49 protein-coding genes and 2 pseudogenes (1 of these 51 cut by a window edge) are annotated in these 44455 nt (G+C 32.2%); 31 read left to right on the top strand and 20 right to left on the bottom strand.

Annotated elements, in window-relative coordinates; genetic code table 11:
- The 10 genes from ABDH49_02420 to ABDH49_02375 form a co-directional block, all read left to right on the top strand.
- The coding region (locus ABDH49_02420; protein ID MEN3045833.1) for a hypothetical protein at positions 1-202 on the top strand (202 nt) is incomplete at its 5' end.
- Positions 159-407 (top strand): nuclease domain-containing protein, encoded by a 249-nt coding sequence (locus tag ABDH49_02415; GenBank protein MEN3045832.1) that lies wholly within the window; start codon positions 159-161, stop codon positions 405-407. The genes ABDH49_02420 and ABDH49_02415, both read left to right, overlap by 44 nt.
- A gap of 187 nt (positions 408-594) precedes the next feature.
- The gene (locus tag ABDH49_02410; GenBank protein ID MEN3045831.1) at positions 595-1143 is read left to right on the top strand and encodes a hypothetical protein; all 549 of its coding nucleotides are present in this window, start codon (positions 595-597) and stop codon (positions 1141-1143) included.
- A gap of 23 nt (positions 1144-1166) precedes the next feature.
- Complete coding sequence (locus tag ABDH49_02405) at positions 1167-2777, top strand: hypothetical protein (GenBank protein ID MEN3045830.1); 1611 nt, start codon at positions 1167-1169, stop codon at positions 2775-2777.
- 88 nt (positions 2778-2865) lie between these two features.
- The gene (locus ABDH49_02400) at positions 2866-3150 is read left to right on the top strand and encodes a hypothetical protein (GenBank protein MEN3045829.1); all 285 of its coding nucleotides are present in this window, start codon (positions 2866-2868) and stop codon (positions 3148-3150) included.
- Positions 3151-3260: 110 nt separating this feature from the next.
- The gene (locus ABDH49_02395; GenBank protein MEN3045828.1) at positions 3261-3461 is read left to right on the top strand and encodes a hypothetical protein; all 201 of its coding nucleotides are present in this window, start codon (positions 3261-3263) and stop codon (positions 3459-3461) included.
- 22 nt (positions 3462-3483) lie between these two features.
- Positions 3484-3711, top strand: coding sequence for a hypothetical protein (locus ABDH49_02390; GenBank protein ID MEN3045827.1), 228 nt, complete (start codon positions 3484-3486; stop codon positions 3709-3711).
- Complete coding sequence (locus tag ABDH49_02385) at positions 3708-3974, top strand: hypothetical protein (protein ID MEN3045826.1); 267 nt, start codon at positions 3708-3710, stop codon at positions 3972-3974. Before ABDH49_02390 ends, ABDH49_02385 begins: the two co-directional genes overlap by 4 nt.
- A gap of 419 nt (positions 3975-4393) precedes the next feature.
- The gene (locus ABDH49_02380; GenBank protein MEN3045825.1) at positions 4394-5650 is read left to right on the top strand and encodes a hypothetical protein; all 1257 of its coding nucleotides are present in this window, start codon (positions 4394-4396) and stop codon (positions 5648-5650) included.
- A gap of 53 nt (positions 5651-5703) precedes the next feature.
- On the top strand, positions 5704-9774 hold the full coding sequence (locus ABDH49_02375) for an acyl-CoA dehydratase activase (protein ID MEN3045824.1): 4071 nt from the start codon (positions 5704-5706) through the stop codon (positions 9772-9774).
- Here ABDH49_02375 and ABDH49_02370 read toward each other — a convergent pair.
- The gene (locus ABDH49_02370; protein ID MEN3045823.1) at positions 9761-10735 is read right to left on the bottom strand and encodes a D-cysteine desulfhydrase family protein; all 975 of its coding nucleotides are present in this window, start codon (positions 10733-10735) and stop codon (positions 9761-9763) included. The genes ABDH49_02375 and ABDH49_02370 overlap by 14 nt on opposite strands.
- 192 nt (positions 10736-10927) lie before the next feature.
- Between ABDH49_02370 and ABDH49_02365 the strand changes: the two genes are divergently transcribed.
- From ABDH49_02365 to ABDH49_02295, 15 genes are all read left to right on the top strand, one after another.
- A complete protein-coding gene (locus tag ABDH49_02365) occupies positions 10928-12592 on the top strand; it encodes an ammonia-forming cytochrome c nitrite reductase subunit c552 (protein MEN3045822.1) in 1665 nt (554 codons plus the stop codon).
- A 155-nt stretch (positions 12593-12747) separates the two neighbouring features.
- Entirely contained in the window at positions 12748-13014 is a 267-nt protein-coding gene (locus ABDH49_02360; protein ID MEN3045821.1) for a hypothetical protein, read from the top strand.
- A 341-nt stretch (positions 13015-13355) separates the two neighbouring features.
- Positions 13356-13562 carry a hypothetical protein gene (locus tag ABDH49_02355; GenBank protein ID MEN3045820.1) on the top strand — a complete coding sequence of 69 codons (207 nt, stop codon included), beginning with the start codon at positions 13356-13358 and terminating at the stop codon, positions 13560-13562.
- Between the two features lie 41 nt (positions 13563-13603).
- Positions 13604-13792 (top strand): DUF1175 family protein, encoded by a 189-nt coding sequence (locus ABDH49_02350; protein ID MEN3045819.1) that lies wholly within the window; start codon positions 13604-13606, stop codon positions 13790-13792.
- 115 nt (positions 13793-13907) lie between these two features.
- Complete coding sequence (locus ABDH49_02345) at positions 13908-14216, top strand: hypothetical protein (protein ID MEN3045818.1); 309 nt, start codon at positions 13908-13910, stop codon at positions 14214-14216.
- Positions 14217-14354: 138 nt separating this feature from the next.
- A complete protein-coding gene (locus tag ABDH49_02340; GenBank protein ID MEN3045817.1) occupies positions 14355-15389 on the top strand; it encodes an MG2 domain-containing protein in 1035 nt (344 codons plus the stop codon).
- Positions 15386-15616 (top strand): hypothetical protein, encoded by a 231-nt coding sequence (locus ABDH49_02335; protein MEN3045816.1) that lies wholly within the window; start codon positions 15386-15388, stop codon positions 15614-15616. The genes ABDH49_02340 and ABDH49_02335 overlap by 4 nt, the downstream gene beginning before the upstream one ends.
- Positions 15603-18182, top strand: coding sequence for an alpha-2-macroglobulin family protein (locus ABDH49_02330; protein MEN3045815.1), 2580 nt, complete (start codon positions 15603-15605; stop codon positions 18180-18182). Before ABDH49_02335 ends, ABDH49_02330 begins: the two co-directional genes overlap by 14 nt.
- Entirely contained in the window at positions 18175-19071 is an 897-nt protein-coding gene (locus ABDH49_02325; protein ID MEN3045814.1) for a penicillin-binding transpeptidase domain-containing protein, read from the top strand. Before ABDH49_02330 ends, ABDH49_02325 begins: the two co-directional genes overlap by 8 nt.
- Positions 19064-20596, top strand: a complete 1533-nt coding sequence (locus tag ABDH49_02320; GenBank protein MEN3045813.1) for a SpoIID/LytB domain-containing protein — start codon at positions 19064-19066, stop codon at positions 20594-20596. Before ABDH49_02325 ends, ABDH49_02320 begins: the two co-directional genes overlap by 8 nt.
- A 65-nt stretch (positions 20597-20661) precedes the next feature.
- Positions 20662-20859 (top strand): hypothetical protein, encoded by a 198-nt coding sequence (locus ABDH49_02315; protein ID MEN3045812.1) that lies wholly within the window; start codon positions 20662-20664, stop codon positions 20857-20859.
- Complete coding sequence (locus ABDH49_02310) at positions 20813-21595, top strand: hypothetical protein (protein ID MEN3045811.1); 783 nt, start codon at positions 20813-20815, stop codon at positions 21593-21595. Before ABDH49_02315 ends, ABDH49_02310 begins: the two co-directional genes overlap by 47 nt.
- Positions 21571-21966, top strand: a complete 396-nt coding sequence (locus ABDH49_02305; protein ID MEN3045810.1) for a hypothetical protein — start codon at positions 21571-21573, stop codon at positions 21964-21966. The genes ABDH49_02310 and ABDH49_02305 overlap by 25 nt, the downstream gene beginning before the upstream one ends.
- A 115-nt stretch (positions 21967-22081) precedes the next feature.
- On the top strand, positions 22082-23071 hold the full coding sequence (locus ABDH49_02300) for a glucodextranase DOMON-like domain-containing protein (GenBank protein MEN3045809.1): 990 nt from the start codon (positions 22082-22084) through the stop codon (positions 23069-23071).
- 2 nt (positions 23072-23073) lie between these two features.
- Entirely contained in the window at positions 23074-24075 is a 1002-nt protein-coding gene (locus ABDH49_02295) for an ABC transporter ATP-binding protein (GenBank protein ID MEN3045808.1), read from the top strand.
- On the opposite strand, the gene uvrB is transcribed toward ABDH49_02295, so the two are convergent.
- The 16 genes and pseudogenes from uvrB to ABDH49_02215 form a co-directional block, all read right to left on the bottom strand.
- Complete coding sequence (gene uvrB / locus ABDH49_02290; GenBank protein ID MEN3045807.1) at positions 24072-26072, bottom strand: excinuclease ABC subunit UvrB; 2001 nt, start codon at positions 26070-26072, stop codon at positions 24072-24074. The genes ABDH49_02295 and uvrB overlap by 4 nt on opposite strands.
- Positions 26065-26781 (bottom strand): HAD family hydrolase, encoded by a 717-nt coding sequence (locus tag ABDH49_02285; GenBank protein MEN3045806.1) that lies wholly within the window; start codon positions 26779-26781, stop codon positions 26065-26067. The genes uvrB and ABDH49_02285 overlap by 8 nt, the downstream gene beginning before the upstream one ends.
- 2 nt (positions 26782-26783) lie before the next feature.
- A complete protein-coding gene (locus tag ABDH49_02280) occupies positions 26784-27791 on the bottom strand; it encodes an NAD(P)H-dependent glycerol-3-phosphate dehydrogenase (protein ID MEN3045805.1) in 1008 nt (335 codons plus the stop codon).
- Positions 27788-28630: an MBL fold metallo-hydrolase gene (locus tag ABDH49_02275; GenBank protein MEN3045804.1), complete on the bottom strand. Its 843-nt coding sequence runs from the start codon at positions 28628-28630 to the stop codon at positions 27788-27790. The genes ABDH49_02280 and ABDH49_02275 overlap by 4 nt, the downstream gene beginning before the upstream one ends.
- A complete protein-coding gene (locus ABDH49_02270; protein MEN3045803.1) occupies positions 28630-29028 on the bottom strand; it encodes a secondary thiamine-phosphate synthase enzyme YjbQ in 399 nt (132 codons plus the stop codon). Before ABDH49_02270 ends, ABDH49_02275 begins: the two co-directional genes overlap by 1 nt.
- Before the next feature lie 9 nt (positions 29029-29037).
- Positions 29038-30438 carry a dihydrolipoyl dehydrogenase gene (gene lpdA, locus ABDH49_02265; GenBank protein ID MEN3045802.1) on the bottom strand — a complete coding sequence of 467 codons (1401 nt, stop codon included), beginning with the start codon at positions 30436-30438 and terminating at the stop codon, positions 29038-29040.
- A 35-nt stretch (positions 30439-30473) separates the two neighbouring features.
- Positions 30474-31179, bottom strand: a pseudogene (locus tag ABDH49_02260) (dihydrolipoamide acetyltransferase family protein).
- A gap of 11 nt (positions 31180-31190) precedes the next feature.
- The gene (locus tag ABDH49_02255) at positions 31191-31616 is read right to left on the bottom strand and encodes a biotin/lipoyl-containing protein (protein ID MEN3045801.1); all 426 of its coding nucleotides are present in this window, start codon (positions 31614-31616) and stop codon (positions 31191-31193) included.
- Between the two features lie 36 nt (positions 31617-31652).
- Positions 31653-32625: pseudogene (locus tag ABDH49_02250) on the bottom strand (alpha-ketoacid dehydrogenase subunit beta).
- 51 nt (positions 32626-32676) lie between these two features.
- The gene (locus ABDH49_02245) at positions 32677-33255 is read right to left on the bottom strand and encodes a thiamine pyrophosphate-dependent enzyme (GenBank protein MEN3045800.1); all 579 of its coding nucleotides are present in this window, start codon (positions 33253-33255) and stop codon (positions 32677-32679) included.
- A 95-nt stretch (positions 33256-33350) separates the two neighbouring features.
- Positions 33351-33737, bottom strand: coding sequence for a thiamine pyrophosphate-dependent enzyme (locus ABDH49_02240; protein MEN3045799.1), 387 nt, complete (start codon positions 33735-33737; stop codon positions 33351-33353).
- Positions 33738-33809: 72 nt separating this feature from the next.
- Entirely contained in the window at positions 33810-34412 is a 603-nt protein-coding gene (locus ABDH49_02235; protein MEN3045798.1) for a DUF1122 family protein, read from the bottom strand.
- Positions 34409-35098 carry an N-glycosylase/DNA lyase gene (locus tag ABDH49_02230; protein MEN3045797.1) on the bottom strand — a complete coding sequence of 230 codons (690 nt, stop codon included), beginning with the start codon at positions 35096-35098 and terminating at the stop codon, positions 34409-34411. The genes ABDH49_02235 and ABDH49_02230 overlap by 4 nt, the downstream gene beginning before the upstream one ends.
- On the bottom strand, positions 35050-35934 hold the full coding sequence (locus tag ABDH49_02225; protein MEN3045796.1) for a 2-oxoacid:ferredoxin oxidoreductase subunit beta: 885 nt from the start codon (positions 35932-35934) through the stop codon (positions 35050-35052). Before ABDH49_02225 ends, ABDH49_02230 begins: the two co-directional genes overlap by 49 nt.
- Entirely contained in the window at positions 35931-37691 is a 1761-nt protein-coding gene (locus ABDH49_02220; GenBank protein MEN3045795.1) for a 2-oxoacid:acceptor oxidoreductase subunit alpha, read from the bottom strand. The genes ABDH49_02225 and ABDH49_02220 overlap by 4 nt, the downstream gene beginning before the upstream one ends.
- A gap of 85 nt (positions 37692-37776) precedes the next feature.
- A complete protein-coding gene (locus ABDH49_02215; protein ID MEN3045794.1) occupies positions 37777-38826 on the bottom strand; it encodes a M20/M25/M40 family metallo-hydrolase in 1050 nt (349 codons plus the stop codon).
- A 291-nt stretch (positions 38827-39117) separates the two neighbouring features.
- Between ABDH49_02215 and ABDH49_02210 the strand changes: the two genes are divergently transcribed.
- From ABDH49_02210 to ABDH49_02185, 6 genes are read left to right on the top strand one after another with little or no spacing between them, the layout of a single operon-like run.
- The gene (locus ABDH49_02210; GenBank protein ID MEN3045793.1) at positions 39118-39795 is read left to right on the top strand and encodes an ABC transporter ATP-binding protein; all 678 of its coding nucleotides are present in this window, start codon (positions 39118-39120) and stop codon (positions 39793-39795) included.
- A complete protein-coding gene (locus ABDH49_02205) occupies positions 39792-40508 on the top strand; it encodes a hypothetical protein (GenBank protein MEN3045792.1) in 717 nt (238 codons plus the stop codon). Before ABDH49_02210 ends, ABDH49_02205 begins: the two co-directional genes overlap by 4 nt.
- A 15-nt stretch (positions 40509-40523) precedes the next feature.
- A complete protein-coding gene (locus ABDH49_02200; protein MEN3045791.1) occupies positions 40524-40916 on the top strand; it encodes a class II SORL domain-containing protein in 393 nt (130 codons plus the stop codon).
- A gap of 14 nt (positions 40917-40930) precedes the next feature.
- Complete coding sequence (locus ABDH49_02195; protein ID MEN3045790.1) at positions 40931-41425, top strand: ferritin family protein; 495 nt, start codon at positions 40931-40933, stop codon at positions 41423-41425.
- Between the two features lie 41 nt (positions 41426-41466).
- On the top strand, positions 41467-41892 hold the full coding sequence (locus ABDH49_02190; GenBank protein MEN3045789.1) for a ferritin-like domain-containing protein: 426 nt from the start codon (positions 41467-41469) through the stop codon (positions 41890-41892).
- 22 nt (positions 41893-41914) lie between these two features.
- On the top strand, positions 41915-42364 hold the full coding sequence (locus ABDH49_02185; GenBank protein ID MEN3045788.1) for a ferritin family protein: 450 nt from the start codon (positions 41915-41917) through the stop codon (positions 42362-42364).
- Positions 42365-42401: 37 nt separating this feature from the next.
- Here ABDH49_02185 and ABDH49_02180 read toward each other — a convergent pair whose 3' ends face one another.
- The 3 genes from ABDH49_02180 to ABDH49_02170 all read right to left on the bottom strand — a co-directional run.
- Positions 42402-42599 (bottom strand): hypothetical protein, encoded by a 198-nt coding sequence (locus ABDH49_02180; GenBank protein MEN3045787.1) that lies wholly within the window; start codon positions 42597-42599, stop codon positions 42402-42404.
- Between the two features lie 91 nt (positions 42600-42690).
- Positions 42691-43707, bottom strand: a complete 1017-nt coding sequence (locus ABDH49_02175) for a prenyltransferase (GenBank protein MEN3045786.1) — start codon at positions 43705-43707, stop codon at positions 42691-42693.
- Positions 43688-44455: the final stretch of a hypothetical protein gene (locus ABDH49_02170; GenBank protein ID MEN3045785.1), read on the bottom strand. 1533 nt of this gene lie beyond the right edge of the window; only the last 768 of its 2301 coding nucleotides appear in the window; its start codon lies beyond the right edge, outside the window — the gene reads right to left on this strand; it ends in the stop codon at positions 43688-43690. Before ABDH49_02170 ends, ABDH49_02175 begins: the two co-directional genes overlap by 20 nt.

Below are 44455 nucleotides of genomic sequence, written 5' to 3'. Positions count from 1 at the left end.
TGCATTAGAACTTTTTCATTTATTAAAAACCTGGGGATTTATAGAAGAAAATAAAAAGATTTGCATAAAAAGTAAAGAAGAAATTCCAGAAACATTAGAATTAAGAGTTAATTTAAAAAACAATTTTAAATTTATATACCAAAAGGAATATAGATTCGGTGAGAAAAAACTATCCTTATACTCCTTTGAGATTAAAACCTGATTTTGTAATTTGTGATCAAAATGAAAAACCACTCATAATTCTTGATGCAAAATTTTCCTTTGATATAGAAGAAGATGATGAAAATGAAGAAATGGAAGGAATAGATAAAGAAGCACCCCCTATATTCAAACCAAAATTCTCAAATATAATTAAAATGCATGCTTATAAAGACTCTTTAAAGGCATTAACAGCAATCGTACTCTAACCCCGCAGAAAAAAAAGAGGAAAATGAAAGATATTATTCAGAAGATGGGAAAGAGGAAAAATATCTTTAGAAAAGTTAATAAAAAAATTAATAAATAATGAAATTGAGGAATTAATAAAAATTAAAGGAATTGGTTGGTTACCATTTTTACCAAAATCAAAAGTTTAAGTTAAAAAGGAGGTAAAAAATGAAAAGAGAAGAAGAAATATTAAAAAATGTGGAAAAATTTATAGAAAAATTAAAAGAGTTAAAAGGAAAATATCATAAAGAATATGAAAAAGAAAAAGAGGAATTGAGGAAATGCTATGAGAAAATAAGAGAATTTTATATAGAAATGCCAGAAAAGAGCAAACGTGAGACTAAATGGCAAGAAAAAGGCATTTGCAGGAAATGTGAAAAATATTTAATAGGCACAAGAAGAGAATTTTTTGACTACGAAAAATCACAAATTGAAGAAGTGTTGAATACTATTAAAGATGAGAAAGAATTTAAAGATGAAAAAGAACTTAAAGAATATTTCGATTTTGTTAGTAAAACGATTAAGAAAGGAGTAGCTGGAACAGCTTTATCTTTTTTGGCGTTCTTGAGGGATAGATCTGCAGCATTTCATCTGCATGACCAGATTAAAAAATATTTAGAGAAATATTTCAGGAAGACCCCTCATACAAATCATACAAAATATGGGGAACCTTTATACCATCTTCTGAGACCTTATCAAAATTTTTCTGGAAGATAAAAAGTTCTGGAGTGGTAGAAGACATGATAGAAGCAAGATATTATATGGTAAAATATCAAGAAGAAACTATTTTATTCAATTATTTTACCTCACATAAATTCTACTTTTCAGCCCATCAAATATCTTCTTCCTACACTGCTCTAAAAACAAAGGGATTTGTCATTCTTGCAGGACTCTCTGGAACAGGAAAAACAAAGATGGCACAGATTTTCGCTAATGGATTTCCAAAAATTGATAAAAAAATTAGAGAACTAATCGATAAATTTGCCCAAAAAGATAAAGAAATAACCTTTAGAGCAAACGATCTATTTAATAAATTTAAAGAAAAATATTATGAGAAAATTAAACTCAAGACTTTAACACTAGAAGAATGGCATTCTTCAGGTAGTGGTTTAGTATATGACCTTGAATTTGGTGAATATAAGGAGTTAGGAGGAATAGGCGGAGGCGCTGCAGAGAAATTTGGAATATATTGCAGTGAAAATGGGAAATACGTTATTGCTCCTCAACTAAAAGAACAGCTAGAAAGAGAAAGTATTGAAGATGCTTTTAAATATATTTTAGATGAACTAAATAAATTGATGTTATACGCTGAAAATAGGGAGCTCGAAAAAATTGAAAAGGAAATAAAAGTTTTCTGGCCGATAGTTAGGAGAAAATTTACCTATCTTTTTAACTCAGATCTTCTTATCCCTTGCTATACAGATGATGATTTAAAGAAAATACTTAAATTTTTTAAGTATGAATTTAAGAATTTTATCGATGCTCAAAAGAAACTAAAAGAAATTAAAGAAAAAATAATGCCATCAGTTTCTAATCAAACATTTGCTAATTTTATCTACAGTGAAGATGGACTGAAAAAATTTTGGGATAAAGAAGAAATAGAACCTGTTGACTTAAGAAAAACTTGCTTTTTCCTTCCTGTCCAACCCGACTGGAAAGATTTAAAATCACTACTTGGATACTATAATCCAATAATGAATAGATTTGAAGAACCAACACACTTCCTAAGATTTATTTTAGAGGCAATTATAGACTATAAAGAAAATAGAAATAGAGCATTACCATATTTTGTAATACCTGATGAAATGAATCTTGCAAGAGTTGAGTATTATTTTGCTGAATTTTTAAGCGTTCTTGAAAGTGGAAGAGACGAAGACGGCTTTACTAAAGAAGGAATTAAAATACAGATTTCAGGTAAAGATATTGATAAACAAAAAGAAGAACAAAAGGGACTGTCTGAACTTTTAGAAAAGGCAGGTTACAACCCAAGGGAAAATGTAATAGATTTGAAGTTTCCACCAAATTTATACTTTATCGGAACTATAAATATTGACGAAACAACCTTTATGTTCTCACCAAAGGTTTTAGATAGAGCATTCGTAATTGAATTTAAGGAAGTTGATTTTGATGAATATAAAGAAAATCTGGAAAAAGAAGGAGAATTAATGACGGAAGTTAGTGAAATAGTCAAAGATGATTTCATATCAAATGGTGAATTTTTAAGGGCATATGCAGACAAAAATAAGATAAAAGAAGCAATAGAGGAGTTTCCCTATTTTGAAAGTTTAAAAAATTTATCTCAAATAACTTTAGCCCTACGGTCTTCACTTTGGCTATCGTGTTTTAGATGAAATTGCACTGTTTTATAAAAATGCAGTAGAAGCTGATGAAAAGAAAATAGTTTTCTTTGAAGATGAAATAGTTGACCTTGCTATTTTAATGAAAGTTCTTCTCAAATTCCACGGAAATAGAGCTAAACTCGAAGAACCACTTTTAAAGGTACTTTATTGGTGTAAATATTTCGAAGAGGAAGAAAAAATAAAAAATATACCAGAAAAAAGAGAAGATATAGTAAAAGAAATTTTTGGAGAAGGCGGAATATCTTCTGAGAAGATTTTAAATAAATTAAAGAATCCAGACGAATTCTTCCTTACTCACACAGCAAGAAAAGTTTTAGAAATGCTATATAAACTCTATACAGATGGTTATGCAAGCTATCTATGATCAAAAAGATGGATAACAAAATAGCTTTAAAAAAAGTAAAAAATGTGTAGATCGAAGTTACGTGCAGTAAAGGATTTAAGCCTCCTCTTGTTTATACAACTCCTGACGAAATGCCAAAAAATCTAAAAGAATATGGCGAAAAAATAAAAGAGTTATTAGAAAAAAATAATATTCCTGTTGAGGAAACAGTTAAATGGAAGACAGATCCTATCGCTCCTAAGTATGAGGTACCTCTAAAAGAGGCAATTTCTTCCGTTGAGTTAGAGAGATTAGCAGAAGAGAGATATTTTTTTCTGTTTTTCTATAGGTGATTGGATAGAGATTACAATCCCAATGTGTTTTCCTGGTGAGAAAAGGGAACTTGCCTCTCTTTTAAAAGACGGAGATATCAGTGTCAGGTTACCACAGCACCTAAATTTTCTTCTTCTTGAGCAAAAGATGCAAGACTTATTTAATCAATTTGTGGAATATTTTAAAAACGTCCGTAAAAATAATATAGTAGGACTAGACAATTTGGTAGTTACTGTAACTCCTAAGATATACCAAATGGAAAAAGAGTGAGTGAGATTTTTAAAGAGGTAAAAAATTTCATTAAGGAAAATGAGAGTCTTAAGGAGCACTCATCTATTAAGTCTCTTTTATCTAAAAGGGGAGAATTAGATTTTTCTAAGTGGTGTTTTCATGATGATGGATGGATTGTGCTTAAAAATAAAACTCTCAACTTTATTTCAACTGAAAAATTAAAACTTTATAGGGGCAAAGTGAAAGAGGAAAAATTTCTGTGGTTTGAATATCTTGAAAATAGGCTTTTTGAGAAGAGATAGGAAAGTAATAAAGATAAATGAATAAAAAAGCGACATCTACACAAAGAAAATTTATAAAAAGTGGACGAGCTACTCCTAACATAGCTTTGTCTCCCTTAGGATAGAGCCTTAATCCTAGATAATAAGAAAAGTAGCAATTGTAAATAGTTATTTTCTAAAAGATAGGACAATAATGTACTTGCTAACCTGTTCTGATACTATTTCTGTTAAAAGAAAAATTTTAAATCTTGATCATCAATAAAGAACCCGAATAAAGTGAGAGGCAGAGTGTAGTATCCCTAAATCGAACACCTTTGCGAGTTCTTTTTTGGTTTCTCATTTATGTAATCCCATTTAAAAAATAATTTTTGTTCGTAAAAAGACTTTATTTATAATAAGTTAACTTGGTTTGATTTAAGTAAAAATGGAGTTGACCGAAAATGTACAATTTAGTCTTACTCCTTTTTATCCTTCTTGATAAGTCAAGTGTAAAAGTTCATTTCTCAAAAAATTATCTTTTTTATAATTTATACGTCACAAGAGAGACTGAATTTGAAATATACAACCCCTTTTATTTTAGCTTAAGAGAATTCTTGTATTTTAAGAAATTTAAAAGTAGAGTCACACCATATTATATGAGATATGATTGGGATATAGGAATATACAAAAACTTTCAAAAGTACTACATTAAGCTATTTTTTGCTCATGTCTGCAACCATGGACTTGATATTGAGGGAAAAGACAAAAGGCAATGGAATCAAATAGGATTTAAATTTGTTCTTGAAGAAAAAAACTACTACCTATTAAACTCTATAGGCTATGTGGCCTCACCCTTCGGACCAAAAAGAATCCACAATAACTATAACTGGATTTTTTCACACAACTTTACCTTTAAAAAAGATTATAAAAGGTTCTCAATAATTTTCCAGCTCGACCTTACCGGCTTTTTTACATTGAAATCCTTGTTGTATGAAAACAATTTAGCAATTTATTTTCAAAAGAGTGATTTTTACCTTGGAACAGGTAGGGAAGTTAAATATGGTCTTTTAGGAAAAAATGATGAAAAATTCGTTTTTCAAAATATTTTTTTAGGTATGTTAAAAAAAATTGATGAACTTTATTTTTTATATGGCTACTTTTTCAAAAATCCTAAACATAGTTTTTTTTCACAAGCTCTTGTAAAATATGAAATTTTAAAGAATGTAAAAATTTTGTTAGACGTAGCAACAATTAGTTTCCCAAGATTACAAAGACCAAGATTTGATGACTTTAAAGTAGGCAAAGAAATTAAACTCAAAAACTTAAAAATTTGCCTTTATCACAGAGAAAGAAAAGACGACAATCTATTTGACGGTAAAACAGAAAAATATAAAAAAATTACAGTTAGCCTTTTACCTTTATCCCTCGGATTCTCCTTTGATAGAAAACACTACCCCTTTTATTTCTACGCACACTTTAAAATCAAAAAGAATCTCTATAAAAATAGAGTATTCAATGTCGAAAATAGCTCCAACATAACTTTATTAATTGGAAAAAAAGAAAGAGGTTTTATCTTTGAAGGGGGTCCGGCCGTTCATACAGGTGAAAGTAAAAGGCTTGGAATTTCATATATGATTAAAATAAGCACTGAAAACATTTTCTACAGTTACGGTTTTGTCGAAAACAGAATCTTTATATTTATGGACCTTTTTAAATGAATTTATTAATAGACTTGAAAAAGATAAAAAGAAAGTTGTAAACTTCAAATAAGATGAAAAGAACTGGGATTGACATCGGTAACTTATACTTAAAAGCTGTAAAAATAGAAGATAACAGGATAAAAGAAAAGTTGATGGTTTTCCATCAGAAAGAAGTAGTACCCATCCTAAAGGAATTTCTGAATGATGAAGACTCTTACGTAGGATTTACAGGCTCTTTCATAAAAGAGTATCCTCAAAATTTCCCTTACTTTGATGAAGTTAAATCACTCATATCTTCTGTTAAAAAACTTTATCCCTCTGTAAAGTACATCTTTGATATAGGAGCAAACTCCTCAAAAATTATAGAGATTGATGAAAAGGGGAATCTAAAAAATATTTACAAAAACTACTTATGTGCTGCAGGAACCGGAACATTCTTTGACCAACAGATAAAAAGACTTTCCCTTTCATATGAAGAAATTGAAAATTGGGATATACCTATAAACAATGTCCCACCAATAGCTTCAAGATGTACAGTCTTTGCAAAAACAGACTTAATTAATAGACAACAGGAAGGATACTCAAAAAGGGAAATATGGGCAGGCCTGTGCAAGAGCCTAAGTAAAGGAATTTTAAACTCCCTCTTAAAGGGAAAAAAGATAGACGGCAAATTAATACTCGCCGGTGGCCTATCAAAAAACAAATTTTTCGTTAATTATTTAAAAGAAGAGCTAAAGGACTTTTTAGTTGAAAGTGAACTATCCCCATTTCTGGGTGCAATAGGCGCAGCTTTTCTATCCGATGTAAAATTTAGTAAGGACCTTATTCTTCATTTAGAAAACTCCCTAAAAGAGAAAAAGCAAACAAAAATAGTTAGAGCTCCTCAACTTTCACTTTTAAAAAGTAAGCCAGTAGAAAAAATAAAATCTTACGAAGAAGAAATTGACGGTGTTGAAGTAAGAATTTATGACGTAAAGGAAAATGACGAGTTAAACGTTTACTTTGGAATAGATATAGGATCTACAAGCACAAAGTGTGTATTGATGGATGAAAATTACAGAATTCTAATTGATCTTTACACAAGAACAAAAGGCGAACCTATAAAAGCTACAAAAAAGATCCTTGAAACTATACAGAAAATTAAAGATAGATTTAATTTAAAAATAAATGTTATAGGATGTGGAACAACTGGCTCTGGCAGGAAAATTGTAGGTGAGTTTTTAGGAGCCGATGTAATAGTTAATGAAATAACAGCACATGCTAAAGGCGCTCTAAAAGTTTATGAGGATGCAGAAGTTATATTTGAAATAGGAGGACAAGATTCTAAATACATAAGACTCAAAAATGGAAAAGTTTACGAGTGCAACATGAATTACATCTGTTCAGCAGGAACTGGCTCTTTTATAGAAGAAGAGGCAAACAAATTGGGATTTAACGTTAAAGAATTGGGAGATGTGCTAAAAGATATTTCCCCACCCCAAATAGGTGAAAGATGCACAGTGTTTATGGATCAAGATATTGAAAAACTACTTTCCTTAGGATTCTCTAAGGAAGAAGTTATGGGTGCCTGTATATATTCAGTTGTTTATAATTATCTAAACAAAGTTGTTGGAAAAAAGTATATCCCAGAAGGAAAGATAATCTTTCAAGGGGCAACTGCGAGAAACAAAGCCCTTGTTGCCGCTTTTGAAAGAGTATGTAACAGAGAAATCGTTGTCTCTCCCTACGCACACATAATGGGCGCCTATGGAACCGCAATTATTTTAAAAGAAGAATTAAAAGGCAAAACTAAATTTAAGGGCTTTGAAGTAAAAGATGAAGAAGAAAAAATATGGTATGAAAATTGTAATTTATGTGAAAATAAATGCAAGATAACATATTTAAAAAGTAAAGATGAAGTTGTTTCTTTTGGCTATCAATGCGGAAGGGAGCCGGATGATAATAGGAAAAGGGAAAGAGAAGAAATTACACTTTTTAATTTTTATAAAACTGAAGTTTTTAAACTCTCTCAATCTAAAAACAATCTAAAAGTATATATTCCGAGAATTTTATCTTCTTATACTTTGTTCCCCCTTTACAAAACTTTCCTTGAAAACTTAGGATATAGAGTTTTAGTTTCTAAATATCCTGATAGAGAAAGTATTGAAAAAGGCAAAAAGTTATCTTCTGCTGAGTTCTGCTTGCCTGTAAAGGTTGCCTTTGGACTTATTTCAGAATTAGTTGATAAAAAAGATGCCCTAATATTTTTACCTTGGGTAATAAATTATCCTTCAAAGGATAAAGGTTATAATTATTTTTGCCCCTATGTAGAGGCAAGCGCAGGCTACATTTTATCAACTCTTAAATATAAAGGCGTAGAAGAAGAAAAATTCTTAACACCAGTTTTTGACTTTCTGTTTCCACAGAATTTATTTAAGTATTTTGAGAAGTTAGATATTAACAAAAATAAGGTAAAAAAAGCTTTTGAGGAGGGTATAAAGGCTCAAAGGGCTTTTGAAGAGAAAATTAAAGAGGAAAGAGAAAAGATTTTAAAAGAAATTGAAGATAAAGACAAAAAGTTTATCGTTCTTTTTGGTAGACCTTATATAATATATTGTGATAGCCTAAATCTCTTAATCCCGCTGAAATTCGCAAACTTTGGCTTAAAGGTTATTCCTTGGAACTTCCTTGTGAGAGGAGAGAGTGAAATTTCAATAAAGAATATGTACTGGTTTTATGGAAAGAGAGTAATCGAAGTTGCGGAGTTCATAAAGGATAAAGAAAACCTTTTCCCTGTCTATCTTTCCTGTTTCTCCTGTGGACCTGACTCTTTCTTGCTCTCCTATCTTGAAGAAATCTTTAAAGATAAGCCCTTTTTAATACTTGAACTTGATGAGCATGGAGGTGAAGCGGTATTTCAAACAAGACTCGAAGCCTTTTACGATGTGATAAGAGAATATAAACCAAGTAAAAAGACCTTTTATATTTCAAGAGAAACTGAAAAGAAAGATATATATTCAAGAACAATATGGATTCCCTCTATGCATCCAGAGGGTGCACGTCTTTTTGCTGCAAGTTTTAGAAGGTTTGGACTTGATGCGAAGGCTCTTCCCTTATCTAACGAAGAACATCTAAATACGGGAAAGAAGTTTTTAAGAGGTTCTGAGTGTCTTCCCTGTGCGCTTACTCTTGGAACATTTATCTGTGAAGTTAAGAAAGAAGAAAATGGTAAACATACACTATTTATGCCAACCTCAAGTGGTCCATGCAGGTTCGGTCAATATGCAAATCTACATAAGATCATATTTGAAAGAGAAAAAATGAACGTGGAGATACTCTCACCAAATTCATACAATGCCTATGAAGGTTTACCCAAAGAATTAAGAAAATTTTTATGGACTACAATCTTAATATTTGATTCGCTCCTAAAGGCAAGAAATAGAATAAGGCCTTATGAGAAAAATAAAGGAAAAACAGATAGAGTTTATTTTGATTCAGTGGACAAGATGGAAAAGATAATTGAAAGTGGAAAAGATCCTTATTTGGGTCTGGAGGAGTGTTTTAATAACTTTTCAAAAATAGAAAGAGAGAATGTTAAGAAGCCTCTTGTGGGTGTAGTGGGGGAAATATATGTAAGGTTAGATCCATTTTCAAATGATGATGTTATCCGAGCTATTGAGAGATGCTCCTGTGAAGCTTGGCTTTCACCTGTCTCAGAGTGGATATGGTATACTGATTTTACTGCGCGATGGAGAGCCAAAAATAACGGGAATTTAAAAGAATATCTAATTACACTTCTGAAGAATAGATTCTTTAGGGGGGTTGAAGAAAAGATCTATGAGATAACGAAAAATGTGATAGGAGATAGAAAAGAGCCGGAAATTGAGGAAATTATGAAAAAAGTAGAGGGGGTTATTCCCTGGAATTTTGGGACTGAGGCGCCATTAACTATTGGAAGGGCGATTATTTTTAAAGAGCAGGGGGCAAAAGCAGTTGTAAATGTTTCTCCCTTTACTTGTATGCCTGGAAATATCTCACAAGCCTTCTCTCACTACGTTTCCTCTATAATAAACATACCCTTTATAAATATTTTCTACGATGGACAAAAGGGTAGTAACGAAGACCTCGAGATATTTTTAAGAAATCTTGTTACGTCTGAGTAAGCTCTCTGTTATAAGCAAATATACTGAAAATTCCACCTGTATGTAAAAACAAAATCCTTTTAAATTTTTTTGATTCATTAAGCATACCATAAAAAGCTTTACCCGTATAAACAGGATCTAAGATTATTCCGTAATTTTCAGAAATTTTCTTAATCAATTCAATTTCTTCTTTGTAAGGGATTCCGTATCCTTCGCCAATATATCCGTCTATAAGTTCAATATCGGACGGAGATATTTCTATTGGTAAATTATATTTTTTAATTGCCTTTTCGCATATATCTTCTATTTTTCCCTTAAAGAATTTAATAGAGTCGCAGACAATGATGCCGATAATTCTTACGTCTAATTTAAGTAATTTTTTACCAATTAAAAGGCCTGCGTAAGTTCCGCCTGAGCCAACCGCTAAATATATAGCTTCAATTTTTTCTTCTTTAATAAATTTTTTCATCTCATCCATACACTCAACATATCCAAGACAACCTACCTCATTTGAAGCACCCTCTGGAATTATATAAGGTTTTTTATCTTTCTTTTTTAAATCTTCTGCAACTTCTTCAAGTATTTCATTTATCCTTTCTTTGTAATCCTCATAACTTACGTACTTTATTTTTGCCCCAAAGAGGTGATCTAAAAGTAAGTTTCCCTGATATTCTTTAGGTTCTCCTCTTAAAACGAGGTGGACTTCAAAGCCTTCTTTTTTTCCTGCATAGGCAGTAGCTCTACAGTGGTTTGATTGTAGTGCACCGCATGTAATCAAAGTATCACAATTTTTTTGTTTTGCATCAAAAATGGCATATTCAAGTTTCCTTATTTTATTTCCAGAAGTTATAAGACCTGTATAATCGTCCCTTTTTATATATATGCTTGCGTGATGAGGAAACTCTTTAAGTAGCTCTATCGGCGTTGGTTTCCATGCAAGATCTATCTTTTTAACCTTTAATTTTTCGACTACTTCTTCCATAGTTCTTAATTATACTTATGTAGTTTTTAAAAAGGCAATAACGTTACTATTTCAGATTAAAGAATCCTTGTTTAGAGAAATTTCTCTGAAAAAAGAGTTACTTGAACACTAAGGGTTTAAGAAAATATCTTTTCTCTATTTTTTTTCCAGAAAGTTTGATTTAATTCTAAAAGGATGAAATATAATACAATTATGAAAGGTTTAAATTATAAACAGTTACTCTTTGTTTTATTAGTTTTTGTCTCATTAATATTTATAGGTTTGAGCCAAAGCCCTCCACGGGAAAAAAAAGAAAGCTCTATAAATTTTGAGAAGGTAAATGTAGAAACCTGTTATGAATGTCATGAGGAGATTAAGGAATTTCATGTAGCCGGAAAGCATAAAAAAGTAAATTGTGGAATTTGTCATGGAAATTTAAAAGAACATACTGAAGATCCTACTGAGAAAAGATCCATAACAAGACTTGAGCATTCAGTATGTGGAAGTTGCCACAAAGACCAATATGAGTCCTTTGTGTCTGCAAACTTTCACTCTCTTCCCAAAGTAGAAAAAGCAACAACAACAAGTAGATCCCCACTTTTTGATAACCTTTTAAGACCTCACGGTTTTACAAGAGAGCATGCAGAACCAAGAAGTCATATCTTTGCCTTAGTTGATCATCTGCTTGTTGATAGGGCTTATGGAGGAAGATTTCAGTTAAAGGATTTAAGCAAAATTGCTGATGCAAAGGCTGCAGAGAAAAGTGCATGGGAAGTTTTAATCGACCTTGATCCACAGGACAATAAACAAAAAATTTTCCCGCCCTATACTCCAAGAACAGCCGCAACTGCTGCAAACCCTGCCTGCCTCAGTTGTAAAACTACTGACCTTATACTTAAATGGGCCTATCTCGGTGATAAACATCCAAGTGCTAAATGGGACAGAACATCACCAGTAGTGGATGTAGCAAGAGATACAAGACTTACCTTTTCCTGTGTGCACTGCCACGATCCCCATAGTGCTGAACCAAGAATAGTAAGAGATGCACTAATTGAGGCAATTGTTGACAGAGGTAAAGGAACTTACCCCTATGATCCTGAAAAAAGCCAAAAAATCAAGGTTAAAAAAGTTGTCTTTAGAGACTTTAGAGCAATTGGAATCCTTAATAAATCTGAATCCACTATCATGTGCGCACAGTGTCATGTTGAATATAACTGCAATCCCCTTTTAGACGTAAAAACAAGATCACCCATTGGTCTGCAAGATAGAAGGACAAACCTATTCCCTTGGGTTAGCATTTTTGACTATGACACTTTTGTTGAAGCGAGAGGCTATAGAGACTTTGAACATGAGGTAACTTCTGCACTTCTCTCAAAGATTCAACATCCTGAAGTAGAAACCTACTGGAACAGTGTACATGAAAGGGCAGGTGTAACCTGTGCTGATTGTCATATGCCTAAAGTGAAAAATTCTAAAGGTAAAGTTTATACCTTCCATGGTCAAAGAAGTGTAAAGTATTTGCCAGGTGGAACAGAGGTTTGTGTCAAATGTCACAAAGACTATACTCCTGAACAGGCTGAATATATAATTCATGGAATTCAGAATTACATAAGAGGTAAAATGAGAAAAGCGGAATTTTGGATTTCTAAACTTATAGAAACTTATGCTTTGGCAAAAGCTGTAGGTGTATCTGAAGAAGTTTTAGCTAAAGCAAGGGAGTTACACACAAAGGCTCATACCATGTGGGAATGGTGGACTGCAGAAAATTCTGATGGCTTCCATAATCCTGAACTTGCTAAAGCCTCTCTTCTTAAGGCAATACAGTATGCCTCAGAAGGAGTAGTCCTCTTAGAAAAGGCAATAAGAGAGAAAAAGTAAAATTTTTATGTAATAATAAGTGAAACCCTTTTACTTCTTTATGCCTAACAACTATAAAGTGAATCTTTATATGTAGGTGTAAAATTCACAATTTAGAGTGTCTTTGACCTTGCTCTTGTTGAAGGATATGATTTTCACCAACAAACACAGGTAATGTGATGCTTTCACCAGATGATACAATTGATTATGGAACAAGGACACCTGGTGTGTATATTGCTGGTTCTACAAGTGGAACATATGCACTTAAATTATCAGAAGTTTCAATTAATATAGGTCAAACATGGTATCTAAGGACAAGAGGAGTTGGAGATTTTCAATCATGTACTTACACTGTTTTTCTTTCAAATCTTGCCTGTATATTGGATGGTGATTCTGATCAGCAAATCTGGGGGTTTCTTTTACGATCTCCTATGTTCAAGTAGTAGGTGGAAGAATTTCTAAACAGCTTATGATATAGACTTAAGATTAAATATTCCGTGGCAAGCTACCGTTGCAACAAATTATAGAATTCGAATAGGTTCTTACTAAATCAGGGTCAATTTTAACTGATGAAGTTGGTTTTAGAGCATGATACTTTTTCAAAAGAAGTTGATATTAGTTTAAGTAAGAGGATAGAATTTGAGATTGAAACTTTTAGGATTAATGATGAAGAGAAGATTATCGCTTAAAATTTTACTGAGTGAAAAAATTTCAGGAATTAATTTTCCTGTCCAAATTAAAGATGAAAAAGTGATTTACAAAAAATTTTAAATTTTTAAAAATAGTGATTTTAGTCTTTTACTTAGCTTTAGGTATAAATAGTGAGAGAGAAATTTTGAGGAAAAAGTTTGTGGAAAATCTTATAGACATATTTATAAAAAAAGACACTAGCATTTTGGATTGTGCTCATTTTATCAGGACAGCCCTTTTAAAAGCTTTATCAGACTTAAAGGATTTAAGGTTAAATGTTAACAAGAAAGCTCTTTTTTAGTTAAAGAAAAAGAGAATTTTATCTATTCTTCCTTTGCTGATGTGGAAAATTTAATTTTATACAATACTATCTTTCTTGGAAAAAATGAAGAGAAGATAGATTTAAAATCTGGGGACATTTTGGCCTATTATAATCCAAGACAAAGATTTCCCTATCACTCAATGATTTACATAAAAGAAAACGGTGAGGGATACTTAATATATCATACAGGTCCGATTGATAAAATTTAATCAAATTTTTAAGCATCCTGATCTCATATGGCTACCAGCCTCTTCAAACGAAAACTTTTTAGGTTTCTTTAGATTTAAATTTTTTGCAGAATAGTTTTTAGTAGTTTATGATTTAGTGATTTTAAAAGGAAGTAAAAATCATGGTTATAAATCTTCTGTTTATTTATTATCTCAGTTTAGAAAGTTCAATTTTTTGGAGGGAGAAAAACCCAGAATCTACATAAGTGGATACATAAAAGGTACGGCAGTTTTAAGAGTTTATAAAGTTCAGGATGGTTATGAGTTTTTTAAAAACTCAAGCTCCCTACCTTCTCCTATATTATTAGAAGAGGGCGAAACCTTTAATATTTTTGAGAGTATTGAAGAAAGTATAAAAGAAACAAGGAAAAAAATTAGAAAAAGAGAACCTAAAATTCCCCCCTAAGAGATTATGAATTAATCGAAGAACGGATAGAAAACTTTTGACTCGCCTGGACTTGGATAAGTAAAGATATTGAGATAAACGTTTACAAAAAGGGAGTATAATATAGTAGAACTTTCAAATGCTCACTCAAGAAGATTAGTGCCCCTTATAGTGACTGATATCGGATTTGTAACAAAACGAGATGATAAAAATTTTCATCTTTTTGCTCAAAACCTCCTTACATCCGAATCCTTAAAGGGAGCAAAGGTATGTTTAAAATTAAAGGAAAAGATATTAATAGAGGGAAAAACTGACGAAAAAGGAATTTTCCGCTTTGAAACAAAAGAGCAAAATCCAACTAATTTTCAAATTATTCTTTATCATAACGGAAGTATAGCACTTTCAGAATCTTACGCTCCCTGGGTAAAGTTTTCTCCTGAAAGAGTTTACATCTATACAGATAGACCACTCTATAGATCAAACGATAAAGTTTATTTCAAAATAGTCGCAGGAATACTAAATGGAGGAAACTACATTTCCTATAAAGGATCTTTAAGAGTAAAAATTTTAAATCCAAGAAATAATGTTTTATTCGACAAAGAATTAAAAACAAATGAACTTGGAACATGCTATGATTCGCTTATTCTACCTGAAAATGCAACTCTTGGAACTTATAGAATAAACGTAAATATTAAACATAAGGAGTTCTCACAAATATTTGAAGTTCAAGAATACAAAAAACCTGAATTCTCGGTAAAACTTGAGGTAGAACCAAAGGTTGTGTTAGAGGGTGAAAAGGTGAGAATAAAAGTGAAAAGTGATTACTTTTTCGGTGCACCTTTCTCCCACGGTAAAGTTAAATTAAAAATTTCAAGAAGACCTCTATACTTTTATTACCATGGTGGAGTCTATGAAGAAAAATGGGCCCAAGAATTTTTGGAAGAAATAAGTGGTAATTTAAATGAAGAGGGTGAATGGATTTATGAATATAAAGTACCTAAGACTGGTGACTATTATACTTACATAGTCGATGCCAGTGTTGAAGATGAAAGTGGTATTGAACAAAGAGGAAAGGGATCTTTTAGAGCAGGAAGGAGTAAGTATTTTACTTCTTTAAGAACTGATAAATACTTTTATTTAAAGGGAGAAGAAATCCAAATCTATGTCTCTGTTGTAGATCTTGAAAAGTCTTGATCGCTAATAGTATTAATGTCTACGTAGCTGAAAGAGGTTATGCCTTTGAATATGGGGAAAATAGGCTTCAAATTATAACTGATAAGGAGGAATATAGTCCCGGCGAAAATTTAAAGGCAATTATATTCTCACCGGTTGAAACAGGATACCTATTTTATACAGTCGAAACTAACAAAATCGAAGACGTAAATATTGTAAAAATCGAAAAAAAATATGGGAACAGTTGAACTTAAAATTAAGGAAAACTACTCACCAAACTTCTTTATCCACGTCCTAAGAAATAGTAGACAAGGCTTTTATCATGAAGAAAAGGATATAAAAGTAAAATATGAAAAAAACAAATTGAATATAGCTTTTGAACTTGATAAAAGTAAGTACTTGCCACGGGATAAAGCTAAGATTAAGATAAAGGTGACTGATACAGAGGGAAAGCCGAAGGAAGCAGAAATTTCGGTTTTTATAGTTGATGAAGCTTTACTTTTGCTCCAGACTCCCTTCGAAGAAAACATCTTTTCTTTCTTTTATCCGAAAAGAGAAATTTACACAACCTATAACTCCTCAGTAAATTGGCGGTTTTATAGCTATAGGGGATACTGGATGGAAAGTAAACTTTCTTCATATCTTCCACTTTTAGCTAAAGAAAAAGACGAGGAATATCCAAGATTTGCAGTAAAGGGAATGGGTGAAGAAATGATGATAAGAAAGGAATTTAAAGACTTAGCCTTCTGTGCTTTGAGAGAAAATACAAATAAAGATGGTGAAGCAGAAATTGAAGTAAAACTCCCTGATAATTTAACAACTTGGAGAATAAGAGTAAAGGCCATAAGAGAAAATGAATTTGGAGAAGGAGAAGAGAAGTTTCTTGTTTCAAAGGACCTTCTTGCAAGACTTATTTTACCAAGATTTATAAGAGAAAGAGACACTGTTATAATAAAAGGAATAGTTCATAATTATCAAAACAAAAAAGATAATGTAAATCTTAAGCTTGAAGTAAAAAATATTGAACTTATCGGAAAAAATGAAGTAAAAATCGATGAAATCTTTCCAGGTAAAAGTAAAGCCTGTGATTTTAAAATATATGCAAAAAATCCTGGTACTGCAGAATTTACTTTAATTGCAAAAGGAGAGTCCTCTTATGATGCCTTAAATCTTAAAGTTCCGGTTTTATCACATGGTATGGAGAAAATTTTATCAATTTCAAATGTTCTTCTATATGGTAAAAGTGAAGCTGAATTTGAAATACCTGAGGAGATTGAGAATTTTTCTTCTGCTATTTATATTTCTCCCTCATATTCGAATGCATTTCTTTCTTCTTTAAAAGAACTGATCGGTTATCCTTACGGATGCGTTGAACAGACAATGAGTAGATTCTTACCTAATGTAGCTGTAAAGGATATAATAGAAAGAGCAGGTATAATAGACCCTTTATTTACACACGAACTACCAAAAATGATAGAAAAGGGACTTCAAAGGCTATATAACTTTCAGCATGCTGACGGTGGATGGAGATGGTGGGAAAATGACGAATCCCATCCATTTAATACTGCCTATGTTCTATATGGACTTGGACTTTTAAAAAGAACTGGATATAAGGTTAATGAGGAGGTAATACAAAGAGGCGTAGCAAAAATAAGGAAATTTTTAGGAAAAGAAGATTTGTCAGAGTGTGATAAAGCTTTTTTACTTTCTTTTTATGAAAACGTTAGAAAAGAAGATATAGAAAGGTATTTGAATGGAAAAATTGAAAGTCCCCTTATTTTATCTCTAGTCTCATTAATACTTTCAAAGGATAAAAGAGAAGGGGAGATTTACTTTTCAAAACTAAGAGAAAAAGAAGTAAGAATTAACGGAACATCCTGTTTTAAAGAGCCGGATTTAAAGACACGCTATGGAGCAACTTTTGCCGATCCCGTTTTTATAACTTCAAAGGCTCTTTTATCTAGTCTTTATTACACTCCAAGCGATGAACTTCCTACAAGACTATCTTTTTACCTTTTAAATGAAAGAATTGGATCGGTATGGCGCTCAACAATAGCTACATCTTCATCAATCATTTCTCTTGGTGAATATATGGAAAAAAGAGGACTATTTGATTTTAATCTCTCTCTAAATGTAAAGATAAACGATAAAAATTTTGGTAACTATATTTTGAAAAGAGAAAATATAAAAGAATATACTGCACCTAAGATCGTTCCGAGAGAGTTTTTGAAAAAGGGGAAAAATAAGATTATTCTTGAAAAATCTGTAAAGGGCGAAATCCTCTATTCTTTCTTTGTAAGATATTATTCAGCTGAAGAAAATATAGGAGCAGGCGGGGTAGAGTTTAGAGTTTCAAAAGAGATATGGAGGCTGCAGCCTATAAGAGAGGATAGGGAAATTATATATAAAAAGATACCATTTTATGGAAATGTCAAAAAGGGAAACTATCTATTTGTAAAAATAATAGTTTCAACTGATAAAACTATAGAATACTTCACGCTTGAAGATCCTCTTCCAGCTGGCTGTGAAGTTGAAAAAGAAAGGGAAAGGTTTTATATAGAGGATGAAAGTAGATATACAAGGAGTATTGATTATTATGATGGATGGCATTGGGACTGGATAGGAGAGGAAATTTGTGATGATAGGATCGCCTTCTTTAGGACAAGACTCGATCCAGGAACTTATGAATTTTCCTATATTTTAAGAGCTTATTTACCAGGAAGATACCACGTAATGCCTGCCAAAGCAAGTCTAATGTATTTCCCAGATATATCTGCTCATTCAGATGAGTACATAATCAAAATAGATGAGTAAAGTTTTTTTCTTATTTATCCTACTTTCCATAGAGGAAATAAAAAGGGAAATCGGTGACAGGGGTGCCTTTATAATTGTTGATATAAAATCGGGGAGAATAATTGATTATCACAACAAAGAATTATGTTTCTCAACACTTTTACCGCCAGGCTCACTTTTTAAGATCTTCACTACCATAGTTTTACTCGAAGAAGGTATAATTGATGAGAATTTTTATGTATACTGCAAGGGTGAAGAAATTTTAGAAATCGATAACGAGAAAACAAAAGTTAAATGCTGGATTAAAACTGGACATGGAAAACAAAACATAAAAGATGCAATAAAAAATTCATGTAACATATTTTTTGCAAGGGCTTCACTTTTAATAGAGCCCTATTTATTTGCGAAATATTTTGAAATTTTAGGACTTAATAGACTTTCCACATCTGATATAGGAGGTGAGGTTTTAAATGAAATAAGAGTGCCATTAAAGAAAAAAGATATGATAGATCTTGCTATTGGGGAGAGTGGATTTGTAAAAATGACGCTTTCATCGATGCTTTCTTTACTTTTATCGATTTCAAGGGATGGCCTTTTTATGCCGATGTGGCTAAAAGAAAAAAGCAACTTAGTCTATCCATTGGGAATTTATAGGTCATTGAGAATTTTAAAGGAAAGTTTAAGGGATGTATGTAGAGAGGGAGCAGGGATCAATGCAAATTATAAGGGTAAAATGGCTGGAAAAACGGGAGCACCAAAACATATAAATGGATGGAAAACACATGCAATATTTGCAAGATACTATCTCTATTATTATCCGGAAGTTGGAATAATAGTTTTCTTAAAAAATGGACAAGGTTCAAAGGATGCAGCTCCACTTGCTAAAAGTATATTAGAAAGCCTTGAATAATATAGCTATATTTTTGTTTTTGATACCTTTCGATCTAACAAAAGAAATCTCAGTTAGAGTTTTGTCAAAATACAAATTTAAGGAAATTCAGTTAGTCTCGGGAAATAGGAAATATTTTATTAAGATCTATAGGGGAGACAGTATAATTGTTAACAATTCCAAGAAAAAAGAACTTTTTGTAAGTTCAACTAAGCCGATTTTAATTAAGAATAAAAATTTTCAGAGAAGATACAGGGGAAAAATAAGAGTATATATTAGAGATCACGAATTATTTATAATAAACTATGTGAATCTAAGAGATTATTTAGCTTCAGTTATTGTGGCGGAAATAGGTAATTCTTTTTTTGAAGCTTTAAAGGCGCAGGCAGTGCTTTCAAGGACTCTTGCCCTATATAAAAGTAGACACGAAGGAGGAGATTACAATTTTTGTGATTTAACTCATTGTCAAGTTTATAGGGGTGTTGTTGATGAGTGCTATTTATCTAAAAAGGCGGTAGAAGAAACAGATGGTGAAGTTTTAACTTATAATGGAAAATTGATCGAGCCTTTTTACTCTGCTTGCTGCGGCGGTTACACCTCTTCACCTGAAGAGATATTTGAAAATGGCATCTTTTATTTAGAGTCTAAGCCCGATATTTTTTGCAGAAATAGTAGGCATAGTTTATGGATATATAAATTAGAGAAAAATAAAATTGGAGATTTAAGGATTCTTGAAAAGGGGGAAAGTGGGAGAGTAAAGAGGGTGCTTTTAAATGGGAGGGTGCTTTCAGGTTGGGATTTTAGAAATATGATTTCAAGGAAGTATGGATGGAATAGTATAAAGTCGAATTTTTTTGATTTAAGGGAGGAGAAAAAGTATTACGTTTTTGAGGGCAAAGGTCTTGGACATGGCCTTGGGATGTGTCAAGAGGGTGCAAAGTTTATGGCTCTTAAGGGCTTTAAATATACAGATATAATAAATTTTTATTTTAAAGATGTAAAGTTGGAGAAACTTAAATTTGAGTATGATGTATATAAAGATGAAAATTTTGTTTTTATTTCCACTGATGTTAAGAATTATTTGCCTTTTATAAGAAGTGCTTATTATAAGTTTAAGAAGTTGTGTGAAGAGAATGGAATAGAATATAGGGGTAATTTTGTAATAAAAGAGGTTACGAGTTACTCTGATTTTACAAAAAAAATAAAAGTTAAGCCTTTTTATGCGGGGTATTTAATGCACGATACGATTTTTCTTGCTCCATTTAATTTACTTAAAAAATACTCAATTATTGAGGAAATTTTGGTTCACGAATTTCTTCATGTTGCTTTATCGAGGTATAACCTAAAAAGAGAAATTGAAGAAGGAATTATTTATTTACTTAATCCTTATAGGTTAGAGAATGAGAATTTTAAAAATTTATGGAAATATAAGGCTGAAGTAGAATCAATCGAAAAATCTAAAAGAGCTATTCTTGATAGTTTAAAAAAGTATGGGAGTTTAAAAAATTTTATAAATAGAAGGGGGGCTATGAAGAAAAAGTTTTAATTTTTTTATTTCCGATTCTTATTTTCGTTGTGATACTAGTTTTTGTTTTGCTTTTCTATAAGAGAATGCCAAAAGCTGCTTGGAAAATAGAGGAGATTGTTGATATTTTCCCAAAAGGTTTAAATACGTATGTGGTTTTTGAAGATGTGGGAAAGATCGTTGAGAAACTGAATAAAAATGGCCTTATAGATTCGTTAAATAAAAAGGGAATAATTAATGAGTTTTTACTATATTTGGGGGGTTCCAAAGAAAATAAGAGATGATGTGAAAAAGACCGAAATAAGTAAATTTATAGAGAAAATTAGTATAGGATTTTATGAAGAGGGATATTTAGTTATTTTAAAGCCAAAAAGTCTTCTGGTAAATCTAATTTTTAACTTCCTGAATTTTAGTGATGAGTATAATAAAGTTCCCTATACGATATTGAGGGAAAATTTATTTTTATTTTTTATTGAGGATTATATGGTAATTGCAAGTAATAAAGACTTATTGAGATCGACTATAGATCATCTAAAAGGCAGGAGGGTAAAAGAGAGGAGATTTTATAGAAAAGATTTTCCTGAAAATGTGCTATTTTACGGTGCTCATATTAAAGATGGTTTATTTTTTAAGTCAGAGAAGTTTATTTTTTATCATAATGAAGTTGATAGTTTAAATATTTTAATTGAAAAACCTTCTCATCTTGTGGGAAATATTTTAAAGAAAATAGAGCCTGACTTGAATAATTCTGAATTACCCCCCAATCATATTTTTTACATATCTTTTAAAAATTTCAGTTTGAGTGAAGAAATTGAGAATTCCATAAAGGGAAGGAAGGATGAAAAACTTGTGAAATTTTTTAAGGAGAGATTACACTTTTTCAAAAATATAGTTGAACGTTTTACTTTTTCTTTTAAAGGTTTTAATTATTTTGTTGACTATTATTTTCCACTTTTTTTAATCAAAATAGGTAAGGGAGTTGTAGTTCATTTATCTTGGACATATCAAAGGATGGTGTAACTAAAGAGTCTTTTACTCTGGAAAAAATCAGGTGTACTTATTTTTTAAACAGAAACAGGGAAGAATTTATCGGCTATTTTAGCTATAAAGACAATTTTTACATATCTTCCTCATCAGAAATTCTAAGGGAACAGATTTTTGTTCTTAAAGGTCATACAACTAAAAAGCAGTTTCCAAATATAGAAAATCTCTTTCTGTATTTTGATGACGTAGTTTTTAAAGAATTTCTAAAAGACTATTTTAAAAATATAATCAGAGAAAATTTTATTCTGGAAAATAAAATATACCCGATTTTAAATTTAATTGAAATCAAAGAAATATACGGGACTTGGAGAAGAGAAAAAGATAGAATAATTATAAGTCTCAAATAAAAAGTTGACCTAAAGGACCAAAAAATCAGGGTTTTACCACACTTAGTGAATGAAAAAAGAAAAAAATTTTTGTTTCATTTTTAATTTTTTAGAACTCTATACGTAAAATTTAAATATGAAAAAGTTCAGTTTGTTGATAATTTTCTTTTTGACCCTAAGGGGGCATATTATAAACGTGGATGGGGATCCCTCTGATTGGGTGGCACATGGTGTTACAAAAAGAGATACCTTCTTTTATATTGAACACCCAGGTTACATTTATGACAAAATTGAGGCTGTATGGGTTGACCAAATAAACGATGATTTAGGAGATGGGGACTATTCATACCCAACAGATGTTGATCCAGGCACTGGCTTACCTAGATTCAAAGGGAAAGAAGCTGATCTTTTAGAGCTGAGGTTTACAGAAGGGGCAACAAGCCTTGACACTTTTCTTTACTTCCTCATAATAGTGGGCGACACCTTCGGGGGGAACGGTGACTGGCCTTCCTTTATTGCTTACTTTACCATAGATACATTAGCCACTTTACAAAACTCTAAGTATGCTCCTCAGTACTCAGATGTAAAGATACTGGGAGAATGGCAGTTTTCAGGTGTATTCTCTATGTATCATGTTAGACTTTTAGACCATAACTATTCTGATATTAACACAGGGCATCACTTTGCTCGTATGAATAACGTTTACGAAGCAGCCCTAAAGATAGATAGTCTCAAACTTTATCATAACGATTATTGGATAAGCTTTGGTATAGGACTGGAAGATTTTGGAATGTTTAGAGAGGTTGATTCAATAGCCGGTCAATACGTTGGTGGTGGAGGCATTACTAACTGGGCTGACCCAGATCTATATGACCTTGCCTTTATAAAATCAAGTGCACAAGCAGCCGAACTTTCTAACTATTCTCCTAATAATCCTGTTACATTGGTCAATCCAATTAAAAAAACTAGACTTTACGTAGATGTTAAGGAGAAAATTAAGTTAGTGATTAAAGACAAGGAAATTGAAGGGAAATTCTATGATGCTACAGGAAGGAAAAATTTAAAAATGAACAAAAAAGGAGTTTATATAAAACCTTCTGTTAAGAAGGTAATAAAGCTTGATTAAAGGTGAGTTATCTTGAACTTATAGATATTTCCAAAAAATTTAAAAGGGAGGAGGTATTAAAAAATATTAATTTAAGTGTAAAAAAGGGAGAGTTTTTTGTAATTTTGGGGCCATCTGGATGTGGAAAGACTTCTTTATTAAAGATCATAGCAGGAATTTTAAAACCAGATAGGGGTAGAGTAATTCTTGAAGATAAGGATATAACAAATTTAGAACCAGCTAAAAGAGATATAGCAATGGTTTTCCAGAATTATGCTCTTTATCCCCATATGACAGTATCAGAAAATATTCTTTTTCCACTAGTAATAAGAAAAATAAAAAAAGAAGAGCAAATGAAAAGGCTCAAATGGGTTGCTGAGCTTTTAAAAATAGAGGATATATTATCAAAAAAACCATCAGAACTTTCAGGTGGACAACAGCAAAGAGTGGCATTGGCAAGATCACTTGTAAGAAACCCTAAAATTTTTCTTATGGATGAACCACTTTCTAACCTTGACGCAAAACTTAGAACTGAAATGAGATTTGAATTAAAAAATTTCCAGAAGAGCTTAAATATTACTACTATTTATGTAACACATGACCAGATTGAAGCAATGACCCTTGCCGACAGAATATGTATATTAAACAAAGGTGAGATAATGCAAGTGGGGACACAAGAAGAGATTTACGAAAATCCACAAAATTTCTTTGTTGCTAACTTTTTTGGATCCCACGGAATAAATAAAATAGAAACTGAAAACTACACACTTTGCATAAGACCTGAAAAATTCTCTTACGTAAGACAAGAAGGCAAAAACTATGAGTTTTACGTAAGAGTTAATAGCTACGACTTTTTAGGAGAATACTATCTTTTAAGATGTGAACTCGTTGATATTGTTTTTGATAAAACTAATATAAATTTCAAAAAGGGAGAAATAAGAGTTATCTCTCATAGAAGACCCGAGCATAGTAATATCATTTTCTACGTGAAAGAAAAAGACGTCTACACGTTTAAATTAACTTAAAGGGAGCCCTTTTTTCTTAATTCAAACAGTGCATCTCTATACTTAGCAGCTTTTTCAAACTCAAAGAGATCAGCAGCTTCCCTCATTCTCCTCTCTAGTTCTTCAAGAAGCGTTATTCTATCAAAGGTGGCCCTTAAAATTTCAATTTCCTTTTCAACATCCTCATACTCTTCCTTCAACTCAATTCTTGCATCTGCAACAATAGTTGTCATCAAAATTTGCTCCTTTGTTTTCTTTATAGTTTCCGGTATTATCCCATGTTTTTCGTTATATTCCATCTGTATCTTCCTTCTTCTTTCTGTCTCTAAAATAGCTCTTTTCATAGCTTCTGTCATTTCATCTGCATAAAGTATCACCTTACCTGCCCTATTTCTAGCTGCTCTTCCTGCTGTTTGAATTAGAGCAGTTTCACTTCTTAAAAACCCAGCTTTGTCAGCATCTAAGATTGCAACAAGGGAAACCTCAGGCAAGTCAAGACCTTCTCGCAAAAGATTAACTCCCACAAGACAATCAAATTTCCCAAGTCTTAAATCTCTCAAAATTTCTATTCTCTCTATAGGCTCAATTTCTGAATGCAAGTACTTAACTCTAAATCCAGCTAAAGAAAGATACTCAGCAAGATCTTCAGCCATACGCTTAGTTAGCGTTGTTACTAAAACTCTTTCCTTTTTTTCAACTACTTTTCTAATTTCTTCCATTAGATCATCTACTTGCCCTCTTGTTGGTTTTACAACAATTTCAGGATCAACAAGTCCAGTTGGCCTTACAATCATTTCGACGACTCTTCCCTTTGCCTTTTCTATTTCATAATCAGAGGGAGTTGCTGACATATAAATTACCCTATCAACAAGAGCCTCAAACTCTTCAAATTTAAGAGGCCTGTTATCTAAAGCTGACGGAAGCCTAAAACCATACTCTACTAAAACCTCTTTTCTTGACCTATCTCCTCTATACATTGCCTTTAGCTGTGGTATTGTAACATGACTTTCATCTATAATACACAAAAATTCGGGAGGAAAGTAATCGATGAGACACTTAGGTCTTTCCCCAGGTTTTCTTCCGTCAAAGTGTCTTGAATAATTTTCTATTCCTGGACAATAGCCTATTTCTTTTAGCATTTCAATATCGAATCTTGTTCGTTGTTCAAGTCTCTGTGCCTCTAAGAGTTTACCTTGTTCTCTCAGTTCTCTAAGCCTTTCCTCAAGCTCCTTTTCAATTGAGATTATTGCATTTTCTAATGTGGGTCTTGTTGTTACGTAATGTGAGGCTGGATAGATTGCAATTTTATTTTTCTTTTCGAGCGTTGCCCCTGTAACTTTATCTTTTATTTCAATCTTCTCTATAAAATCATCAAAAAGTTCAATTCTTACTACGTAATTCTCATATGCCGGGATAAGTTCAATAACATCGCCTTTTACCCTAAATCTTCCACTTGCAAGTTCAAAATCATTCCTTGTGTAATATAGATCTACCAGTCTCCTCAAGATGACGTCTCTTTCTATGTTTTGTCCCCTTTCTAAAATAAGATAGAGTTTTTTAACTTCTTCTGGATTTCCAAGCCCATATATGCACGAAACGGAGGCAACTACAATAACATCATCTCTTTCAAGGAGCGAAGATGTTGTTCTTAATCTTAATCTTTCTATGTCTTCATTTATTGAAGCGTCCTTTTCTATGTATGTATCTGTCTCAGGAATGTATGCTTCAGGTTGATAGTAATCGTAATAGGAAATAAAGTACTCTACGGCATTATGGGGAAAAAGTTGTTTTAACTCTCCATAAAGTTGAGCTGCTAAGGTTTTATTATGTGAAATTATTAAAGTGGGTTTACCCCATTCTTTAATAACGTTGGCTATTGTAAAAGTTTTTCCACTTCCTGTTACTCCAAGTAGAACTTGGTGTCTTAATCCGCTTTTAAGGCCTTCCACAAGCTCTTTAATAGCTTTAGGTTGATCTCCCTTTGGAACAAGATCAGTTACTAGTTCAAATTTAGCCATATTGATTAATTACGTTTTTAAGTTCCTTCCAGCTACTTATACTTATTATATTTGAATTCATGTTTTTTCTCTTTGGATCCCAAAGGATAGCTTTTGCTCCAATTTTTAAAGGGCCCTCAACATCTAATTCAAAGGTGTCACCAATATGCAAAAGTTCTTCTGGTTTTATTTTGAAAAAATTTACTACCTTTAAAAAAATCTCTGGGTGAGGTTTTCTGATGCCTTCTATTGCGGAAAAAACCATTATATCAAAAAATTTATCTATACCGTAATCTTCAAGAATCTTCCTTTCCACATTACCCCCTGGTGTATTTGAAACTATTCCCAATTTATAATTATCTCTTTTTAAATCTTTAATTACGTCTATGACCTCATAGTCAACACTTAGTCCTGCCCTGTAAAGATATTCTTCATATATCTGAACTATCTCTTTTATAAGATCATCCCTTTTTTCAATATTTAAATACTCAAGGATTTTTTCTACCATAATATATATTGTTACCTCTTTGTTAACTAAGGGGTTTTCTCTATAAAGTTCCCAAACTTTTCTTGATGTCTCGTAAATTTCATCATAGGTAAGATTTTTCCCCATATTTTTAAAATATTCCTGAATTTTCTTTGCTCTCTCTTTTCTCATCAAATCAATCTTATGTTCATCAATGGGTACAAGAGTGTCCCAATAATCAAAAGTAATAACTTTAATTGGCATAATTAGACTATTCCTGGGACATCCTCATACTTTAAGGGTCTATTCATAAGTTCTTTTATTGCATCTTTTAAGTCCTTATGATTATATAGCACCTCATAAAGTTCTTTTGCAATTGGAACATAAATTTTTTTTATTTCTGCGAGCTCAACATAGGGCTTTATTGTATAAAAGCCTTCAACTGTTTTTATTCTTGAAAGAGCTTCTTTAATTTCAACTCCCTTACCTATTAAAAGTCCGAAGGTTCTATTTCTTGATAAGTCTGAGGTGGAAGTTAAAATTAAATCGCCTAAACCTGATAATCCCGAGAAAGTATAGGATCTTGCGCCCATAATTTTTCCAAATCTTGACATTTCAACTAAAGATCTTGTTAAAAAGGCTGCTCTTGCATTGTATCCCAAATTAAGACCGTCTAATATTCCTGCTCCTATAGCATAGACATTTTTTAAGGCTCCCCCTAGTTCTACCCCCTTTAAATCATTTGAAATGTATACTCTGAAAAAAGATGTTGTAAGTAATCTTTGAAGATTTTTAATTTCCTCACCTTTATCACCAGCCAAAACCGAGAGAGAAGGAACGTTTTTTATTATTTCCTCGGCAAAGTTTGGACCAGAAAGAACAAAGATCTTTTTAACTTTTCTCTTTAAGACCTCTTTTATTATTTCACTTGGTCTTTCAAGTTTTTTTATTTCAAGACCTTTTGATGCCGATATAAATATTTTTGGATTTTTTATATATTTTTCTAAGCTAGAAAGTACATCTCTCACTACTTGTGTAGGAACTGCTGATATAATAATATCAGAGTCATTGATAGATTCTTCTAAGTCAAAAACTGGCTCAACATTTTCTGGATACATAAAGTTTTCAAAAAAGTAAGGATTTTTTCTATACTTTTTTATTGATTCAAGTAAAAAATTATCTTTGTCCCAAAGGTATACTTTTTTAAAGTTAAAGTGGCAAATATAGGAAAGAGCTGTCCCCCATCTTCCTGCACCTACAATAAAAACATTCAAGACTTTATCTCTTCAAAACTATACTTTCCCTTCTCTATCTCTTTTATAATACCTGCCTTAGGAATTGGATCATGTTCAAAAAAACAAAGCCATCTTTCTTTTGATGCTAAAGCATAATATTTTTTTCTAATTTCAAGAGTAACAAGAGGATGTGTATCATAACCCATAATGTAGGGAAGAGGAATGTGATAACTTGTCGGAACGATATCACCAAAATAAATGGCCTTTTCATTTTCACTTTCTATTATTACAAATTGATGTCCCTCTGTATGCCCACCTGTATGTATAACTTTTATCCCTTTTAAAATTTCTGAGTCTCCCTCAAGTAAGATAAGTTTATTTTCTCTATAAAGTGGCTCAAAATTTTCTCTTCTATAAGAAGCTCTTGTTCTTTCATTTGGATTCATAGCGTCTTCGAATTCTTTTTTTTGAACAAAATATATTGCATTAGGATAGGTAGCTTTTAAATCCCCGTTTAAATACTCGGTTGAACCGCCTGCGTGGTCAAAGTGAAGATGAGTTAAAATTACATGAGTTATATCTTCTTTTTTTATTCCGTATATCTTTAGGGGATCATCTTTTAACTTAATACCGTATATGTCAATTTCTTTTTCAGAGTATTTGTTTCCTATTCCGTTATCAATAAGCAGAGTAAAGTCTTTACCAATAACTAAAAGGGGATTTAAACCAAGAGTTATTCTATTTCTTCTATCAGATTTTGTGCTTTTTGACCATAGGACTTTTGGTACAACTCCAAACATTGCACCGCCATCAAGTTTAAAGGTACCAAGATTAAGATGAATAATTTTGAAATCACCAAGCTTATAAACTCTTTTCATTAAACTTCTTTAAAAAACTTTAGATATATTTTTCTTGTTCTTGGACCGTCATATTCTGCGAGAAATACTCCCTGCCATTTGCCTAAAACAAGATCACCGTTATCGACAAATAAAAATAAAGTGCTACCTGTTATTGTAGTTTTTATATGGGCATCGGCATTTCCCTCCGTATGCTTATATGGGCCCTTGGGAGGAGCCACTAAATGAAGCATATGTATTATATCCTGAGCAACAGAAGGATCATAACTCTCATTAACTGTTATACCACAGGTTGTATGGGGAACATATAAAAAAACTATACCCTTATCTAACTTTTTATTTTTTATAATTTTTCTTATTTCTTCCGTTATTTCTACATATTGTTCCCTTTCTCTTGTTTGTATTGTTATGACATCCATAGGTATCTCCTATTTATTTATAATGTGAATAGCTTTTTTATAAACGTTTTCAGCTGCTTCCATTAAAATTTCTCCAAAAGTTGGGTGAGGATGGATTGTAAGGGCAATATCTTCTGAAGTTGCTCCCATTTCAATCGCAAGTGCAGCTTCACAGATCATTGAGGATGCCTCAGGTGATAGGATATGTATGCCTAGGATTTCGTCGTTTTCCCTATTAACTATTATCTTAGCAAGCCCCATACTTTCGTTTTGAGTTAAAGCTCTTCCGTTTGCTACTAAGGGAAATTTGCCGATAGCAATATCGATTCCCTTGCTTTTCGCCTCTTCTTCAGTTAGGCCTACTGAGGCAAATTCGGGAATTGTGTAAACAACTAAAGGTATTGCCCTTGGATCAAATTCGGAGTTGAGTCCTGCTATTACTTCGGCAGCTACTATTCCCTCCTTTGAAGCTTTGTGGGCAAGAAGAGGTGGCCCTGCCACATCACCGATTGCAAACACTCCTTTTTCGTTTGCCCTTCTTTTTTTATCGACTTTTATAAATCCTCTTTCATCAATTTTTATATCTAATTTATCTATACCTTCAATTTTAGAGTTAGGTTTCCTCCCCACGGACAAAAGTAGCACATCTCCCTCGTAAATTTCCTCTTTATCTTTATATTCAACTAATAAATTAACTTTCCCATTTTTGACTGAGACTTCTTTTGCTCTTCTTTCAGTATAAATTTTAATTCCTTTTCTTTTGAGTATTTTGGTGAGTTCTTGTACCATTTCTTTATCCATTCCGGGTAGTATCTGATCCATTATTTCTATAACTTCGACGTCGCTTCCAAAGTTTTTATAAATATAAGCAAATTCAATTCCGATGGCCCCTCCGCCCAGAATAAGAAGTTTTTTAGGGATTTCTTTTAAAGCGACAGCGTCATCGCTTGTCCAAATATACTTTCCATCAGGTTCAAAGCCCTTTAAAATAGCTGGGTCAGAACCAGTGGCTATTACAATGTTTTCTCCCTCAAACTCTTTTATTTCTCCACTTTCAGTTTTAACTTTTATTTTCTTTTCGCTTTCAAAGATCGCCTCTCCCTTAATAAATTCTATACCACTATGTTTCCATAGGCTTAAAATTCCATTTGTTAATCTGTTTATGATCTTTTCTTTCCAGTCTCTTAACTTTTCTAAATCGAATTTTGATTCATTTATGATAAGGCCCATTTCTTTTTTAGCCTTTTCATTAGTCTCTATAATGTGAGAAGCATATATAAGTGCCTTTGTAGGTACACATCCCACGTTAAGACACACCCCTCCTATAAACTTTTTATCTACCACAAGACTTTTGATTCCAAGTTGTCCGAGTCTTATTGCACAGACATAACCACCAGGTCCTGCACCAATGACAATTGCCTTGTATTTCATTTTGAAAGAATAAGTCTAAATTTTAAAGTAGTCTCTTATATACTTTCAAGAAATAAAAGTTCAGGTTTTTCTAAGTAATTTATTAGGTCTTTTATAAAGAGTGCTGCAGTTGCTCCGTCTATAACTCTATGGTCAAAAGAAAGAGATAGATATACCATGTCTCTTATAACGATCTCTCCCCTTTCATTTACAACAGGTCTTTTTTTGATTGAATAAAATCCAAGAATTGCAACCTGTGGATAATTTATTACAGGAAAAGAGGCCTCCAATTGAACCAATATTTGTTATAGAAAAGGTTCCTCCCTGAACATCCTCAAGAGTTAATTCCCTTTTTCTTGCCTTATCTGATAATTTAGAGATTTCCCTTGCAATTTCTAAAAGGCTCTTTTGATCTGCCTTTTTGATTACGGGAACTATAAGCCCTTCATCGGTTGCTACAGCTATCCCAATATTATAACTCTTATGTAAAATTATTTCGTTTTTTTCATCCTCAAAGGTAGCGTTAACGTAGGGATGTTTTTTAAGAGCGTAAACTGAGGCTTTTACAACAAAGGGTAAAAAAGTAAGTTTAACTCCCTGTTCCTCAGCTAAGTTCTTTATCTTTTCTCTAAGTTTTACAAGTTCTGTCAAATCAGCTTCATCTACATGAAGCGTGTGCACTGCCTTTGACTCCCTTAATCTTAAAGCAATTTCCCTTCTTACACCTCTTAAAGGGATCGCCTCTATTTCCCTTTTCTCCACTACTTTTTCTTCTAAAACTCTTTTTTCCTTTTCAATTTTTTAATAATTCTTAGAACGTCTTTTTTTCTTATTATTCTTTTTTCAGGAGAAATTTTAGATATGTCGATCCCGTATTCTCTTGCGAGTTTTCTTGCTGATGGTGAAGCTAAAACCTTATCTTTTAACCGAGTCTCAACTTTTTGAGCTTTAATTTCTTCTTTTTCTATAATTTCAAAAGATTCCTTAGGTGATGTTAATTTAGTTTCTTCCTCAACTTTTTCTCCCTCTTTTACTAAAATTGCGATAGGTTTTCCGACTTCTACAACACTTCCCTCTTTTTCGAGTATTTTATAGAGAATTCCCTCATAGGGTGAAGGTATTTCTACTGTTACTTTTTGAGTTTCAATCTCTACTATCGGTTCATTCTTTTTGATGTATTCGCCTTCTTTTTTAGCCATCTTAAAATTTCTCCCTCAACCACGCTTTCAGCTATTTCAGGTAATTTTAGTACAAATGGCATTTTTAAACCTCCAAAATTTTTTTGCATTTAGAATTATTCTCTTATAGGAGGGTAAATATAAGTGTTCAAGTATATAGGGGAACGTGGTATCCCATCCTGTTACTCTTAAAATTGGTGCATCAATGTAATATATTGCCTTTTCTGAAATAAAGGTAGAAAGTTCCGAAGCGAATGAGTTTATTTTTGGTGCCTCAACTACTATAATTACTTTTCCAGTTTTTGCAACAGAATTTATTATTGTTTCTCCATCAAAGGGAATAATTGTTCTTAAGTCTATTAGTTCACAAGATATTCCCTCTTTTTCCAGTTCTTCAATTGCTCTTTTACATTCGTGTATCATGTACCCATAACTTATGAACGTTACATCTTTCCCTTCCTTCAATATTTTTGCTTTCCCTATTGGAACATAATATTTCTCTTCGGGTATCTCTTCTCTGGGGCAAAGTATATTTTTTTGGTTCAAGAAAAATAACTGGGTCATCATCTTCTATTGCTGATATAAGTAGTCCCTTAGCATCATAGGGATTTGAGGGAATAATAACTTTTATACCTGGAATATGTGCAAAAATTGCTTCGGGTCTTTGAGAGTGGTATAGGCCGCCCTTAACGCCTCCTCCGTAAGGAGCTCTTATAACAAGAGGACAGGAGAATTGTCCGTCTGATCTAAATCTTTCTTTTGAAATATCTGACATAATAACATCAAAGCCTGGCCAGATAAAATCTACAAATTGAATTTCAGCAACTGGTCTTAAACCGTATAGTGCAAGCCCTGTAGCTATACCTAAAATACCATTTTCGTCAAGAGGTGTATCAAAACCCCTTTTTTCACCATATTTTTCTTGTAGTCCATCTGTTACGGTGAAAACTCCACCTTTTTTCCCTAAGTCCTCTCCGAATACTAAAACTCTCTCGTCTTCCGAAAGTTTTATGTCAAGGGTGTTCCTTATAGCTTTGGCATATTCATTTTTACCATTTTAGCTCTCCATTTCCCTTTTAAGTTATAAATATTCCTCTTCAAGGTACCAAGGGGTGTTTACGTAAACCTCATAAAACATATCCTTATAGTCTGGAAGAGGTTTTTTCTCCACCTCCTCTAATATGTTATTGAGTTTTTCTTCAATTTCTTTTTTTAACATTAAATCTTTTTCTTCATCCCATAGAGAAAGGTATTCTATATATTTTTTTAGTCTTAAAAGTCCGTCTTTCTTTTTCCATTCTTCAACTTCTTCTCTTTTTCTATATTTTCTGTCATCATCTGCAGATGAGTGTGGGTCGTATCTGTATGTATGAGCTTCTATTAAAAAAGGTTTTGATTTTTCCCTTGCTTCTTTTACACATTTTTTTGTTAATATGTATGTAGCAATGGCATCATTTCCATCGACGAGGTACCCTTCCATGCCATAGGCTTTAGCTTTAATTGCTATTGTTTCAGAGGCAGTTTGTTTTATCCTGGGGACTGAGATTGCGTACTGACTATTTACTATAAAAATTATTAGGGGTAATCTAAAGACGGAGGCAAAGTTCGTTGCTGAGTGAAAGTGTGATTGAGAGGTTGATCCTTTGCCACCATAGGAAATTATTACTCTTTTTTAGTTTTTATACTTTATGCCCATTGCAACACCCATTGCCACGTTATGTCCAAGACCAACTGGTGATCCAAGAGCAAAAATATTTAATTCTTTTTTTTTCTAAAGTGTTCGGGTATCTGTTTACCTTTAAGTGGATCGGTGGATTTTCCCAGTATTTGAGAGAAGATTTCTTCGAGTTTCACGCTCCTTACATGGAGTGATGGAACTGTTCTATAAAAGGGCATTACATAGTCTTCTTTTTCAAGAGCATAAAGTGATGCTACATGGGCAGTTTCATGACCTCCTATTGAGATGTAAAAGTAGGCTTTTCCTTGCCTCACGAGAATCCACCCGAGCCTATCAATTTCTCTTGTTAAAACTATACCTTTATACATTTTTAAAAGTATTTCAGGAGTGATTCCGTAATCTTCTAATTTAAAGTCAAAAAGAGGTTTACCCTCTTCATCGATAACTAAACAGTTCCTCTCCAAAAGGTTTTATTTTCATTTTTCTCTCCCAAATTAAAATTTTAAACAAATATAAAATTGAAAATCAATTAAGTTTTATAAATATTCTTTCAATTGTTTGATTCTTAAAATAGCATTTTTAATTAGTTTGTTTTCTGAGTCTTTGTATCTAAAATAAAATTCTTCTATTTCTCTTTTAATTTCATCTAGGGCTATTTTTTTTTGTTTTTCATCAATTGCCTTTTCTGCAATTATTTTTGGGCTTCCTTCCCAATGACCCTCAGGAACATAAAAGTCTTTCAAAAAAGTGAAGGAAAGTTTTAAAAACTTAAAACCTAACCTTGAAATTGAGACTGGATACCCCTTAAACAAAAAGTAATAAGTTTCGTAGTCATTGATATATTCGATTAAAATTCTTTCACCTTCCCCTATTTCATTTGAAATAAATTTAAGAAAGAAATCTTCGTATTCAGAGTCAAAAAATTTCTCACTTATATTGAATACTTCAATCCATTTTCTATAATAGGGCTTTCTACCTTCAAAATATTTTATACTTAAAAGAAAAGACCTTTTTGAGTTTTCGATTAAATAAACATCAAAGTTAAATTCCTCCTTGAATCTACCCTTATAAATTCTTTCTGCCTTTATAATATAGTTTTTGTAAGTTAAACCATGACTCAGACTATCTTTAAAGTTCACTTAAAAATCTCTCTTGTTTCTCTCCACCAAAAGTATAGATCAAGATTGACAAGCGGAATTGAAACTTTTTTCGAATATTCTTTGAACTTTTTCTCTATTTCTAAGTATTTTCTTTTTGTTAAGCTTTTTGGAATTTCTTCTATTACCCCTTCTCTTTTCAGGTTTTTTAAAATATGTCTATCAAGAATTGCAAGATCAAAGGAAAAACCTATGTTTCTTAAAAAGTGACTAGCCTCCTTTAATCCATAACCTAAAACATTTTTAACAAGATAATCTCTTGCAACGTGGGGATTATCGATTTTTTTCAGTATATCGACTAAAATAAACCCCCCGTCTTTTAAAAATTTTTCTCTGTTCAATAAAATGTATTTTGCCTTTTGTTCTCTAAATCTTACTCCCTTTGAAATCTCCCCCAAGATATCTTCAAAGCTTCCCTTAAAAATAAAATTTTTCCTTTCAAGATTTAGAACTGATTCCCAACATAACTTTGCTCTTGACTGAGGCGTCAAAAGACAAAATATAAATTCTTTATATATACTTAATTTATCTTGACTTAACCATATGCTTTTAAATTCATTTACTCTTTTTTCAATTTCAAGTTCTACTTTTTTGTAATCTCTTAAACCCTCGGAGATATTTATTTTGATAACTCTTCTATTAATTCGATTACACGTTCTCTTCCACAATAAAGATCTACTCTACAGGGATTATTACTATCAAGAATTAACTCTTCGTATGTTGGTCTTTCTTTCTTATAAAAAATACCAATAGGTATTTTATTATCTTCTGAAAGGCAGAGTAATATTGCAGATTTCAAATCAGTTATATCATGGTTTTCGGGTATATACTTAATTTTTTCTCTGTACCACTCGTAGGTATTAACTTTGTTATAAGTAACACATGGTGATAAAACGTCGACCACAGCAAAACCCTTATGTTTAATTGCAGCTTTTATTATTTCTGTTAAAGAGTTAGGTTCTCCTGAAAAGGCTCTTGCAACAAAGCTTGCTCCTGCTGAAAGGGCAATTAAAACAGGATCTATGGGAAACTCTACAGAACCGTAGGGACTTGAAACCGTTACAAATCCGTGATTTGAGGTTGGAGAAAATTGCCCCTTTGTAAGGCCATAAATTTGGTTATTCATTACTATTAGTTTAATATCTACGTTTCTTCTTGCTGTGTGCAGGAAGTGATTTCCTCCTATTGCAAGGGAATCACCGTCTCCTGAAAGACCTATTACTAAAAGTGAAGGATTAGCTAGTTTTATTCCTGTTGCAACAGGTAAAACTCTTCCGTGAAGAGTATGGACTCCGTTTGCATAAATGAAAGCGTAGCTTTTACCCGAACAACCTATACCTGAAACAACAACCGTATTTGATGGCTCTATTCCCAATTCGGCTAAAGCCTTTTTTAGTGATAAAAGAATAGAATAATCTCCACAACCAGGACACCAAAATGGCTTTTTATATCCCTCATAATCTTTTATAGTTCTAACTTTTAACTCATTAACTATTTTGTTCACTTTAACTCCTCCCTTATTTTATTTTCTATCTCTATGGGCTTAAAGGCTCTTCCCGAATATTTTGTTATTCCTCTTATTTTATTTTTGTGTACATCTATTATAGCGTTTTCCACAAGAAACTTCAGTTGGCCCTTATAGTTTTGTTCCACAATAAAGACTCTTTCCTTATTTTCTACAAACTTTCTTACTTCCTCCTCAGGGAAGGGCCATAAAGTTACTATTCTTAAAAAGGATATGTTCACTCCCTCCCTTTCAAATTTTTCGATCGTTTCTAAAATTGGCCCAAATGTCGATCCCACCGATATTATTCCATACTTAGCTCCTTCCTTTTCATATAAAACAGGTGGAGGAACTTTCTTAGATATGAACTTTATTTTTGTCATTCTTTTATTAACCATTTTTATCCTGTTTTCTTCCTCTTCAGTTCCATAGCCTGCTTCATCGTGTTCATAGCCTGTTGTTCCAAAAACTCCTCCTTCTGTACCAGGGAGTACTCTTGGAGAAATTCCATCTTCTTCAATTTTGTATCTTAGGAAAAACCTATCCTTTTTTGGAATGTTGTTTCCATCTAATAAAAGTTTACCTCTTCTTATTTCAACTTTTTGTGGATCTAACTTATGTTTATCTATAGTAAATCTGTTTTGAGCTAAAAATTGGTCTGTGAGTACAATTACGGGAATTTGAAATTCCTCAGCTAGGTTAAAGGCTTCGGCAGTTAAATAAAATAGTTCCTCTGGTGTTCCAGGCATTAGAACTACTCTTGGGAACTCACCGTGTCCTCCGAAAATTATGTAGAGCATATCTTCTTGACTTGTTTTTGTTGGTAATCCAGTAGAAGGTCCAACTCTCATTGCATAGTAAATTACAATGGGGGTTTCAGTCATCCCTGCATAAGATATTCCCTCGGTTTTCAGGGCAATTCCAGGTCCAGAGGATGCCACAAGTGCTCTAAGACCTGCTATAGAGGCACCTATTGCCATATTTATAGAGGCTATTTCATCCTCAGCTTGAACAGTTACACCTCCAAATTTCTTAAGCTCTCTTGATAAAAACTCTAAAACCTCTGAGGCTGGAGTTATTGGGTAAGCTGCAAGAAACCTGCATCCCCCTGCTATTGCACCCATAGAAACAAGATCGTTACCCATAGCAAGTACCCTATTTTCATCCTTTAGAGTTTTAAGTTTAAACTCGGGAAACTTCTTTTCATTATTTCTTATAAGTTCTCTACCTTTCAAGATAGCCTTTTTGTTTAATTCAATGAACTTTTCGCTTTTCTTTTTGAAGTTTTCGTAGATAACAAGATTTGTAATTTCGTCGTTAATTCCAAGTATTTCAGCAAGAACTCCAAGAGCGACCATATTCTTTATAACTTCCATTTTCATTTCTCTTCTTGCAACCTCTCTTAGTGGTAAGGGAATATAGAAAACTCCCTCTTTTTTTATTTCACTTTCAAGTTCTTCTGTTTTAGGGGAATCGTATATTACGACCGAGTTTTCTTTTAGATCTGAGAGGTGATTTTTAAGGCTTTGTATATCAAAGGCTATTTGAAAGTCATCAAAATCTTTTCTTCCGTAAACGGGTTTTGAAGATCCTCTTACTGTGTAATTTGAGGGTAGGCCTCTTATATTAGATGGAAAATCTCTTATGGTGACTACAAAGTATCCCATTTTTTTTAGAGCAGATGCTAATACCTCTCCTGTAACAAAACTTCCATCACCGGCAACGCCGGCTATACGAACTTGTACGTCTTCTTTCAAATTTTACCTCCTTTTAAAAAAAGACTTTTTTAAATTTTATAATTAAAATATAACTCTTTTATTTACTTTTTTCAAATTTTAAAGTTTATTTGATTTTTATGATTTTTTTGGTTTGTGACTCGCCTCTTTGTAAATAGATTCCCCTTGTTGATCTATTTATATTAATTTTTCGTCCGGTAATGTCATAAAAACTATATTTAGGAAAAGAAATGTTTGTAAAGGTAATTTTTTCCTTTGCAAAAGATTGTTGAAATTTTGCTGTATGTAATATAAAAGCAAGAGCTCCTTTTATTATTGTTGTAGCGTAGCTAATGTCTAGAGAGTCAATAACATCGTCTTCACTGTGGTATCCTGAGTTAAAGTGATATTCAAATAGACCTAGGGTTGTATAACCTTTAGCTTCAAAAGGCAGGTAGTCTGAAGCAAAAATGTTTCCATAAACAGTGCCAAGTGTTGTATATAAGCTATACATGGTTGCCAGTGTTTCAGCAAAGGCAAAAGATTTGCTGTTATTTGAGTCAACTTGGTTTCCCATGTCCCATTCCACAATTACTTTGTTATTTAAATAATTTATATCTCCACCTATCATATCAACATTAAAAAGGTATTTTATTCTCATGTTATTCTGAATATAGTGATCTGCGAGTTTTTCAGATCCTACTAAGCCTGGCTCTTCGGCTGCGAAGGCAACAAATCTAATAGTGTAGTTAAAATTCATATTTTTAATAATTCTTGCTATTTCAAGTAAGAGAGACACACCTGAGGCATTATCATCAGCACCTGGAGCAGGTCCGTAAGGAGGTTGCCACCAATTTAATCCCCTTGAATCATAATGAGCAGAGATTATTATTGGATTTAAAGTGTCTAAAAGTCCATACTTTGTGGCTATAATATTTGCCTGTTCCCTTCCATAAAAAAATATATGTTCTTTTGTTACATATCCATAATTCTCAAATTTTGATTTTATCCATAGGCGTGCCTTATACATCGAGTCACTTAAATAATGTCTCGTCCAAAACTTCTGTAACCTATAGATGGTTTTATAGATAGAATCTGAAGACACTTGCTGAATTATCTGTGCAATTATAGGATTGTAGTTTTGTGAAAAGAAAAGTAAAGAGATTATAAAATTCATCTTATTTAGATAATTATATGCTTTTTTTAAATAAAAAGCAAATTTACTTAATTTTAGTTAATTCCTAGTTTCTCTTATATGAGAAAAACACCGATCAAAGTCTTTTTATGTTTCAACTCCTTTTCTCTCCGTAAAATTTAGCAAGTTAGTTATAATTTCTTTAAGACATGAATATGCTTGAAACTCTTTTATATTCTAAACTTTTTACAACTCTATTGTAAAGGCTCTTTTCTTATTTTACTAAATCTCTGAATAATAGAAAGCCTTGTCCTTTTAGTTTTATAATTAAAAATGCTTAAAATTCATATCGAAAATCTCACGAAATATTATGGTGATAAGAAAGCCTTAGATAATTTAAACTTAGAAATAAATGAAAATGAGTTTTTTATTCTTTTAGGTAAAAATGGGTCAGGTAAAACAACCCTTGTTAGAATACTTTTAAAAATTGTTAAACCAAGCTTTGGAAAGGCAGAGATAATTTTTAACGGAAAGAAATTAAAAGGTAAAGAATTAGGCTTTGTACTGGAAGATGAAACTCCCTTTGAATTTTTCTCACCCTATGAGTATTTAAAGTTTTTTAGCGAAATATACGGTATAAAGGCTGATATAGAAGAATTTCTTAAGAGGTTTGGACTATATGAAGATAGAAATACAAAAATATTTAAGTTATCCAAGGGTAATAAAAGAAAACTGTGTATAGCAAAGGCACTGATAGCAAAGCCGAGTGTACTAATTTTGGATCAACCGTTAGAAGGTTTAGATCTTGAAACAAAAAAGGAAATATATGAGTTATTAAAAAGCGAGCAAATGGGAAAAATAATTTTTATGACTACCCACGAACTTGATTTTATATTAGACTATTCTACCCACATCGGCATTTTAAGTAACGGTCGCTTTTTGGGTAGATTTAAAACAGATGAGATAAAAGATAAAAAAATTACTGATTTTTATTTCCAAAAACTAAAATGATAAAACTTATTAAAAGAGAGTTTATTTATTTTTATTTAAAAAGACCGTTTAATTTTTTATGGTTTTTTCTTTTAAATTTGATTTTTCTCCTTGCTAAAGGACTTGCTTCTCCAGGGGAGAATTTACCTTCTTCTGACCCTCAGTACACCTTTACAAAAGCCTTTTCTCTTTTGATACCCATGTTTATCTTTGCCTTTTTCGGAGGTATGAGTATGGATGAAATTATTCATAAAGAGAAAGTTAAAAAGTACTTTGAATCTTTGGTTGCCCTTTCCTTTTCCCCATTAAAAATACTTTTAAGCAAAATAATTTCATTAATTCTTTTTCTATATTTTGTTTTCATTTTCTCAATGTTTACCTACATATTACTATCTCTTTTATCTGGTAAGGGTTTTGAAAAAATTTTTTATGAGGGTAAACTTTATTGGTTAAATTTCCTTTTGTTTTCGCCCCTTATGGGTATTTCTATTTTAAACATTGAGGCTCTCCTCTTTTTTATTTTAAAAGATCAGAGAACAAGTTCATTTTTCTCTTTTGTTATTTTTGGAATTATAGGCTTTATAATTTTATTTATAGCTCTTGTATCACCTTATGATTTCTTTATGATGTTCTTTCTCCCCTTATTTTCGATAATATCTATAATTGGTTCCCTTTTAACTATTTTTTTTATATTGAAAATTATACCTTCTGAGAATTATATTATAGGAACATAAAAAGGAGGGAAAGGGATGCATCACTTTAAAGAATTATTTCAAACTGCTGATTGGAAGAAAGAGAAGCATACTCCTTTTATAGACATAATCGGAGAGGTAAAAAGGGGCGAGAAAATAAGGATAGAAGTATCAGTTGGAAAAGAGATTCCTCATCCAAATACTACAGCTCACCATATATCTTGGATTGATGTTTTTTTCCTTCCAGAGGGTGAAAAGTTTCCCTATCATATAGGGAGATTTGAGTTTCTATCTCATGGTGCGTCAACACAAGGACAGGATACAAGTTCTGTATACTCAGAGCCTTATGTTGTTTTTGAGCTTAAAACAGAAAAAAGTGGTGAGATTTTTGCCTTTTCCTACTGCAACATTCACGGTTTATGGGCAAATTCTAAGGAAATTAAATTTTAAGGGGGTTTTTAATTATGGATCTCTCTGGGTATTTACTTGAAGAGCTTTTAGCAAATGCTATAAAAAGCGAAATAGAGGCTAAGGAGCTTTACGAGGGGCTTTCTGAAAAGGTGAAGAATTTTTTTCTGAAGGAGAAGCTAAAATTTTTGGCACAGGAGGAGCAGCGACATAGAGAGACTTTTGAATCTATATTCAATAAAAGATTTCCTGGAAAAAAAATTAATCTTCCTGAAAAATCTACAGTTCCATTACCTAACATTGTTATAACTTCTGAGAGGATAAAAATAAGTAAAGTTTTCGAAATGGCTATGGAAGCTGAAAAGGCAGCCTATGATTTTTATATAGCACTTGCCTCCCAATTTAAAGATGAACCAGAAGTTGAACAGATGATAAATTACATTGCCTCAATGGAAATGGGTCATTACAAGATATTTGAAATTGAAAGAGAGAATGCCTTAAAATTTGAGGATTACGATATAGAAAATCCCCTTATTCATCTTGGCCCCTAGAGGGTTCTAAGCCCCATATAATCAAAGAGGGAGATATTTAAATGGCTTCAAAGGAGCTTCTAGATCTTTTAAATAGGGCAATTGCTGCTGAACTTCAGGTTTCGATTCAATACATGTGGCAACATGTTTTATGGTCAGGGCCAAAACATTTTGCAGTTAAAGATGAATTTAAAAAGATAGCAATAAGTGAAATGAAACATGCTGAAAAGATAGCTGAAAGACTCTACTATCTTGGCGGTATACCTACTACAGAGCCACTTCCCATAAATGTTGGAAAGGATCTAAGAGAAATGCTTGAACAGGATATAAAAGATGAAGAGATGGCAATTGAACTTTATAAGAAAATAATAAAAAAAGCAGAGGAAGAAAACGATGTCACAACCGCCTTTATTTTTAGGGAGATTCTCGAAGAAGAGGAAGAACATCACGATACATTTACAAGTTTACTTGAAAAACTTGATGACTAGCTGAAATTAAAAGGGGATAATTATGGAATTAAAATCAATTGATGAAATTTTAAAATTTGCAATAAGTAAAGAAGAGGAAGCATACAGCATTTATGTGGGTTTGAAAGAAAAAACAGAGAATAAGGCTTTAAAAAAGATTTTTGAGGATCTTGCGCAAGAAGAGTTAAAGCATAAGCAGAAACTCCTTGATTTTAAAGAGGGTAAGATTATATTAACACCTAAGAGCGAAAAAGTCCCTGATTTGAAAATATCAGATCATTTAGTGGGGGGAAAGTTGGAGGAAGATATGGACATTCAAGATATTTTAATTTTTGCAATGAATAGAGAGAAGCTTGCCTTTAGGCTGTATAGTGAACTTGCAGAAAGGGTGGAAAGTCAGGAAGCAAAAGATTTATTGATTTCCCTTGCAAAGGAAGAAGCAAAACACAAATTGAGGCTTGAAACTATATACGATGACTATTTTGGTATTTAACACCCTTGAATAATTACAAAGGTTAAATGAATGAGTGCTAGTGGCATTTATTACAGCTTTTATCCCATGGGTGCTTAAATTCTTTAGGATTTTCTTTTTTAAGACTTTTCAAAATTGTGAGTCTTATTTCAATATTTTTTTTAAACTCTTCTAAATTTTCGGTTAAAGAATCAATTTTACTTTCAATTTTTTGAATTTTTAACTCTATAGAGTTTATCTTTTTTTCAATTTCCATAATCTTTGTTTCTTTATTAGCACAGTATTGGAGAAAAGTGATTAAAGATAGAAGGAAATTTATTTTTATAAAGATACTTTTCACTTTATTATTAATTTAGAATTTTAAAAGCAGTTTCAATTAAAAGACCTAAAACAAAGAGATACCCAAACTTTTTGTTATGGTCAAAGGCAAAGGCAACGTACCAAAGAGGCCAAGCTTCCTCAGGATACACTGAAGGTCTTTCCTTGGGTTTTTCCATTATATAAACTCTTAAAAATCTCTTAAAAAACCAAATTAATCCAAGTAAAGTTATAAGCATTGTAAAATTAAAGGCTCTAACTATAACTAAATAGATCACTAAAATGTACTGAAGTGAAACAATTATTATGTTTATAAATCTTGCTTTTTCTTTTCCAAGAATGACTGGAAATGTTTTTATACCCTTAGACTTATCATCTTCGTATTTATCAATATGTTTCCCCATTATTACACTTGTTGCCCCAAGACTATATATAAAACTGATTAAAATAACACTGATTGAAATTTCATCTGTTATAACATAATATCCACCACCTATCATAAGAGGACCCCAAACAATTAAAACACTCAACTCCCCTAATCCTATATATTTTAGTGGATAAGTATAAAATAAAATGAAAAAAGATCCGATGAGCACTAAAATAAGAGCGTAGAGGCCTTTTAAATAAATAAAATAAATGGCAACTAGTAAAGCTAAAATTCCAGTCAGATAAACATACTTAAGAAATTCCCTTTCAGTTAGTAAATTATGTTCTAAAGCATGGGGACCATACCTTGCCCTAAAATAATTATCCTTATCAACCCCCTTTTTATAATCAGTATAATCATTCAACATATTATTAAGTGCATGAACTAGTAAAAGTCCAAGAGATAAAATAATCCAATCAAAAAGCTTAAACTTATTATTTAAGAACGCTAAGATAGCGATTATAAAACAGGGAATCAGTGTAATAACTAAAACTGCTGCCCTCGAGAGAATTAACCACTTTGAGAAGAAATCTAACCTCTTAAACTCCTCCTTATCTATTCTTGGGATAATTCTCAGTGCCTTGATCCAAAAAGAGAACCTATTCGAGAGGGATGTCAAGGAATTTTGGATACTCCTTATTTAAAACTTTGTAAACTTCTTTTAATGTTTCTCTAAAAGAATAATCAAAGAAATTACCAGGAACTTCCTGATCTTTACCATACCACCAGAACCAATCAGACCCTTCTGCTATATATATTATTCTCATAACTTTTTCCCTTTTTTCACTATCAAGATCTTTTAGAATTTTTTCTACATCCTTTCTAACATAGGCAAGATATTCCCAAGCCTTATTCTCTTCAGGCTCCCCAATCCATGTTGCGAAATTAGCACCAATCCAAGAACCAGGAAAGAGATACTCAAGAGTATTTTTCGGTTTCATTTTCTCAATATATTCACTTATAGTCATTGTTTTTATAAATTTTGCCTCTGTTAATGACTGGTATAAATTTCTTATGAATTCTTTTCCATCGTGTGGATAATGTTCCCAAGCATTTTCACCATCTAATATCACGGCTACTACAGGAGGATTATCCTTATCTCCCCAATAACGGTAAATATTTGCAAGCTCTAAAATAAATCTATTTGCTGCCTCAACAGGATCCATATTTTGATATACAAAGCCTATTGCATCTGACAGTCGAGTATCCCTAAAAACTACATAAACGCTGTCGTTTTTATTTTTAACCTTATAAACTTTGTATTTTTCTTCAAAAGTAAGAAAGTTCTTTTTAAGACTTTTCATTAATACCTTTTCATCTGTTGCGATCCATTTTATTCCAGCAGAAGAAAATAGAGGAACAATTTC

The sequence above is a fragment of the Candidatus Hydrothermales bacterium genome (assembly GCA_039630235.1).
Lineage (GTDB): Bacteria > Hydrothermota > Hydrothermia > Hydrothermales > JAJRUZ01 > JBCNVI01.
Note: the sequence above shows the minus strand (reverse complement) of the source record. Positions and strands in the feature narration are given on the sequence as shown.

Coding starts and splice junctions, on each gene's coding strand:
- ABDH49_02410 (MEN3045831.1), top strand. CDS start 595: ATGAAAAGAGAAGAAGAAATATTAAAAAATGTGGAAAAATTTATAGAA.
- ABDH49_02405 (MEN3045830.1), top strand. CDS start 1,167: ATGATAGAAGCAAGATATTATATGGTAAAATATCAAGAAGAAACTATT.
- ABDH49_02400 (MEN3045829.1), top strand. CDS start 2,866: ATGAAAGTTCTTCTCAAATTCCACGGAAATAGAGCTAAACTCGAAGAA.
- ABDH49_02395 (MEN3045828.1), top strand. CDS start 3,261: ATGCCAAAAAATCTAAAAGAATATGGCGAAAAAATAAAAGAGTTATTA.
- ABDH49_02390 (MEN3045827.1), top strand. CDS start 3,484: ATGTGTTTTCCTGGTGAGAAAAGGGAACTTGCCTCTCTTTTAAAAGAC.
- ABDH49_02380 (MEN3045825.1), top strand. CDS start 4,394: ATGTACAATTTAGTCTTACTCCTTTTTATCCTTCTTGATAAGTCAAGT.
- ABDH49_02375 (MEN3045824.1), top strand. CDS start 5,704: ATGAAAAGAACTGGGATTGACATCGGTAACTTATACTTAAAAGCTGTA.
- ABDH49_02370 (MEN3045823.1), bottom strand. CDS start 10,735: ATGGAAGAAGTAGTCGAAAAATTAAAGGTTAAAAAGATAGATCTTGCA.
- ABDH49_02365 (MEN3045822.1), top strand. CDS start 10,928: ATGAAAGGTTTAAATTATAAACAGTTACTCTTTGTTTTATTAGTTTTT.
- ABDH49_02330 (MEN3045815.1), top strand. CDS start 15,603: ATGGGAACAGTTGAACTTAAAATTAAGGAAAACTACTCACCAAACTTC.
- ABDH49_02325 (MEN3045814.1), top strand. CDS start 18,175: ATGAGTAAAGTTTTTTTCTTATTTATCCTACTTTCCATAGAGGAAATA.
- ABDH49_02315 (MEN3045812.1), top strand. CDS start 20,662: ATGCCAAAAGCTGCTTGGAAAATAGAGGAGATTGTTGATATTTTCCCA.
- ABDH49_02310 (MEN3045811.1), top strand. CDS start 20,813: ATGAGTTTTTACTATATTTGGGGGGTTCCAAAGAAAATAAGAGATGAT.
- ABDH49_02300 (MEN3045809.1), top strand. CDS start 22,082: ATGAAAAAGTTCAGTTTGTTGATAATTTTCTTTTTGACCCTAAGGGGG.
- uvrB (MEN3045807.1), bottom strand. CDS start 26,072: ATGGCTAAATTTGAACTAGTAACTGATCTTGTTCCAAAGGGAGATCAA.
- ABDH49_02285 (MEN3045806.1), bottom strand. CDS start 26,781: ATGCCAATTAAAGTTATTACTTTTGATTATTGGGACACTCTTGTACCC.
- ABDH49_02275 (MEN3045804.1), bottom strand. CDS start 28,630: ATGAAAAGAGTTTATAAGCTTGGTGATTTCAAAATTATTCATCTTAAT.
- ABDH49_02270 (MEN3045803.1), bottom strand. CDS start 29,028: ATGGATGTCATAACAATACAAACAAGAGAAAGGGAACAATATGTAGAA.
- lpdA (MEN3045802.1), bottom strand. CDS start 30,438: ATGAAATACAAGGCAATTGTCATTGGTGCAGGACCTGGTGGTTATGTC.
- ABDH49_02255 (MEN3045801.1), bottom strand. CDS start 31,616: ATGGCTAAAAAAGAAGGCGAATACATCAAAAAGAATGAACCGATAGTA.
- ABDH49_02215 (MEN3045794.1), bottom strand. CDS start 38,826: ATGAATTTTATAATCTCTTTACTTTTCTTTTCACAAAACTACAATCCT.
- ABDH49_02210 (MEN3045793.1), top strand. CDS start 39,118: ATGCTTAAAATTCATATCGAAAATCTCACGAAATATTATGGTGATAAG.
- ABDH49_02205 (MEN3045792.1), top strand. CDS start 39,792: ATGATAAAACTTATTAAAAGAGAGTTTATTTATTTTTATTTAAAAAGA.
- ABDH49_02200 (MEN3045791.1), top strand. CDS start 40,524: ATGCATCACTTTAAAGAATTATTTCAAACTGCTGATTGGAAGAAAGAG.
- ABDH49_02195 (MEN3045790.1), top strand. CDS start 40,931: ATGGATCTCTCTGGGTATTTACTTGAAGAGCTTTTAGCAAATGCTATA.
- ABDH49_02190 (MEN3045789.1), top strand. CDS start 41,467: ATGGCTTCAAAGGAGCTTCTAGATCTTTTAAATAGGGCAATTGCTGCT.
- ABDH49_02185 (MEN3045788.1), top strand. CDS start 41,915: ATGGAATTAAAATCAATTGATGAAATTTTAAAATTTGCAATAAGTAAA.
- ABDH49_02180 (MEN3045787.1), bottom strand. CDS start 42,599: ATGGAAATTGAAAAAAAGATAAACTCTATAGAGTTAAAAATTCAAAAA.